This window comes from Parabacteroides timonensis (genome assembly GCF_900128505.1).
In the GTDB taxonomy this organism is placed as follows: domain Bacteria; phylum Bacteroidota; class Bacteroidia; order Bacteroidales; family Tannerellaceae; genus Parabacteroides; species Parabacteroides timonensis.
In genome coordinates, this window is sequence record NZ_LT669941.1 from 1038087 (window position 1) to 1095757 (window position 57671).

Consider the following 57671-nt stretch of genomic DNA (forward strand, 5'->3'; position numbering starts at 1 on the left):
CATCTGCCAATACTTTCATGTTCTGTTTGGCATCCTTTTGCAGTGCATTTAATATGATTTTATCCGTTTTGTCCATTTTGTACCGTATTTTTTCCTGTTCATCTTTTTTATTTAGTTGGTTATGCAGGATTATTTCCTGTTTTGTACGCAAAAATACAACATCTTCCTCATTTTTCAACATGATACCCAGCATATATATTGAATTTCTTATCTTTGCACAGGAAATAATTCTTGAAGTTAAAAAGATAAGAATATTCAAACTGTACTTGATGAATAATAAGAACCAAGCTTTTTATAATGCGCGTAAACTGGCACTGACAAAAGCATTTCCGGTAATGCTCGGTATAGCTTTCCTCGGTGTCGGATATGGGGTATATATGCGTTCCTGTGGGTTCGGCATAATATGGCCTGTCTGCATGGCAGCTACTATATTTGCCGGTTCGATGGAGTTTGTTACTGTTAGCTTATTGCTTAGTACGTTCAATCCCGGTTATGCCCTGCTTCTAACGTTGATAGTGAACGGAAGACATTTGTTCTATGGAATATCCATGTTGGAAAAGTATAGAGACATGGGGAAAAAGAAAATATGGGCTGTTTCCGGACTGATAGATGAAGTGTTTTCACTCAACTATATGACAGATGTCCCTCCTGGTACAGACCGGAATTGGTTCATGCTCTTTGTTTCGGTCTATCTCTATGTGTCATGGATAGGAGGAACTGTTATTGGTGCGATTTCTGCCAGTGAAGCCATTGCAAGCACTAAGGGAGTAGGTTTTGTCATGACAGCTCTGTTTATCGTGATATTCATCAGCCAGTGGCAAAAAGAACAAACGCACGGCAGTTCTATATTAGGACTATTAGTTGCTGGGGCGTGCCTTATGCTTTTCGGCAAGGCATATTTCATGCTTCCAACGATCTTGATTATCACTGTGATTTTTATGGTTCGTTGGCTGACTACAAAAGATAAGGAGAAACTGACATGACGGTTACGGAACAAATTATCACCATACTTATTGTGGCACTCACCACACAGTTAACCCGTTGGATTCCATTCTGGATCTTCAGGTCTGGTGCACACACTCCCCGGTATGTAAATTACTTGGGCAGGGTATTACCTCCTGCCATATTCGGTATGTTGGTGGTCTATTGCTACAAGGATACGGATTTTCTATCACCTTCATACGGCATCCCGGAAATAGTATCGGGAATCTGTGTGGTAGTTATTCAAATGCTTTTTAAAAACATGGCTTGTTCTATTTTGTTAGGGACAGGGTTATATATTCTTCTTGTGAACTGAAATATAGTTATGGTGACTGCCTTCTCCCGAATATGGGAGAAGGCGATGAAGCAGCTCAATATATTCGTCTGTTATGGCATAGATTCCCTATTTCAATTTCTTACCATCCGAAAAAGCATTACCTACCTTTTTACCGACTTCCAGGTAATCGTTATTGAACGGGTCGAATATAATGGGAGATACTTTGGATACATCCACTTTACCGTTTTCGTCAAGAACGCGCTCATCTACGCTTACGTTTATTATTTCACCTCGCAAAATACAGGTCTCTGGGTTATAGTCCTTCAATTTACATTCCAGCACTACAGACAATTCGTCAATCAACGGTGCATCCACAAACTCCGAACGGGTAGCATGAAAACCTGCACGGGCAAATTTATCCGGAACCTTATTGCCGGAAACAATACCCACGTAATCACAGGCAACCATCTGCCCGACTTCTGCCATACTCACGGTAAAAGCCTTACGCTTCAGGATATTTGCAGTCGTTTTATGTCCCTCACTGATACAAATACTAATTTCATGCATCTCGCTGATACCACCCCAGGCGGCATTCATTGCATTGGGAGTACCATCTTCATCATAAGCAGCGATAATAAACACCGGCTGCGGATAAGTAAGGGGCTTTGCCCCAAAATTCTTTCTCATAATAATTTATTTTTTAGTCCATTTCTTAATATCTTCCTTTGTCGTACCATTCAAAAGTCGGCCTTTCTGCCATTTCAGATCAGGATAGGTTTCCTGCAGCTCTTTTTCTGCATTAGAAATACTGCTGCTACCCGATGTTGCAAACGGAATAATCGTCTTGCCTGCAAAATCATTGCTCTCAATAAAAGTATTGATGATTCTCGGAGCAGAATTCCACCAAATAGGGAAACCTATATAAACGGTATCGTAATCTGCAAAATTCTCTGATTTGGTATTCAATGCAGGACGTGATTTGGCATCTGACATCTCTACACTGCTACGCGAGGATTTGTCATGCCAATCCAGGTCAGCAGCGACATATTCTTTTTCAGGTTGTATTTCATAGAGCGTTCCACCTGTAACTTCTACAATCAACTTAGCAGCTTTCTCCGTTGTTCCTGTTGCCGAAAAATAAGCGACCAATGTCTTATCATTCTGCGTCTGTGCATTTATGGGGATACATAGCATCATGATCACTACCATAATCATACCTTTAACTTTCATTGTTGTCATATGCAATTCTTATTTTTATTGTTATGACACAAAATTACAGAATAGTATCCAATATAAAAGTATATAAATCACTGATTATCTAACCCAAATTACTGATCGTAAACCGCCAGCAACAAGCACACGACTGGTCTGTTATATCCGGGAAACAACTAACCATTTCTGTAATGATTCTTTCATCGATTGCACTGGCAAAGCCGGCATGTTCGATAAAACCGACCGGTGCACAAGGGTGATAAGGCATTCGTCAAGCTGATCTGTCATAATTTTTCAAACTAAAATAAGTTTCAATTAAATACTAATTCCAACACATCAAAAGTAGACAAAATTCAAATGAGTATCATAAACAATACGGGAAAACGGAACGAACAGCGAAGGCAGGACATTATTTTGACCAATAAGCTGTTTGAAGTTTATCACATGACACTTCACGGAACAAGATTCTTAGTCCGTTGCGGAAAGATTCGTTAATGAAAATAGCATCCGAAGGACAGTCTTTTTCACATTTACCGCACATGATACAATCCATTTCACCCGTTGGAAGTATAACTTTCTTATTTTCGTCTGTCGAAAAAACATTCAGCAGACAATTCTTTACACATTTGCCACAGGATATACAACTCGTTATATTCAATAAGACAATATTGCCAATCACTTTATTTAGACCATCCGTACGAAGATTCAACCCTTCAAAATCTGACGAGACAGCATATTTTTTTCTAAAGTCAGTTAACGGATGGGCTTTCTTTCTTATCCTCGCAGCAAACAATTTAGCCTTGAATAAGTCTTTCTCATCTGGTCTGTTTTTATTATATCCATCCATGCCGACCCACGGACCGGTACGATCAAAACCGACACATGAAAATTCCCCTAAGAGAACACCCTCTTTTTCCTCAATCAAGGCTTTCAGCTTTTTATGATAACCTCCTAATATGGGCCTGCACCTAGTCGAAAAGATAAATACCTTTTGTCCTTTTATGGAGATATTTTTCATTAACGAAATGATCTCTTTATTATGCGATGCAAAATTAATTCCCGATCCGAAGCCTATCAGATCAAATGCGGATATATCGGACTGTGCAGCCTCCATAGGGGTTAATACTGTTGCTTTCAGCTCTTCAGCCATTACTTTCGCAACCTTCATCGTATTGCCAAGATAAGTCGATGAAACTATGATAAGTGTTTTCATTATTTGATAGTTATTATTGTTTCAGGAGTTCCGGGAGGACCATGTACTCCCTTGTATTTAACAAATCGTCTGGTAGAACAATCGATATAATAGTCACTTCCAAAGAATTTTGTCAGCATACCTGTCAGGTGAATATTGATTCGTTGCTCCTGTGTTCCGTTATTATTTATGATATCTTTTGCATCTGCCTGCATTTCATACAATTTCAGGTTGTCAGGACGGATGCACTCAAATTTGAAATTTGATTTATCCTTCATGGAATAACCTAGATTGAAACCAATATTCTGATACCAGGGATAGCCTTTAGAAGTATATGTTTTCGAAAATGTTTTTGATTTGAAAGCTCCTGTCATCTTGTAAACACCATTTTCCTGGACAACTTTTATATCTATATTTTCAGTAAGATTCGAGTATTCCCATGAAAGAGTTTTATAATTAAAAGTCATCACATAACTATGAATTTCATTTCCCTGAACTGTTTTCAGATAGATATGATTATCTTTTTTACTTTCAGTCCATCTGATAACCGATTTTTCGGCACCACAAGAATAGTTATATTCTACCGTTTGGGAATAAGCCTGACAAGATAACAGGGCAAGTAATATGAATATTAATCTTTTCAATTCTACAATTTTATTTTTATCAATCATTGTCTGGCAACAAATATATCTTACCGAACGGTAACATGCAAAGTCTACAAAAATATCTTTTCTTCATTACTCTTTCTCTATTTTATTCGGATTAATCAAAAAGATAAAAATAAACACTCATAGCTTTCAGAATGTTCGATTTTTGCCGATCAGGCTAACTGCGGTTTTCACTCAAATACATGTTCCAGAAGGATACCCCCACCTCATCACCCTGTTTTCATCCCTTTATCCCCCCCCCTTTCGGAAATCATTGCAATGATTCTTCCCTATCATCACAATGTACCGACTAAGTCATCACAATGACTTCGCGCACTTATCACAATGAAGTGGGATAATCATTGTGATGAAAATTTTAACACTACAAAATATTGGGAAATTATCTTCTAATTTATACTCTAGGATTGACTAAATACACCTTTCAGAAGGCTAGAAGCTCTTTGAAGGCAGATCATTTTCGGTTGACAGATTGTAGAAGTTTTTACCTTATCTCTATCATCTACTCTAAAATCATTATGATGATTACATTATTCCCTACTAAAATGTACATTTTATCTCTTACAAAAATCTTTACGTCAGACCTTAACTTCCGCTGGAGCACAAAAAACAGCTCCTTACATCCTCTATATCCAAATAGAACCGGGAATTAAGGGGATAATTATCAGAATGACAATTTTCAATTTTGCGAATAACGGTAATCGCTAGGTGCAACACCCGTTATTTTCTTGAATATAAGACTGAAATACTGTACATTCGGATAACCCAGTTGGCGGGCTATGATGGCAGGTGTGGCATCGGATTTCAGTAGCATCCGTTTAGCAACTTCCAACCGTTTGAATTCGAAATACTGTTCCAGCGTCTTGCCCGTTTCAAATTTCAGCAGGTCGTTGAAATAGGATGTAGAAAGATTGAGTCTCTCCGCAAGATAGTCGGGTGCAGGCAGTTTACCATTTTGCAATCTGCCGGAACTTATATAGTCATCGAGCAACTGCTCCATTTTTTCCAGAATGGTCTTATTCTTATTCTCACGGGTGATAAACTGACGTTCGTAATAACGGGTACAATAGTCCAGCAACAATTCGATGTGCCGAGAAAGGATAGTGCTGCTATGTATATCGATCGAGTGATGCAGTTCTTCTTCTATATTCCACAGACAACAGGTGACTTTTTCCGTTTCACGCTGCGACAGGTGCAATGCCTCTTCCTTGCGATAGTGGAAGAATGTATAATTCTCAATGTGGTTCTTCAGTGTGGTCTGAAACAGCAAGTCCGGATGAAACACCAGCAGGTAGCCTTTGCCGGGCAGGGTTTTCTCCTCACTCATACGGAAAATTTCACCAGGGGTAAGAAATACCATTGTTGCATTGGAATAATCATAGTATTTCCGTCCGCAACATGAACATTCGTCAGGGCAATTCTCTATCAGCAAGATAGCATAAAACTCAAACTTGACGGTATCCTGTTCCAACGACGGGTTCTCCAGATTGATAAGACTTACCTGTGGGTGCAACGTCTTGCAGGCCAGGCAACAGTTACAATCATATACGGTCTTAAAATCCAATGTATTTTTCTTTTCCATATCCTACTTACAGATTATTCAGTGTACAGTATTCGTATCTCGATTACAAAAATACGGGATACTTCCGTCACTTTTACAACCCAAATTACGGATTGTATAACCTTGTTTACGGATTACATAAACTTACATATTTCGTCTACATCATAAATCTATAGATGGTGGGGAGCAGTGTACATTTGAACGCAAGTAGCATTACGTTGGAACTCCTGACATACTGTTGTCACAAACGTGTCTTACCTTTGTCCAATAAATTTTTATACAATGGAAAATAAATTGAATAAAACAGGTAAAGTGGATAGAAACTTCTCTGGAATAATGAAAAGACCGGCTATATCCAGCAATTACAGCCGGTGGAAACACAGGTCTTCAAGCTATTCGAAAGTGCTTCATCCAGCCATGATACACTGGATACGGAGAAAACAAAGGATATCTATAAAAAAGCAGAATCAATCATTTCTGCTGCCTACCGGCAACTCGGGGCTTATTAAGAAGTTTCAGAGCAGCATTGTTATCCCGCATTAGAAACTAATCGAGAATAACATCTCTGCCTGGAATTTACCGTAGTTAATAGGCTGTATCAGACGCACACCCGTAGTTAAAGGGAAAGTCATACGAAGGAGATTCCAATCGAATATCAGGTCGGTACCATACGAACTTTGGGTATCCCATCCCCCGGCCTTGCGGGCCTCATTACGAGTCAGGTCATAAAAAAGATTCGCCCTCAAACGACGGATATAAACGAATTGTCCCAGACTCAAATCAGGTGAAAAGATCGAAAAGGCATAATCAGCCTTGAACGCCCATTGCTGGCGGGTCTGATACAAATAATTATACCCGCGGGTTTCATCCAATAAGCGTTTGGGAAGATACAACGACTTTCCGTCCAATGTCTGATATTGATAACCGAAACGAAGCATTAAACCATGATTGCGAATAATTCCCGGCCAATAAGTCGTCAGACGTGCAGCATATAAATCCCCATAATTCTCCGTATTGAAGGGAGAATGCAGATACTGCAAACGAACCTGATATCCCCAACGAGGCAAAATATCACGTTGTGCCAGCTGCCGATAATTATAAAACCGTAATTCCGGTAAGATATACTGGAAATTTCTAAACTTCCTACTCTCGAACTGCTGGTATTTATTATTGGTATAATAATAGGTAAGAGAAGGCTGGATACCACGTGTATAATGATTCCTTGTCAGGTTAAAAGGCAGATAAACGCGGACATCGGCTTCCAACTGGTTGCGATGGGTGTATTGCAATTGGGTCACCTCTTTCCCTTCCTCATTCTTAGTCCAGCTCATATCGAATGCTTTCTCTCCATAATCGAGAGCCAGGTCGAACACGGGAAACCAACCTTTATAGGTAAAAGCCATCCTACCATGATGATACCCTTTCTTATAATACCAACCGGCCTGCATAATAGCCGTATTCAACGAATTCTGCGATAATACCATAACACCAGGCTTTACGATGGTTGCCAGATCATCGGCTCCACTGTTCATCGCCTCTGCCACATCATAATAGAACGGAGCCCAACTATGTATTTTAAACGTATGCAATCCTTTCCGGTAAGGTACAGGATTGAAGTCGATCGAATTCAACCGGGCCGAATCCAGATTAAACTGTTCTTGTTCAGCCAGTGTCTCCGCTAAAGGGAAACGATACGGCTGGCCTAAATCCGTAGCCTCTGCCAATAAACTATCTGTCGGCAGGGAAGCCACCCGGTATCCTTTTGCCTGATAATCCGAAAAGAATAAACGGTCCCCTTGCGGATCGAAAGCCGGGTCGAAAGCACCGAACCGGGAAGAGGTTAAGCGATAAGCCAGACTGTCCGAAGGATTCAGGCTATAAATATTATTCGTACCGGAAACACCGGATTCAAAGAACAAACGTCCTTTATTCCAGACCGGAGCCGTAATATTGGCAGAAGTAGTCTCTATCAGTTCAGTCCAATCACCAGTTTGAGTATTCAGTTGTCGAATCCCCATTCCGGCATCGCTCACAGCTACGGCAATTACATTCCCATCTTCTCCAAATGTCAACTCTTTGATAAAAGCATTGTCGGGTACATCGAAACAGACCTGTTCTTTTCCATTTTCCAGATCGACCAATACAAGTTCACTCTTCCCGGCTATAGTAAAACGGGAAACGACAGCCGTCTTTCCAGCCTCATCGATAGCAGGTGCCAGATAACGTTGACGCGGAGTGAGAGTCGTAATACGTCCGGTTGCCGGATCATAACGTTTCAATACCGAATAATTCTCATGTGTCCAGCGAAGCCCCGGTACAATTTCAGTCCAGAAAACCTGTCCGTTACGAAGGTTAAGACGACTATTGATACGTCCGATATAGCTCAAACGCTTTTCTTTTCCATTTGTCAGTAAAACCAGAGAGTTCAGATCTTCCAAGCCGGATTTGACAGCAATAATAGAAGAGTCGTTCAATAACTGGGGATACCGGTAAGAGGTATATTTATCTTTCGCCGGAGAAAGATAAGAAGGAACAAGTACAGCCGTATCCTGTTTTTCCCATTCATCCCGCAGATAATCGAATGTTTCTTTATAATGCTTATCTATACTGATCCCCGTATGATGTTTGAAGGCACTCGAAAAAAGAAACGGAACAGAGACATAGCGACTCGTCGTTTTGTCCCAGATATCACTGCCATAACGGTAACGGGCATAAGAGGTCAGATCGTACCCCAACGCATAATAATCGCCGGTATAATCTTTATAAGAGCCGAGCAATAACTTGTCAAACGAAAACAATTTGCCGTCTCCCAACATCTGGGCACGATAGGTCATATTAAATTCCGGCAACCGTCCCCGTCCGGCATTCGACATAGCCGTTTCAGTACTTACCGCATCCCCTTCCAGAAACCAGGTCGGTAAAAAGAAGGCAGCCACACCTGCTGCCTGCTCCCCTATTATATAATACAATGGCCGGAATATACCATGCATCAGCTTTCCCATCTGGATCACATGGCGCGATTCATGCAACACCAGATGCTTGTCCCAGCTTTGCGCATCCAGTTTCGACGAAGGAGTCGTGATCAACTCCATACGGCGCGGCGCCCACGAAACCAGTCCGTTCGACGACATACTGCCGGGATGGAGAATAACCGGAAATTTGATCTTCATCGGTTCTCCTATCGTCTTCTTAACGCGTGGATATACATTTTCAAGATATAAAGCATACCGGTAAGCCATCGAATCGTTGCCCTGGGGATAAATAAGGTTGTAGTGCGGCAACTTCGCCACATTCCATTTAAACCGGGCCGGATCCGCACCATAATCCAGAAACTGAGCTTGTAATTCAGAAGTGATCAGCGAACAGGCTGACAATATGAAAAGGTATCTTAATATCGACATCTGGCTATCTTATAGGAAATAAGGCGCAAAGCTATAAAATAAAATGGACTTTTTGGAATAAACGATATTTGTTATATTCCCTAAAAGTGTTATTTAGTCTTACCGTAATCCCAAACTCCCAAACATATCCATTATTTTTGCCAGAAAGATCAGGTACAAGATATGAAAACTAAATTAAGTTTCAAAATCATAGCCACATTGATAAGTTTATCGCTGGCGGCATTGTTGTTTTCACAGGGATATTGGTTGAAAGGGCTCTACGATTCCACCTGGGAACAAGTAAACGGGAATATACAGGAAGCCATGCGTATGGCTGACTACAAGGAGCTATTCATCCGTATGGATTCACTGAGTGAGAATAAAGGATCCGGAACAATCACCTCCGAGATTAAACTTTCGAAGGATAGCACAGAAGAAATTTCACGAAACGGATTAATGGATACATTTTCCATAAAAGCAGATAAGAACCCCTTCAAATATAACGAAGCAGCTGAATCGCTCAATGAATACCTTGACCTGCTGACCTCACTGGAAGGTCAGATACAAGAGGCCTTGCACGTAAAACTCGATTCATTGATACCTATCGACTATATCCTGTACGATACTTTGCTCGTCATGGAACTCAAACAGTACGATATTTCCGTCCCCTATAAACTGGAAGTAATCCAGATGAAGGACAGCGTGCCCGAAACCATCATGACATTCCGGTCAGTCGAGATGTTCGACAATAAAGGAGTACAATTCAGCTATCCGATCAAAAGCGTAGAACCGAAACTATATTACCAACTAACATTAAAAGCTCCCTCCCAACTGGTATTCAAACAAATGGCAGGCATCCTCATTTCATCTTTTCTGCTGGTCATCCTGATTCTGATCGCTTTCATCTACCTACTTTATACGATCCTCAGACAGAAGACGATCGAAGAGTTGAAAACAGATTTTACCAACAATATGACACATGAACTAAAAACCCCGATATCCGTTGCCTATGCAGCCAACGACGTTTTACTCAACTACGACACCCATGTCAGCGAGAAACAGAAGAAATACCTGGGTATCGTCCGGGAACAACTCACGCAGTTAAGCGGCCTGGTCGAACAGATACTCACCCTCTCTGTGGAGAACCGCAATACCTTCCGGCTGAAACAGGAATCGATCCGCGTAGCTGACATGATCGCCCCACTCATTGAACAACACAAGCTGAAAGCTGGAAAACAGGTCGATATCACAACAAATATACCTGAGAACATTGCAGTATTTGCCGACCGTACGCATTTCTATAATATACTGGGTAACCTGATTGACAATGCGGTAAAATATTCCGGCGATAAACCTGCAGAAATATCTGTCAGTGCGGAGATGCTGCCGAATGAGATCCGTGTATCCGTTACGGACAACGGTATCGGTATCAGCGAGGCAAACCAGCAACAAATATTCGACAAATTTTACCGCGTCCCCAGCGGCAACCTGCATAACGTAAAAGGGTACGGACTGGGATTATATTATGTAAAAGACATAATGTCGAAACATGGAGGATCAGTGACCGTCAAGAGTCAACCGGGAAAAGGTACGACATTCACCCTTCATTTCAAAAACTAAAAAAGAAAAAACTATGGCAAAGATAAAAGTATTATTAGTGGAAGACGAGCCGACACTGGCAATGATCATCAAAGATACGCTGGATGGTGAGGAGTTCGATATTGTACTGGCTGCCGACGGTGAAGAAGGGCTGGCGCTTTACAAAGAAATCAAGCCGGATATTATCGTGACCGACATCATGATGCCTAAAATAGACGGCTTCACCCTGATACGGCATATCCGCAAAACAGACAGCCAGATACCTGTCCTCTTCCTCTCCGCCCGTTCTGCCGCCAACGATGTTGTCGAAGGTTTCGAGCTGGGCGGCAACGACTACCTGAAAAAGCCTTTCGGCATGGCAGAACTGATCGTCCGTATCAAAGCCCTGCTGAATAAGATCACAGTGCGCAAGGAAGAAAAAACAACCTTCAACCTCGGTCAATATACATTCGATGCAGTTACGCAAACATTATTATATTGCGGCGAGAAACAACTCCTGAGCAACCGCGAATCGGAAATACTCAAACGGCTTTGCGAAAACAAAGACCATGTATTGCCAATGAAAGACGTACTGCTCGACCTGTGGGGAGACGACTCTTTCTTCAATGCCCGCAGCCTGCACGTCTTCATTACCAAACTGCGACATAAACTATCGAAAGACGACTCGATAAAGATCCTGAATGTCCGGGGAATAGGCTATAAACTGATCATCGACTAAATCACCTTATAAACGATCCGTATGCAGACTAAACTATTTCTATCCGTACTATTTACCTGTTTCAGCCTTTTTCTGACGGCTAATAACGACCGGTATGTCATAGAAGCACACATCGGCGGAGTAAAAGATGGCACGGTGTTCTTCCTCAAACAGTTCGACAACCAGCGCATCATCAACTCCATGCGGATCGAAAAAGGAAAATTCCAGATGAAAGGGACACTGTCCGACGTACCCCAACACTTATGGCTATGCACAACGATAGACGACGAGTTCCATTACTGCGACCTGCTCATCGACAAAGACACATTATACGTGGAAGGCCACCTCTCCGACTTCCCTAACGGACTGCATTTCAAAGGAGCCGATACCCACATGGGATATGCCGTTTACCTGGAAGAGACGCACGACCTAAATCAAAGGATCGACAGCCTGAATGCCGTCTCGATGGCACAACACGAACTAGGTGCCATCGGTAAAAAACGTTCTGACGGCAAAGAGAAAAAGAAGCCCGCCTTCCTCCAATCCCTGAGCAATCTGAATGCTCAACCGGTACGGGGAAGCCAGGAGCTGGATGTAGATATCGAACTGCATGCCGTCCAGCAGAAAAGAGATTCGATCCGCATTGCTTTCATCGGAGAGAATATGGATAAATATGCGGGCCAGTTCCTCCTGACACGTATCATGAAAAAACTGTCGCCCGATTCACTCAGACAGTTCTACCGCCTGATCCCGGTAGAGATGAAGAAAACAAAATTCGCCCGCCTGATCAGTAACCAGATCAACCCTTATGCCGATAATTGCATCCGGCAGGCAGACAACCTGCTCTCTCTTAGCGGTACCCCGATTAACATGTACAAATATACCGAAGAGGCTTACAGACTCTATGAGCAGGGCGTACGGCTGGATCCGGAACGTACCGACGGATACATTGCACTGGCAACCATGTACGAACGGTTGCTTCCTTTGAAAGGGAACGAAGCGTACGATATCTCTATCTCCTACCTCAATAAATTCATTGAAAGCGATGTTAGGGAAGAAGATCGGAATGAAGCCCGGAAACGGATGAAAGAGATTGAATTCCGAAAATGGTTATCAACCAACATCAATCCGGAAATGATCGAAGTGAAAGGAAGTACTTTTAAGATGGGCTCGACCTATAAAGAAGATAACAATCCGGTTCATGAGGTGAAAGTAAACAGTTTCTCCATCAGCAAATATGAAATTACCAACTTCCAGTTCGCCCAGTTCCTGAAAACATACGAAAGTAATGTAATCAAAGAAGGTCCCGACGCCGGACAGCCTTTATATTATGAATGTAACTGGGGAATCCAAAACGGAAAACCGGTCCCCGGCTACGAAGCCAACCCAGCCATTTACATCACCTGGTACGGAGCTAATGCTTATTGCCAATGGGCAGGCGGACGTTTACCCACAGAGGAAGAATGGGAATATGCTGCTCGCGGCGGCATGTACGGCAAACGGGACCATTTATATAGCGGTGGCATGGAACTCGACAGCCTCGGATGGTATGCCGGAAACTCGGAAGGCAAACCACACCCTGTCGGTATGAAGAAACCGAACGAACTGGGAATCCATGATATGAGCGGGAATGTATGGGAATGGTGTTCCGATACATTTGAAAAAGACGGCAAACTATATGCTGTCGTACGCGGCGGTACCTGGTTCAACGAACGGGCAACCTGCCGGCCGACCTGTCATTACTATATCTACCCGGGAAGTAAACACTTCAACAACGGATTCAGGTTGGTAAAAGATATCCCCCTAAATCCGTAAACCGGTCGAATGTACGCCGGCAATCAGCTAAGTTTTCGTAATGCCTGTGCCAACTGATCCGGGCAGGACGTTCCCCGTTCGCGGCAGTCAATACCTTCCAGGCGCTGTATAGCTTCGGGCACAGCCATACCGATCAACAGCTTGCTCAGTCCCTGCGTATTACCCTGGCAACCGCCTACAATCTGCACACTGGTAATAATGTTATCTTCAGCATCCACAAGCATCATTTTAGAACATACTCCACCGGTCGGAGTATAAGTTACATGTTGTTTATTCATCTCCTTTCTACTCTTATTTTTATATTAACAGGGTGCAAAGGTATAAATAAAATTAACTACTTTTGCCAATTATAAAAACGAACAGCATGACTTACGAAGAAACGCTTCACTATCTATATACAAGCATTCCGGTATTTCAGCACAGCGGAGCTTCCGCTTACAAGCCGGGATTAGATACCAGTATTGCACTGGACAACTATCTGGGTAATCCTCATAAAGCATATAAAACGATTCATGTAGCAGGAACGAACGGGAAGGGTTCCATCAGCCATCTATTGGCCGCAATCCTTCGGCAGGCCGGATATAAAGTCGGACTTTTCACTTCGCCCCACCTGATCGACTTCCGCGAACGTATCCGTGTCAACGGTAAAATGATTCCCCAGGAATATGTTGTAGATTTTGTAGAACGCCACCGTACTACCTTCGAGCCTCTTCATCCCTCCTTCTTTGAACTGACTTCTACCATGGCTTTCGATTATTTCCGTGCCGAAAAGGTAGACTTCGCCGTTATTGAAGTCGGTATGGGCGGACGCCTAGACAGTACGAATATCATTACTCCGATTCTGAGCATCATAACGAACATAAGTCTCGATCATACCCAGTTCCTGGGCGATACAGTCGAGAAGATCGCTTTCGAAAAAGCAGGGATCATCAAGCCGAATGTACCTGCATTGGTTGGAGAAGTGTATACTCATAGTGTGGCCAAAGTATTTTCCGAAGCTGCTGTCAAAAACAAAACACTGGTGTATTTTGCTTCTGAAGAGGATTTGCTCGGAGAGTCTTACCTGATGGATACCGGCGAATGGTACCTCGACTCTGTTGAATACGGACAATTGTTCGGAGAACTGGGCGGCGTAGTCCAGGTCAGAAATGCAAAAACCGTATTGGCAGCCCTCAATCTGCTTGAGAGTACAGGAGTGAACATTTCGCAGGAAGCCGTGCGGGAAGGATTTGAACATGTAGTGGAACTGACCGGATTGATGGGACGCTGGCAGACCTTGCAGGAAAAGCCGAAAGTGATATGCGACACAGGTCACAACATAGGCGGCTGGGAGTATCTGAATATGCAACTGAACGAAGTCATAAAACATTCACGGCAAACCCATATGATCGTCGGAATGGTAAACGACAAGGATATCAACGGCGTACTGGAACTGATGCCCAAAGATGCTTTCTACTATTTCACTCAGGCATCCGTCGAACGGGCGATGCCTGCCACCGATTTCGCAGCAATGGCAGTTGGGCACGGACTGAGCGGAGTGGTCTGCGACAGCGTAGCCGATGCCGTTGCACGTGCCCTGGGACGTGCTCATGAAGAAGATACGATCTTTATCGGAGGAAGTACCTTTATCGTAGCCGATGCACTTCCCCTTTTCATGAAATAAGACAAATAATATAACTTAATTAAAACAAATATCATGATTGAACAAATTCACCAGAAACTGAGCGACTCAAAAGTAGCTCGATGGAGCGTACTCGCGCTCGTCGCATTTACCATGCTTTGCGGATATTTCCTCACCGACGTGATGGCCCCGCTTAAACCGATGCTGGAAGAACAACTTTCCTGGAACAGTACCGAATATGGCTTCTTCACAAGTGCCTACGGTTGGTTCAATGTCTTCCTTTTCATGTTGATCATCGGGGGTATCGTACTGGATAAGATGGGGGTCCGTTTTACCGGAGTCGGTGCCTGTATTTTAATGATCATCGGTTGTTCACTTAAATATTATGCCATATCCGACTTCTTTACCATGGAAGGTGAACTGTTCGGATGGAAAGCCCAGGTAATGGTAGCCGCCCTCGGATATGCGATCTTCGGTGTAGGTGTGGAAACTGCCGGTATCACTGTTTCCAAGATCATCGTAAGATGGTTCAAGGGAAAAGAAATGGCATTGGCAATGGGTCTCGAAATGGCAACAGCCCGTCTGGGTACGGCACTGGCCTTGTCGATTACTGTTCCGGCATCGAAGTTCTTCGGTAGCATCTCCGCTCCGATCCTGCTTTGCCTCTGTATGCTGTGCATCGGCTTGATCGCGTTCCTTGTTTTCTGTGTAATGGACCGCAAGCTGGATGCTTCCATGAGTGCCGTCGAACAGGCAGAAGAGGAAGAACCGTTCCGTCTGAAAGATATCGGTCTGATCATTTCCAGTAAAGGTTTCTGGTTGATCGCCCTGTTGTGCGTATTGTTCTATTCTGCCGTATTCCCATTCCTGAAATATGCAACCGACTTGATGGTCAACAAATATAATGTAAGCCCCGACCTCGCCGGTAACATTCCCGCCATCCTGCCTTTCGGTACGATCCTGTTGACACCGTTCTTCGGAAACCTGTACGACCGCAAAGGTAAAGGCGCAACTATCATGATTTGCGGTGCATTGATGCTGATCGGTGTACACCTGCTGTTCACATTACCGATCCTGAACGAATGGTGGTTTGCCACGATCGTAATGGTGGTGCTGGGAATCGCTTTCTCACTGGTTCCGTCGGCTATGTGGCCATCTGTTCCGAAAATCATTCCGGAAAAACAGCTGGGTACTGCTTATGCCCTGATCTTCTGGGTACAGAATATCGGATTGAGCATGGTTCCACTTCTGATCGGATGGGTACTGGATACGTATTGCAAGATCGATAACGGTACGGGAAAACCGGCATACGATTACACACTTCCAATGGCTATCTTTACCAGTTTCGGTGTATTGGCTTTGATTATCGCCCTCCTCTTGAAACGTGAAGACAAGATCAAACACTACGGTCTGGAACAACCCAATATCCAGAGCGATGCCGATAAAACACGTATCCTCGCAGAAGAAACGATTGCAGAGCCTTAATGAGTTAAGGTAAACATAAAAAGTCCCGGTATTTTACTTAAAGAAAATACCGGGACTTTTTATATACTAAACACTTACATTATTTTAATCTCCGATTATCCATTTACTACCGGGTAAAAAAGAAAGAAGCTTAGTCGTTACATAACAGCTGACGAAGGTACTCACCGCAATGCCAGGTATGGCAGCTACAGTCGGCAATGCCAAAGTTTGCTTAAACACTGTTACCCATAATCCGAGCCAGAATATATGCATAAGATACATACCATAGCTGAGTTTCGACATTTCTGTTATCAGTTTTGGAGCCTTCGGACGGTCTATACATGTGAACATAAGGAATGTGCCCGCGGTAAGAAGCACACAGTTGATCGTACAGAAGGCCCATCCTATTTCTATTACGGGAGTAGTATGAAGTTCTCCCGGTATAGCCTGGATATAGAACGAATAGATAGTCAGTGCAGCCCCTACGACCATCAGGACGAATCCTATGCCAAGCCGTTTGGTACGGTCCCACGTAAGATGAACACGTATGTAATGTGCCAGAACAAGATACCCCAGATAACCGGAGAAGTACCACAACATATGATATTCGTTCCAGAAACACTGCCCCCACACTTCACCGCACCAGCGGTTGAGATACGGCATACATGTCGTTAACAGGAACAGCCCGATAAAGAAGCGCTCTTCCTTCGCCGTTGCTTTACTCAACCAGGGTGATATGATAGGTATAAAGAGGTAAAGGCTGATCAGAGGATACATAAACCATAAGTGCCCGGCCAATGTTGGGAAATTCAACAATATCCGCGACAGATCCTTTATGGATGTTTCTCCATCTATCTGCCCCCACAACATAGGCAAAGTACTGTATAATATCATGAATATGAAAAACGGCGGCAGGATACGGATACAACGCTGGCGATAAAACTGCCACATGGTCTGTCCTTCTTTCATCGGTGCAAGAAGAAAGGCGGAGACAATCATAAACAGGGGAACTGCCATACGTGAGAAACCGTCATACACAGCCACCCACAGCCGGTCTGCCTCATTGGCTAAAAAGGATTGCGGCCCCGCCATGTCCGTGGATCCGGGAGCACCATAAAAATTTTCACTGGCGTGAACGACCATAACAAGGAAGCAGGCAAACACGCGTACATAGTCTAAAAAAACGATTCGTTTCATTTTCTTGAATTTTCGATTAGAATTAAATTAGCACGCGGCGAAGATAATCAATATTTCGAAAAATCAACGCTTCCTTATTTCCAAAAAAGAATAATAAAGCCATCCCTAATATGAACGACACAAAACCAAGCAAAACAACTTGTTTATACTAATTATTTTGTCTACGTTTGTCTATAAAACATAATTAAAAAACTCTATCTATGATTTGTTTTCCTAATGCCAAAATAAACCTGGGTCTAAACGTCGTCAATAAGCGACCGGACGGTTATCATAATATTGAAACTGTATTCTATCCCATACCCGTGAAAGACGCACTTGAAATAGTAAGTGCGGAAGAACTGTCTTTCACCCAAACCGGCATACAAGTAGATGCCCCTATGGAAAAGAACCTGGTAATAAAAGCATTGAACCTGCTTAAAACCCAATATGATATTCCGGCTTTGGAGGTCCATTTACTGAAAGCAATCCCTTTCGGTGCCGGGCTAGGCGGAGGATCGGCTGATGCCGCTTTCATGTTGAAACTGTTGAATGACTTCTGTCAATTGAATATACAACCGGAAGAACTGGAAAAGTTAGCAGCGACCATCGGTGCCGACTGTCCTTTCTTTATCCGTAACACACCTGTCTTTGCTACAGGTACAGGAAATATTTTTGAACCGGTCGAGCTATCGTTGAAAAACTATCACCTCTGCCTGGTAAAACCCGATGTAGCGGTATCCACTCCCGAAGCCTATTCACTGGTCACACCGGCAGCCCCGGCTCTATCTCTTAAAGAGATTATAAACAGGCCCGTTTCCGAATGGAAAAAGTTAATGATAAATGATTTTGAACAAAGCGTATTCACCAAACATCCGGTTATCGGACAAATCAAAGAAACGCTTTACCAAGCGGGGGCCGTATATGCATCTATGTCTGGGTCCGGCTCTTCCGTATTCGGACTGTTTGAAAATCCGACTCACCTGAAGGAGCAGTTTTCCGGTTGCTTTGTCTGGGAGGGGCAATTAACATGAATAAAATAGCCGGTTTCTTCGATGCCCTGGCCGATCGCTGGGATGAACTTTGTTATCATGATCCCGAAAAGATCACTTATATACTGGAACACACCACCTTGCATAAAGGGCTGAAGATATTAGATGTGGGATGCGGAACAGGTATACTGGAACAATATCTGCTTACTTATTCCCCTGCCCATATCACAGGAATAGATATTTCTCCCCGGATGATCGAGCAGGCCCGCAATAAATATGCGGTGGATACGGTCGATTTCCGCTGTATGGATGTGATGGATCTGAAAGATGAACAGTTCGACTTCATCATAGCCTACAGTGTATTTCCTCATTTTGAACAGCCGGAAAAACTGATCGCCCATCTGACCGGATTGCTTGTTCCCGGTGGTGAACTCGTGATCTGCCATAGCGAAGGACGCGAATCGATCAACGGCCACCACAATAAACAAGCCAACCGGATTTCATTCGGTCTGCCTCCCGTACGGGAAGTGGCCGCAATGATGGAACCGTTCTTCCATATACAGGATATGGAAGATACCGATAATCTTTACCTGGTCAGCGGCATACGCAATCAATAAACACAAGTTATATGAATAAATGTACCTACTTTCTCTCTGCAATGCTTTTCTCCGCCTTTACCTTACAGGCGGCAGAGGATATAAAAGTAATGCAGTTCCTGCACGCCGGTCCTATCCCGGTGAACAAACCGATCATGGCCGACAGCTTGAATGTGAACGGTAAACCTTTTGAGATAAAGAATCTGCTCAAATCGACTGTACCCTTCGACCGAGCTTTGTCGAATGCAACTGTTCTGGATGCCGATACAGCCGGAATAATCCGTTTCAAAGCTCCGGAAAAGGGATATGCACTTCACCTTTTCTCGTTCTATCTAAACAGTGACCGGTACACAAAAGGGACACTGGAAGTTTCCGGTCCCGGTTCGTTCGACGTATATGTAAACAACAAGCCGGTAAGTGCCACTTCCGAGTTAACGATGGAACCCCACCGGTACGAAGTAGTGATCAAATACCTGACAGCAGAAAACGACACCTGTCCTCCTACCTTAAAAGCGATCTATAAAAGCGGTGAAAAGGCCGAAGTCATCGCATCCCTCAACCCGGAGAAACGTTATACTTCGCGCGACGTCCTGGAAGGAACAAACTTCCGTGGAGCCAGCGTTTCACCCAACGGTAAATATGTATTGGTCAAATACTATACCCGCCTGGAAGGTGGCAAAAGTGAATCTTTCGCCCAATTGCGCGATGCTTCAACCGGACGTATCCTCTTGCAGGATAAAGGATTTATAATGGAAGCCAGCTGGATGCCGACAAGCAATAAGATGTATTTCACACGTACAGCCTCAACAGGAAAAGAGCTGGTTGCCGTCGATCCCGCCACTATGCAGGAAGAAATACTGGCAAACAATCTGCCGGAAGGTAGTTTCAGCTTCACACCTGACGAAAAAAGCCTCCTTTTCACCATACAGGAAGAAGGCCCGAAGGATGGTCCCGACATGCTCCGTATCCTCGAACCCAACGACCGTCTGCCGGGTTTTCGCAACCGTTACTTTATCTGGCGGTACGACCTGCAGTCCGGTTTGTACGAACAGCTGACATTCGGGCACAACAGCACTTACATCAACGACATAAGTCCGGATAGCCGTTACCTGCTGTTCAGTACCAGCGAACAGGATTACACCTCTTTGCCTTTCTCCAGCAATTCCCTTTATAAACTCGACTTACAGACAATGGCGGTCGACACTATTTGGGAAAAGGCCAAATACGTAAATGGCGGTTCTTTCTCTCCCGACGGGAAACAATTATTGGTCAGTGGTTCGGGAAATGCTTTCGGTGGAATCGGATTAAATATTAAGGAAGGACAAATATCAAATACATACGACGGACAGTTATTCCTCTATGATCCGGTCACCCGGAAAGCGACAGCCCTGACCAAAGACTTCGATCCGAACGTAACAAGTGCCGTCTGGAACAAATATGACGGTCAGATCTATATGCTGACGGAAGATCAGGATTACCTACGTATTTATACCTGCAATCCTTCAAACGGAAAAATCAAGCAACTGAATACTTCTGAGGATGTGGTCTATAACTATTCATTAGCGGAAATGGCCCCAGTCATGTACTATTACGGACAAAGCGTTTCCAACGCCAATAGACTGTATGCCTTTGATTTAAAAAACGGGAAGAGCCGCCTGATCTATGACCTGTCTGCCGAAAAGCTGAAAGACATCAAGCTGGGAGAAGTACACGACTGGAACTTCACCTCTGCCGAAGGTTCAACTATCCAGGGACGGTATTACCTGCCACCGAACTTCGATCCGTCAAAGAAATATCCGATGATCGTTTACTATTACGGTGGAACATCCCCGACAAACCGTGCTTTAGAGTTCAGCTACTCCATGCACATGTACGCAGCATTAGGGTACGTTGTCTACACGCTTAATCCGAGCGGGACAACCGGTTTCGGACAAGAATTTGCCGCCCGCCACGTTAATGCCTGGGGAAAAGTAACAGCCGAAGAAATTATCCGCGGTACGGAATTATTCTGTAAAGAACATTCCTTCGTAAATCCGAAAAAGATTGGTTGCGCAGGAGCCAGTTACGGTGGTTTTATGACACAATATCTGCAAACACGTACCGATCTGTTTGCGGCAGCAGTTAGCCATGCCGGTATCAGTGCCCTGAGTAGTTACTGGGGAGAAGGTTATTGGGGATATGGCTATTGCTCGGTTGCCAATACAGGGACTTATCCGTGGAATAATCCGGAGTTCTTTACCAAACAGAGTCCGTTGTTCAATGCCGATAAGATAAAGACCCCGCTCCTGCTGCTTCATGGTAATGCGGACACCAATGTCCCTATCGGTGAAAGTATTCAGATGTTCCTGGCATTAAAAATGCTTGGTAAAACAGTCGAATTTATCCAGGTAGACGGTGAAAACCACGGAGTTGTCGACTATAAGAAACGTCTTGAATGGCAGAATACGATCTTCAGTTGGTTCGCCAAATGGTTGAAGGATGAACCGGAATGGTGGGATGCGATGTATCCGGAAAGAAATTTATAATAGATAAAACACCATATACGAAGAAAGGGAGTGCCGGTAGACCGGTCACTCCTTTCTTCGTATATAATATTAAGAAACTGCTTATTTAATATGCGGATTTAATGTATGCCACAAATGAATTTCAGGGATAATACCCATACCGATCACTTCGTCACGTAATTTACTCAGGTGTACATAACTTTCCGCCAGTTCTGCATTTTCTTTCGGCGTACCTTCTACTTCTTTATAAAAAATACCGTCTTTGGTAATTTCTGTTTCCATAGCCATCATGATATGATCGAATTTACCGGTATGCACATAAGTTCCGGCAGGCCAACGGAAGGATTCACCACCCATAGCGGCACGGATCATTTCGATTGACAGGTAAGACGGACTCTGGAAAGAAGAACGGCCACGAAGTTCGATGATACGTTTTCCACCTTGTATCACTTTTACCTTCAGGTCTTCCCACTGTTCGTCAGTCAGTTCGGGAGTTCCGATCAGATCCAGTAACGGTTTGCCATCGACAGTTGCAGTAGATGCAAAAACAGCCATTTGTTCGCCATGTCCTCCATAGGTACGACATCCTTTCACCAGGTTTTGACGGATACCGAAATGTTGTGCCAGTGCTGTTTGCAGACGTGTACTGTCCAAAGCAGCCAACGTACTTACCTGTGAAGGTTTCAGGCCGGAATATAACAAGGTAATCAATCCGGTAATATCGGCCGGGTTAAAGATCACTACCACATGCTTTACATCCGGGCAATAAGAGCGTATATCTTTACCGAACTGGGCTGCAATTTCGGCATTACCTTTCAGCAAATCTTCGCGGGTCATACCTGCTTTACGGGCTGCACCGCCGGATGAAACGACATATTTAGCACCTCTTAATGCCTCGCTGATATCAGAAGTGTAAGTAATATTGGCATATTCAAATCCGGATTGAAACATTTCTTCCGCTACACCTTCCAGGGCCGGAGCAAAAGGATCATAAAGACAAATATTAGAGGTTAACCCCATCATTAAAGCTGTTTGGGCCATGTTAGAACCGATCATACCTGCTGCACCTACAATGGTTAGCTTTTCGTCTGTTAATGCTTTCATACTGTATTGTTTTTAATAATTGTGTTTGTCAGGATAACACATATCTTATTGATAATGTTTGCTGTTTCACTTATATTTTTCTTTTCGGTTACAAAGGTAAAGGATCCTTTTTTTATATACCAATCATTAAATTCTATCCCCTATAAGCTAAAGTTATACCCCAAATGTCTACCTTTGCAACATGAAAACTTTCAGACCTGACGCCTGGTTGCCTACAACTAAAAAAGAAGTTGAAGCACGTGGATGGGATTATATAGATGTAATTCTTTTTAGTGGGGATGCTTACGTAGATCATCCCTCGTTTGGTGCTGCCGTTATCGGACGTACACTCGAGGCTATGGGGCTTCGTGTCGCGATCGTACCGCAGCCGGACTGGCGTGGAGATTATCGGGATTTCAAAAAGCTGGGAGTTCCACGTCTCTTCTTCGGTGTATCCCCCGGTGCGATGGATTCGATGATTAATCATTACACAGCCAACAAACGGTTACGTAGCGACGATGCATACACACCGGATCGCCGAGCAGGTATGCGACCGGATTACCCAAGCATAGTCTATACCAAAATATTAAAAGAACTCTATCCTGATATACCTGTCGTACTCGGTGGTATCGAGGCCTCTTTACGCCGGTTGACACATTACGATTACTGGCAGGACAAGCTTCGACCCGGTATCCTGGTAGATAGCCCGGCCGATCTATTGATTTACGGAATGGGAGAATTACCGATGAACGAATTGGTTACGCGCTTACAGGCCGGAGAACCGTTCTACGAACTGAAAGATATTCGTCAGACTGCTTACCTGACTGATAAAGAAGAGAAAAAGCCCGATGACATCGTACTTTTCTCACATGAGGAATGTTTGTCCGACAAACTGAAACAGGCCAAAAACTTCCGGCATATCGAAGAAGAATCAAATAAATATAATGCATCCCGTATCCTCCAGCAGGTGGGGAAACAGACAATTGTCGTCAACCCTCCTTTCCCTCCCATGACGGAAACAGAAGTGGATGCCTCATTCGATTTGCCTTATACCCGCCTGCCACATCCTAAATACAAAGGGAAAACGATACCGGCATTCGAGATGATCAAATTCTCCGTAAATATGCACCGGGGATGTTTTGGGGGCTGTGCCTTCTGTACGATCTCTGCACATCAGGGAAAGTTTATTGCTTCCCGAAGTAAAGAGTCTATCCTGAAAGAAGTAAAAGCAATTACAGAAATGCCCGATTTCAAAGGTAACCTGAGCGACCTGGGAGGTCCTTCGGCTAATATGTACAAGATGAAAGGCAAGGATCAGAGTATCTGTGCCAAATGCAAAAAGCCGTCCTGTATCTCACCTGTTATATGCAAAAACCTGAATGCAGACCATACTCCGCTACTGGATATCTACAAGGCTGTTGACCGGCTGCCCGGTATCAAACGATCGTTTATCGGCAGTGGAGTACGCTACGACCTTCTTTTGCATCGTTATGACGATGAAATCGTGAATAAGTCAGCACAAAGTTACACGGAAGAGTTGATCGCCCGGCACGTATCCGGACGTCTGAAGGTAGCTCCCGAACATACGGAAGATAACGTACTGAAAATGATGCGTAAGCCGTCTTTCGAACAATTCGGACAATTCAAGAAGATATTCGATCGCGTCAATAAACAATACGGACTCAACCAACAGTTAATACCGTATTTTATTTCCAGCCATCCGGGATGTACGGATATAGACATGGCCAATCTGGCTATCGAAACAAAAAAGCTGCATTTCCAACTGGAACAGGTACAGGACTTCACTCCTACACCTATGACACTGGCTACGGAAATGTATTACACCGGTTATCATCCCTATACCCTGGAGAAAGTATATACTGCACGTACCAAGGAGCAGAAACTGGCACAACGGCAATTCTTTTTCTGGTATAAACCGGAATTCCGCCGGCAAATAACCTTGGCATTACAGAAGATGGGAAAGAAAGATTTACTTAACAAATTATTCGGAAGGTAGTACCCTAAATAAAATAAGGGTCTTTTGAAATGTTAAGACCAGACTTTTAAAAACAAAATAAGGGACTTTTGAATTCAAAAGTCCCTTATTTTTTCAACTATGATTATCAAGCCTTTACAGCAATCACTTCAATCTCTACCAAACCATTCTTCGGCAATGTTTTTACGGCTACGGCAGAGCGAGCCGGGAAAGTTCCTTCAAACTGTGAAGCATATACTTCATTCATTGCTACGAAATCGCCCATATCGGCAAGGAATACGGTTGTTTTCACCACATCGTCGATATCGTATCCTGCTTCTGTCAGGATAGCCTTAACGTTCTTGAAAGCCTGTGCTGTCTGTTCCTTCACAGCACCTTCCACGAAGTTGCCTGTTGCCGGATCGATACCCAGCTGGCCGGAAGCAAATAACATATTTCCTACTTGTACTGCCTGGCTGTAAGGGCCTATTGCGGCAGGTGCATTTGTTGTTGCAATAACTTTTTTCATTGTGTTTATCTATTAGTTGTTTTGTTCTTCATTCATACGCTGACGCACTACCTCATAAATAAGGATAGAACTTGCCACCGACACGTTGAGTGAACCGATCGTCCCGAACTGAGGAATCTTCACCATGCTGTCGCAGATACGCAGGTTATCCATCGAAACACCTGTATCTTCCGCTCCCATTACGATAGCAACGGGACCCTCATATTTGATAGCTGTATAGTTCTCGTATGCTTTCTCGCTAGCAGCATATACTTTCACTCCGCTTGCCTGCAGGAAACGGATCGCTTCCGAAATGCTTTTCTCTTTACAAACGGGTAATACATGCAGGGCTCCGGCAGATGTCTTGATCGCATCAGCATTGACAGTGACGCTTCCTTTTGCCGGAATAACAATAGCATCGACTCCTGCACATTCGCAAGTACGGGCTATCGCTCCGAAATTGCGGACATCGGTAACGCCGTCCAAAAGTACGATGAAAGGGCTTTTTCCCTGCTCATAAACAAAAGGTATAATATCTTCCAGACGCTGATAAGTCACAGCCGGAATAAAAGCGATCACTCCCTGGTGATTTTTCCGGGTCAAACGATCGAGACGCTCTGCCGGTACACGTTGAACAGGAATCTCACGTCCTTTCAGTACTTCAAACAGTTCACGGGACAACTCCCCCTGCAACTCGCGCTTTATAAGAATTTTATCTATTTCCTTATCGGCCTGGATAGCCTCTATCACGGCACGTATGCCGAATACCATTTCGTTCTCTTTCATCAAATATATATTAACTGTATTCTTTCAATTGAATGCGAATGCAAATATACAAACATTATTTACTGTTTTGCCGTTCCTTCACGCCTTGAATAAGAAATAATATTCCGGTTATGATAAGGGCTGAAGAAAGGCCCGTATAAAAAACAGAAATAAAGGAGTCAGGCAATAAACGGGAATGACGGATTCCTACACCGAAAGTGATCATAAAAATCATCACAATCCAACCTTTGACATCAAAGAAAGAGAAAGGACAATTTTTTTCTCCCTTTCGGGCAATACGTTCGCTATGCTTCCTGAATAGACGTAGAAACACAAAATTAAGGAACAACAAAAATACGATAACTGCTTCTCCCACCTTAAGCACCGAGTAATGGGCATCATGCATCCATGTAAGAATTCCGATCCGTAGAATATTAATTCCGGCTATGATCCATACACAACCGGCTATTAATAATAATATGTGCTTATTGACTCTGAACATCCGTCTACTTTTACCGACTTTCAGCTTCTGCGATACACTTCAGAACGCTTACTTTCCTGTCGTTTGTTATCTTTCTTTTCTTTTTCCTTACGGTTTTTGTCACGATCTTTCCTGTTGTCGGAATTTTTATCCTTATTATACCGGTCGTTCTTCGGTCTGGAAGGTCTGTCGTAATGCTGGTTATGATCGGGACGGTTATTTTTATCCGGACGCCATTGACCGTTGTTATGGTTAGGACGGTCGGGACGATGTTCGGGATGACCGGGGCGATCATATTTACCCGGGTACCATTTACCATCATCAAAACGTCCATTCCATCGTCCGTTAGTATATTCCCACTGGTTATGCCAGTAATGATCCTCATAACGCCAGCAAACATTCGACGGGCGATATTCCGGATAATGAGGGTTGTTATACCAACCCTGATAATCATGAATACGCTGCGGACGTTCGCGAACGAAACGAACATACAGGCGGAACTGTGAAGGAGAAAGAACGCGTTGCAACTTACGGTCGCGTTCCATACGCAGATTGAATATTTTCTTGGCAGACTGATCCCAGTAACGGTAATGTTTACGGGCCTCTTTCTCTATCTTCTGACCGTATTTATGAACGATATTGTGATAATCGGCAGCTTGTCGTCCATTCAGACGCATGGCCTGTTCCATCCAAAGGCAACTCTGGCAATGTGGTTCATTCCAACCAAAACTGATCCAAAACTGAGCTCGTCCCGGCAAACTACACAACAAAATCAACAAACATATAAAGCTAATCCGTTTCATGACTTTTAGTTTTTAGTTAGTAATTACTACTATGACCAATTCCGGATGAAATGGTTTAACAGGCAAAATCACCGTTTCACCTTCAATAACTCTTTCGCATTGGCAATCGAAGCCCCTGTCAGGGAGGCACCGCTCAACATACGAGCCACTTCCTTTATGCGCTCATCTTTGTTCAGTTTCTTGATACGGGTAATCGTACGTTCTGTCGTATCTTCCTTATAGACAAAGAAATGCTCTTTACCTTTTGCTGCGATCTGTGGTAGATGCGTAATGGTGATCACCTGCATTTTTGCACCCAGTTCCTGCATAATATCCCCCATTTTATCGGCAATATCCCCGGAAACTCCTGTATCCACTTCATCAAAAATAATTGCAGGAAGGGCAGTAAAACCGGCAATCATTGCCTTTATGCATAACATCAGGCGGGAAATCTCACCACCGGATGCCGTTTGTGCCACCGGTTGCAGTTCACCGCTCTTATTGGCAGAGAAGAGAAAGCGGATATCGTCCATTCCATCGCTTTCAGGTTCGGGACGGGAAACGAAATCGACGGCAAACTGTACATTAGGCATTCCCAACGGAATGACCATCTCCACCAATTGGGAGGCGATCGCACGGGAGGCAATCTTACGCTGCTCGCTCAATACGGCAGCCTGTTGAAGCAGTTCCTGGTGAGAAATATCCAACTGTCCCTTTATCGCTTCGATCTGTTCATCGAACGAATCGATATCACGTAGTTGCTCTGTATATTTATCCTGTATGGCAATCAGTTCCTCTACGGTAGAAACACGATGTTTCTGCTCCAACGTATAAAGCGTATTCAGACGTTCGTTCACCCAGTCCAGGCGTTCAGGGCTGAACTCCACATCTTCTTTCAGGACATCGGTTTCGGAAGCCAGATCATTCAGGTCGATATAAGCCGACCGCAAACGTTCGGCAATCTCTTTCGCTTTAGGATAATAACGTTCCAAAGAGTCGGCAGTAGAAAGCGCCTCTTTTATCAAGCGGACACTCCCCTGTTCCTCACCATTCAGTAACTCGGTTATCTTATATAATGAACCTTTGATATCTTCAGCATGCGACAATGTTTCCAACTCCTGTTCCAGTTCTTCTTGTTCACCGGCAACCAAACGAGCCTCCGTCAGTTGCTCCAGCTGGAAACGAATATAATCTTCTTCCTGTCGGTTCTGATCGGCTTTCTCCGTCACCTCCCTCAATTCCCTTTTCAGAGACTGGTAACGCTGGTACTCCTTACGATACAGGATCAACAGAATCTCGTTCTCCGCCATTACATCGATCACTTTCAACTGAAAACGATTATCGCCCAACAACAAGTTCTGATGCTGCGAGTGGATATCGATCAGACGGCTGCCTAACTCCTTCATCACATTCAGAGAAACAGGCGAGTCATTTACGAAGGCGCGCGATTTACCGGAAGCAAATAATTCCCGGCGAAGAATACATATCTCCGGATCATACTCCAGATCATTTGTATGGAAAAACTCTTCCAACTGGTATTTGGAAACATCAAAAGTCGCCTCGATCACACATTTGTCGGAGCCATTCTTTATGCTCTTTCCATCTGCACGCTGACCGAGAACCAATGATAATGCCCCTAAAATAATAGACTTTCCGGCTCCCGTTTCACCAGTTATCACCGAAAAGCCGTTATCGAACTGAATATCCAGACTATCTATTAAGACAAAATTCTGTATAAATAAAGATTTCAGCATAGTTCATTTTTATTTTTTAAGTGCCTCCAAACGGGTGGTCATTGCCGGATAGAGATTAGAAAGCAGCTTATATCCTTCCTGTTTCTCCGTTGTAGTCGCTTTAGAATAGATAGCAACGATTTCATCCAGTTTAGCATCGGCAAACATCTGTAACAGGACAGAGTTCGGTCGGGTTTTCTTCAACTCCTCCATAACCGGCAACAGAGAGATAATTGTCGTACGGCCACGATCAGGATTAGCTGCCATTTCATCGAGTCCTTTGCGATGATAGTTGTACCACATATCACGGAAAGCCTCAGAAGTGTTATCCGTCAGAGCAGTAGCAAGAGCATGGCGGTTACGGTCGCTATCGAAAGCCTTCCAGCCGTTCCACGACATTTGCGCCTGCGCCAGGGTTACGATCTGTTGTGCCTGCTGAAAGAAAGGATTTCCCCCCTTCGGAGCAAAACTATCGAAATCAAGTCCCAGAATGGTATAAATGTAGAAAACAAGTGTAGCCGTCAGATTACTGCTCAATGAGTTTTCCGTATATTCAAACGGTTCGTACTCCGTGTAATCGAAATCGAGCTGGGTGTCACGAAAGTTCAACAATGTGGTGGTATAACTGGAGTTATAGACCGGACGACGTGCCTGAACCTGTATTTCAGCCTTGAAGCTATTGTCGGAAGGCTTTTCATTGATGATAATATTAAAAGTACAGTCAATCCTTTCGTTGACAGCAAAGGTTGCATCCGTCCATTTCCGGTTATTGATAAACTCGATCAATGCTTTTTCCAATGTTTCAAACACCGTTGTCGTACCCTGGATCTTATCTCTGTTGATTTTGACCTGGGCTATCAACTCTTGTGCATTACCGGTAAAAGGTAGGGTTCCCAACAGGAACAGGAATAACAGTCTTTTAATCATTTTCATTTCAATAATGTTGCCAACTTGTTTACGATATCAGTCGCCACCCCCTGTTTACTTTTCAGCGGATAGCTGGCTACTTCTCCCTTGTTGTCGATAATTGAGATCTTATTGGTATCGCAACGAAATCCGGCACCGGCATCACGAAGTGAATTCAACACGATGAAATCGAGGTTTTTCCGCTTCAACTTACTTTCAGCATTGGTCGCTTCATTGTTCGTTTCCAACGCAAAACCGATCAGCACCTGCCCCTCCCGTTTGATTGCTCCTAAAGAGGCAGCAATATCCTTGTTAGGTACGAGGTGAAGCATAATATCCCCTTTACTTTCCCGTTTGATCTTCTCGTCAGCCTGTACCTCCGGACGGTAATCCGCCACGGCAGCACACAGAATTCCGGCATCCGCCTCCGGATAGGCAGCCATAGCTGCCTCGTACATCTCTTCGGCGGACTCTACATCGACCCGGTGTATATTCGGATGCGTCGTTGTCAACGAAACCGGTCCAGCGATCAATGTAACTTCCGCTCCCTGCGCTGCACAGGCTTCCGCCAATGCAAATCCCATCTTTCCGGAAGAATAGTTACCTATAAAACGTACGGGATCAATCTTTTCGTACGTCGGACCGGCAGTTATTACAATCTTTTTTTTTTCAAGTACGGATCGGGAAGCAAAAAACTCTTCCAGGACAGTGATTATCTTGTCCGGTTCTTCCATTCTTCCCTTGCCAACCAGATGGCTGGCCAACTCGCCTTCGGCTGGTTCAATGATATGGTTTCCGAATGAACGGAGACGATCCAGGTTCTGCTGGGTAGAAGGATGAGCAAACATATCCAGGTCCATAGCGGGAGCCACAAACACCGGAGCTTTACATGACAGATAAGTCGTGATCAACATATTATCTGCAATACCGTTCGCCATCTTACCGATCGTCGAAGCCGTAGCCGGAGCAATCAGCATAGCATCTGCCCATAATCCGAGGTCGACATGGCTGTTCCATGAACCGTCGCGGTTAGAGAAAAACTCACTGATAACCGGCTTACTACTTAAAGCAGAAAGCGTTATCGGTGTAATAAACTCTTTTCCGGCAGGGGTTATCACCACCTGTACTTCAGCACCTTTCTTCACCAGGGCACGGATAATATAAGCAGCCTTGTATGCCGCTATACTTCCTGTAATTCCCAGTATGATATGTTTACCTTTCAACATCTTTTTTTCTTATAAACGCAACATCAGGATGTCGCGCGTTACCTTACTGTCAATATTATGGTGTTCACCCAAATGCCAGCCCTGCTTATCTACCGGGGCAGCCAGTGCATCCAGATCGCTTTCCTTAATACCGCATTCGCCTAAACGGGTTTTCAATCCCATATGACGGAAGAAATCTTCACAGGCAGCGATCGTTTTACGGGCACGTTCCTCTTCTGTTCCTCCTGTAATGCCGAATACGACTTCACCCATACGTGCCAGTTTCACCTGTTTTTCCTTAAACATGTAAGTCATGACACCCGGCAACAGAATAGCCAATGTCTGTGCATGATCCAAACCGAACTGGGCAGTCAGAGCATATCCCATCCGATGGGACGACCAGTCCTGAGGCACTCCTTGTCCGATCCATACATTCAAAGCATTGGTGGCAGCCCACATCAGGTTGGCACGGATATCATAATCGTTCGGATGATCCAGTACTTTCATTCCTTCTTCATAGATAACCTTCATCAGGCCTTCGGAGAAAGCATCCTGTACTTTTGCATTAACGGGATAGGTCAGATATTGTTCGACAACATGGATAAACGAGTCCACCACGCCGTTCGCCACCTGCCGGGCAGGTAATGAATAAGTCACTTCCGGATCCAGGATAGCGAACTGAGGGAAGACTAACGGACTGGCAAAGTTCAGTTTTTCGCGAGTCCCGACACGTGAAATAACAGAACGTTCGTTCATTTCCGAACCGGTAGCCGATAAAGTCAAGACAGCCCCCAATGGCAATGCCTGTTTTATCACCCCACCTTTCGAAAGAATATCCCAGGGCTCTCCTTCGTAATAATAAGCGGCCGCAATAAATTTGGTAGCGTCGATAACCGACCCTCCACCTACAGCCAACAGAAAGTTTATATTTTTCTCCTTGACGATCTCTACCGCTTTCATACAGGTTTCATAGTGCGGATTGGCCTCGATACCCGGAAATTCCGTCACCTCAAAGCCTTTCAATGCCTCTGTCACCTGGTCATAGATACCGTTCTTCTTTATACTTCCGCCTCCGTAGACCATCAAGACCTTGCTTCCGGCAGGGATCAAAGCGGATAAACGTGCAATTGAGCCTTTCCCGAAGACAACCTTTACAGGATTGGCAAACTCAAAGTTGTTCATTGCTGTTATTTCGAATTAAAACCTCTCAATTTAATTTCGGTGAGTATCTTCTTGGTATTCAGCGGGAAGTCACCGTTCATAATCCAGGAATAATATCCGGGGTCTGTCTTTAATACTTCTTCTACCAGCTTTCCTTTATATTTACCGAAGTTGATCACTTCCTCTCCCTTTTCGTTATATACCATGCGTCCGGCAAAATCCACATTGTCGGTAAAGCTGGAATATTTGGAAAGAAAATCAATATCGTTCTGTAATTCGGAATAACGGTCCAGCTGCGCCTTCAGGATCTCGTAGGTAGCCATTGTATCTGCTTCTGCCGTATGGGCATTTTCCAGACTCTTGTCACAATAGAACTTATAGGCAGCCGACAATGTACGTTGTTCCATTTTATGGAAAATAGTCTGAACATCGACAAATTTGCGTTTATTCAGGTCGATATCCACGCCTGCCCGAAGGAATTCTTCCGCCAGCAGAGGAATATCGAAACGGTTGGAGTTGTATCCGGCCAGGTCGCAACCTTCGATCTGTGCAGCCAGCGACTTGGCTATTTCTTTAAAGGTAGGACAATCTTTTACATCTTCATCCGTAATACCATGAATGGCAGTCGACTCCGGTGGAATCGGCATTTCCGGATTGATCCTTCTCGTCTTCGTCTCTTCCTTGCCGTTAGGGTGAACCTTTACAAAAGAGATTTCAACGATACGGTCTTTTACGATATTTATACCCGTAGTCTCCAGGTCGAAGAAGACTATCGGGTTCTTTAAGTTTAATTGCATTTTTTATTTGTTAGTCATTCAACATCATCGGCATGAGAAGCATCAATAAGTCTTCGTTCTCTTCATTTTCTGCAGGAACGATCAAACCGGCACGTGATGGATCAGCCAATTCCAGAATTACTTCTTCCGAGTTAATGTTACTCAATATTTCAATCAGGTAAGTTGCCTTGAAACCGATGTTCAGCTCTGTTCCGTCAAACTGGCACACGATCTTTTCTTCCGCAGAAGTAGAGAAATCGATATCCTGTGCAGAAACAATCATTTCACTCTCCTTCAACTGCAACTTAACCAGGCTGCTTGCCGGGTTGGAGAATACAGATACACGTTTCAGTGCATTCAGGAATGAAACACGATCGATCGTTACCTTAAACGGATTTTCCTGCGGAATTACACTGTTATAGTTCGGATAACGTCCTTCGATCAGGCGGCAAACCATTTCAAAGTTCGTGCAATTCACATAAGCATTATTGTCATCAAACTTGATACTTACCATTTCTGAACCTTTAGCCAGCACATTCTTCAATAGGTTAGCCGGTTTCTTCGGCAAAATGAAAGAAGCTCTTTCCGGCGATTTCACCGACAGGTTACGTAAACGAACCAGTTTATGTCCGTCCGAAGCGACAAAAGTCAGGTCATCCGTATGAATGTCGAAATAGACACCGTTCATCACCGGACGAAGCTCGTCGTCGGCTGTTGCAAATAAAGAACGGCTGATACCGTTGAGCAACATCTGCGATTCGACAGTAATTGCGATCGCATTATCATTCAGCGGCTTCTGTTGCGGATAGGTATCCCCTTTCTGCCCGATGAAATTGTACTTTCCGTTCTGGAAATGGATAAAGATCTCCAGGTTCTCATCGTTGATATCAAAAGTAAGCGGTTGCTCCGGCAATTCTTTCAAAGGATCGAGCAGTATCTTAGCAGAAACAGCGAAAAGCCCGGTACCTTTTGAATTCATCACCTCAACAGAAGTAACCAGACGTGTTTCAGCATCCGAAGCTGTTATAGTCAGTTTATTACCGTCAAGGTCGAACAGGAAGCTGTCGAGAATAGGTAAAGAGTTCTTAGACGCAATAACTTTGCTGATAGACTGCAAACGGGATAACAGCGCAGTGCTGGATACATCAAATCTCATGGTTCTTAATTGTTTATATTATTAATCTTATTATTATACATTTTATTCGCGATGCGTCATAAACGCCCATACAAAAGTAAAAAAATATTTGATTTGAAGCATTATTATACGCGTTCTTTTCTTTCAGTTGAAAAGAACAAAAAAAGAGGTTCTCTTTTGGGAGAACCTCTTTTTGTATTTTATAGAGCAAAGATTATTTCGCGAAATAATCTTTTACCAATTCGTTTGGAACCATTTCTTCCTGGAAGATGTAAGCACCAGTTTTCGGAGACTTAACCATCTTAATTACTTTTGAGTAAGTACGACCGTCACCTTTCTTAAATGTTGCAACTGCTTTTTTTGCCATCGTTTAAAATCTCCTATTACTTAATTTCTTTGTGTAAAGTCATCTTCTTCAGGATCGGGTTGTATTTCATCAATTCCAATCTCTGAGTTGTATTTTTTCTATTCTTGGTAGTGATATATCTGGATGTACCCGGCATACCGCTTTCTTTGTGTTCAGTACATTCCATGATTACCTGAACTCTGTTACCTTTTGCTTTCTTTGCCATTTCTTATTTTCCTCCAAATTAAGCGTTTAAATAACCTTTTTCAGCTGCCTTCTTAATCGCTGCATCTAAACCCAGCTTATTGATAGTACGCAAGCCTGCGGCTGAAATATTCAGGCTAACCCAACAATCCTGTTCTACCCAGTAGAACTTTTTAGTAAACAGGTTAACATCAAACTTACGTTTCGTTCTTCTCTTAGAGTGAGAAACGTTGTTGCCAACCATTGCTTTCTTTCCGGTAATTTGACAAATTTTAGACATTGCTATCTTCTTTTTTTATTAACGCAATAAATTAATTACAACTCCTGCTATCTGTCTTCCCTTTCCGAACTAGCATCATGATCAGAACGAAGATTCTAATAGAGTTTCTCTCTTTACAGGGCGCAAAGGTAAAAAATATTTTTTATTATTCCACACAAATCTGCAATAAATTTCACCTATACCTATATATAAACATTCATGCAACAAAAGAACAACTTTTTCGGTTCTACTAATAATAATAAACATAAATACTTACAGATATTATGGCTAAAAATTTTAAAGAAGCAGTAAAACACAGGAGATCCTATTACAATATCACTAACAGTTCTCCTATATCAGACAATGAAATTAAAGAGATTATCGACTTTGCAGTAACAAACGTACCTTCGGCATTCAATTCACAATCGACAAGGATTGTTCTTCTTTTAGGTGAAAATCATAAGAAATTCTGGGATATCACAAAAGAGGCCCTGCGTGTTATCGTTCCGGCAGAAGCGTTTGAAAAAACACTTGTCAAGATTAATACCAGTTTCGATTGCGGATACGGCACTATCCTGTTTTATGAAGATATGGAAGTGGTGGAGAATTTACAGAAAGCATTTCCAAGCTACAAAGATAACTTCCCCATTTGGTCGCAGCAGACATCAGCGATGCATCAGTTCGCTATATGGACAATGCTAGAGGATGCCGGTCTAGGTGCTTCCCTGCAACATTATAATCCATTGATCGATGAAATGGCACAGAAAGAATGGAACATCAATCCAAACTGGAAATTGATCGCCCAAATGCCGTTCGGAACGCCGACCAAAGAACCGGGTGAAAAAGACTTCAGACCTTTGAGTGAAAGGGTTTTGATATTTAAATAATTAAAGTTAGTTGATTATGAAATACGATATAGCCATTATCGGAGGAGGACCTGCCGGCTACACTGCTGGTGAACAGGCCGCCGAAAATGGGTTAAAAACTATTCTCTTTGAAAAGAATGCCATCGGTGGAGTTTGCCTGAACGAAGGATGTATTCCTACCAAGACATTATTATATTCAGCCAAAATACTGGATAGTATAAAGAGTGCTTCCAAATATGGAATACAGGCGGATGCTTCTCCGGGCTTCGATTTGGGTAAGATTATTGCCAGAAAGAACAAGACTGTAAAAAAGCTGACGCTCGGAGTCAAAGCCAAACTCAATGGCAATGGTGTGACAATCGTGCAGGGAGAAGCAGTTATCCGGGGAGAAGAATACGGATATATCCTGATCCAATGCGGTGAGGAGGTATTCGCTGTAAAAAACATCCTGCTTTGTACTGGCTCTGAAACTGTCATCCCCCCTATCAAAGGGTTGTCGGACGTAGCGTACTGGACTTCAAAAGAAGCACTGGACATGAAAGAGCTTCCCCAGTCGATTGCTATTATCGGAGGTGGAGTGATCGGTATCGAATTTGCTTCATTCTTTAACAGTATGGGCGTCAAAGTGAAGGTTATCGAAATGATGCCTGAAATACTTGGAGCTATGGATAAAGAAGCGTCGGCTATGCTCCGTACAGAGTATGCAAAGAAAGGCGTCGAGTTTTTCCTTGAGACAAAAGTTATCGAGGTAACACCCGACAGTGTCATTGTGGAAAAAGACGGGAAAACAGAGAAGATCGAAGCAGACAAAATATTGGTCAGTGTCGGCCGTAGAGCGAATATCAGTAATCTGGGTCTTGAAACACTCTCTGTGGAACTTCTCCGCAATGGTGTGAAAGTGAACGAATATATGCAAACCTCCCATCCTCATGTGTATGCCTGTGGTGACGTAACCGGTTTCTCCATGTTGGCTCATACGGCCTACCGGGAAGCGGAAGTCGCCATCAATCATCTATTGGGACGCGAAGACAGGATGAGTTACAAAGCTATTCCAGCCGTTGTTTACACCAATCCGGAAGTCGCAGGCGTAGGAAAAACAGAAGAAGAGTTGAAAGCTGAAGGTACGCCCTATAATGTGGTAAAGATCCCTATGACTTATTCCGGTCGTTTTATGGCAGAGAATGAGACGGGAACCGGATTATGCAAGCTTATCACCGACACAGACGACCGCATTATCGGTTGCCATCTACTGGGAAACCCTGCGTCGGAAATCATTATTGCAGCCGGCATTGCCGTAGAAAACGGTTACACGACAGAGCAATTCAAAAAGAATATCTTTCCCCATCCTACGGTTGGAGAAGTTATACATGAAAGTTTATACATGTAATGCTTTGCGTTTACAACACCCATACAGACGCCTGGTTCAATCTCGCAGCAGAAGAATATCTTCTAAAGAACTTTTCGGAAGATATCTTTATGTTGTGGCAGAATGAACCGGCTGTCGTTATCGGGAAACATCAGAATATATGGGCAGAAGCCGATATGGAGTTTATAGAGGAAAAGCAAATCCGGATAGCCCGCCGCTTCTCCGGAGGTGGTGCAGTGTATCACGACATGGGAAACCTGAACCTCACCTTTATTGAAAACAGCAGCCAGATCGACTCCATCCGGTTTACAGAAAGTATAATCCGCTTCCTTGAGAGTCTCGGAATTCATGCAAAAGCCGACGAACGGCAGGGATTAACCGTCGACGGGCTGAAAATATCCGGAAGTGCACAGGCTATCCATAAACACAGGATGATGCATCATGCGACCTTGTTGTTTTCCACAGATCTGGATATGCTTAACCAGGTTCTTCAACCATCGGGTATCTTATCCTCTCACGGAACCATCCCCCATCCTTATTTTGTCAAATCGGTAAAAAGCCCGGTCACAAACCTATCCGGTATGTTTCCAAAATCCACCTCCATCGACGAACTGAAACGCTCGCTGATGGACTATTTTTTCACTCATACAGATAATAACCGTTATTACGAGTTCAACGCAAGTGACCTGGAAGAGATCCGGTTGTTAAGGAATAACAAATATGCTGACAAAAACTGGATTTACAACACTTAACCCTTGTAACATAGAACTTTCCACATCTAACCGTTGTTCTATTTTAACGATAGAGAATATTAAAACGTATAGGTCAACTGGACTTATCCGGCGAAAGAACAAAGCAAAAAGATTAATAAACTATGGCTACATTTGAAATAAAAATGCCCAAGTTGGGCGAAAGCGTTACGGAAGGTACCATTATCTCCTGGTCTGTAAAAAACGGTGATCAGGTAAACGAAGATGATGTGCTTTTTGAAGTAAGTACGGCAAAAGTAAGTGCGGAGATCCCATCTCCCGTTGCCGGCAAAGTACTTAAAATATTATTTAGTGAAGGCGATACGGTGGCTGTGGGAACAACTGTGGCCATTATCCAACTGGAAGGATCTGAAGAGGATATTCCCGACAACAATGCAACTCCCCAAGAAGAAGCAGACAATAACACTGCAAGTGCAAACGCTGTAAATTCATCTACCATCATTCCAAAGGCACAGGCTGCAAAAGAAGATGAAAGATGGTATTCACCCGTCGTTCTTCAGATGGCTAAAGAAGCCAATCTGAGTAAAGAAGAAATGGACCTTATTCCGGGAACCGGCTATATGGGACGTTTAAGTAAAAAAGATATGAAAGATTATCTTTCCGGAAAGAAAGGTACAACTCCAAAGCAGCAACCTCAATCCGCTCAGGCTGTATCGGAGAAAAAGTCGGAACCGGCTATTCAGGTTCAACAGGCAGTAACACCTTCTCCGTCACATTCCTCTACCATTACAGCCGCTCCATCGTCGGCTACCGCAGAAGATAAGGTGGTTGAAATGGATCGCGTACACAAGATTGTTGCAGATCATATGGTATTATCCAAAAAGGTTTCCCCGCACGTCACTACAGTAGTAGAAGTAGACGTTACCAAACTGGTGAAATGGCGTACCCGTAACAAAGATGCTTTCCAGAAACGTGAAGGTATCAGCCTGACATATATGCCGGCTATTACGGAGGCTACTGCCAAAGCGCTGGCTGATTTCCCACAGGTAAATGCGTCGGTAGAAGGTTATCAGATGATCCTGAAGAAACATATCAACGTAGGTATTGCCGTCTCTTTAAATGACGGAAACCTGATTGTTCCAGTTGTTCATGATGCCGACAAACTGAATCTGAACGGTCTGGCTGTCGCCATCGACTCACTGGCAAACAAAGCTCGTAACAATAAACTATCTCCGGACGATATTCAGGGAGGAACCTTTACGATCACCAATTTCGGAACATTCAAGAACCTGTTCGGCACACCGATCATCAACCAACCCCAGGTAGCTATTCTGGGAGTAGGCTATATCGAGAAAAAACCGGCAGTGATTGAAACACCGGAAGGCGATATGATCGGCATCCGCCATAAAATGTATCTGTCGTTATCATACGACCACCGGATCATTAACGGAACATTGGGTGGTGCTTTCCTGCGCCGCATTGCCGATTATCTGGAAAACTGGGATCTTTAATAATTAATATGCTCAAAAATGAAAAAGTACGATATAAAAAATACAGATAAGGAAACCCTGAAAAAATGGTTTTACCTGATGACATTAGGACGGGCTCTCGATGAAAAGGCCCCTTCTTACCTGTTACAATCGCTGGGCTGGTCATATCATGCCCCTTATGCCGGTCATGACGGCATCCAGCTCGCGATCGGACAGGTATTCAAAAAAGGAGAAGACTTCCTGTTCCCCTATTACCGGGATATGCTCACGGTACTATCAGCAGGAATGACCCCTGAAGAAGTTATACTGAACGGAATATCCAAAGCGACCGACCTAACAAGTGCCGGACGGCATATGTCTAACCATTTCTCCAAAATGGAATGGAATATAGAGAACATATCGTCTGCCACAGGAACCCACGACCTGCATGCCGCCGGTGTAGGCAGGGCTATGGTTTATTATAAACACAAAGGAGTGGCTATCACTTCTCACGGTGAATCGGCAACCTCCGAAGGATTCGTATATGAAGCCATTAACGGAGCCAGTACGGAACGTTTACCGGTGATATTCGTTATTCAGGATAACGGATACGGGATCTCCGTACCCAAAGAAGATCAAACCGCCAATCGGAAGGTAGCCGATAACTTCTCCGGTTTCAAAAACCTGAAGATCATTCATTGTAACGGTAAAGACGTATTCGACTCGATGAATGCCATGACAGAGGCAAAAGAATATGCTCTCAATCGTATTCCGGTAATTGTACAAGCCAATTGCGTGCGTATCGGCTCCCACTCCAATTCGGATAAGCACACCTTATACCGCGATGAAAACGAGCTGAATTACGTAAAGGCGGCCGATCCCTTACAGAAATTTCGGCGTATGCTTCTCCGGTACAAACGTTTCACGGAGGAAGAACTGAAAGAGATCGAGGATAAAGCCAAGAAAGACCTAAGCGTAGCTAACCGGAAAGCATTAGCTGCTCCTGATCCGGACCCTGCAACGGTTACCGACTTTGTATTACCGGAACCTTATCTCCCTAAGAAATATGTAGACGGCGTACAAAATGAATCCGGAGATAAGGAAACATTGGCTACGGCTATCAACAAAACCCTGAAAGCCGAATTCCGGCATAATCCGGATACTTTTATCTGGGGACAAGATATTGCCAACAAAGAAAAAGGGGGTGTTTTCAACATCTCGAAAGGCATGCAACAGGAATTTGGTGATGCCCGTGTATTTAATGCGCCGATTGCAGAAGATTATATCGTCGGATCGGCAAATGGGATGTGCCGATTCGATCCAAAGATACATGTTGTAATCGAAGGAGCCGAATTTGCAGATTACTTCTGGCCTGCCATCGAACAATATGTAGAATGTACACACGAATACTGGAGAAGCTATGGGCAGTTTACTCCGAACATCACCCTGCGACTCGCTTCCGGTGGTTATATCGGTGGTGGCTTGTACCATTCCCAGACAATAGAAGGTGCGCTGACGACCCTACCGGGAGCACGTATCGTTTACCCTTCGTTTGCCGACGATGCAGCCGGCCTGCTCCGGACCAGCATGCGTTCCAAAGGTTTCACTCTATTTCTGGAACCAAAAGCGTTGTACAATGCCACCGAAGCGGCAACTTTTGTACCTGACGATTTTGAAGTTCCTTTCGGGAAAGCTCGTATCCGTCGCCCAGGAGAAGATATGAGTATTATCACATACGGAAATACGACCCATCTTTGTTTGAATGTCGCAGAACAATTACAGAAAGAACACGGTCGAAATGTCGAAGTGATCGATATACGCTCGTTGATCCCACTGGATAAAGAGACGATCTTCGACTCTGTAAAAAAGACAAGTAAGGTTTTAATCGTACATGAAGACAAAATATTCTCTGGTTTTGGGGCAGAAATAGCCAGTATGATCGGTGCTGAGTTATTCCAGTATCTGGATGCTCCCATACAACGGGTCGGTTCAATATTTACCCCGGTCGGGTTCCACCCGATCCTCGAAAAAGCGATCCTCCCGAATGAGGAGAAAATTTATAAAGCGGCAAAAGAATTGTTGGATTATTAATAGAATGAAATATGAAAAAGATTGGATTATTTTATGGTTCGTCTACTGCAAAGACGGCAGCAGTTGCTCAAAAGATAAAAGATGCATTCCATGACGTTCAGATCGATATTATCCCGGTTGAAAATTCAGGAGAGAGTGATTTCGAGACATACGATCATATCATTGCAGGCTCGTCAACCTGGTTTGACGGAGAACTACCCACGTATTGGGATGAAATAATGCCGATAGTAACCTCTTCCGACCTGAAAGGGAAAAAAGTAGCAGTCTTTGGCCTGGGAGACCAGGTTAAATATCCGGATAATTTCGTCGATGCGATCGGTTATCTGGCAGAAGCTTTTGCCAAACGGGGAGCCATCGTGGTAGGCCATACCTCAACAGAAGGATACCACTTCAATCAATCCCAGGCAGTAAAAAAAGGTAAGTTCGTAGGATTAGCGCTGGATATCGAAAATCAACCCGAAAAGACAGATGAACGGATCAAACATTGGGTTAATCAAGTGAAACATGAATTTGAAAGCGAAACGTTCTCTGCAGATAATTCGTTCAATTGCTAAATCAAGTAAGGTCTTGTAGAAATATTACTACAAGACCTTACTGTTATTATATTATCTATTCTCTTTTATCATCCACCCCACTTCCTGAAGAATCTTTCGATCTATCTCACGAATATTTCCATTATAATCCGGACCGATATTCAGTGAAAAGATATTCCCGTATTCAATAGCTTCCTTATAATCTTTATAGACTTTTTCTGCCGGATAAACCAATGAGTCATGTTGTGGCAATGAATAAAACCAATCGGCTCCACCTTCATGAGCGGGTAATAAGGGATAAGTAAACTCCGCGACTAAATAACCATCGTAAGCTTTCTCGTTCTTTCCAGCATCTGCCACCCAAGTAAGATTATCACCACCCAGCGGACCTGCACATCCCCGTTCACGTAAGCTCAAACGACCGGAAGGTGCCCCATGATTATATCCGACAAAACAATTGGGCTGAAACTGATGTACCCATGCCGTTGTTTCGTCATGTGAGAGGCCTCCATCCCCTACTGCATGATCAAACCAGATAAATTCTATCGGACCGTATTGAGTCAACAGTTCTTTCAACTGAGCTTTTTTCATTTCTGGATCACTTCCGCCTTTCTGACTTTGCCCACGTTCAGCTCCTTCCCAGTTCCAGTCTCCCTCTGAAAAATACAAGGCCAATTTTATTCCATATTTATTGCATGAAGCACGTAGTTCTCTCAGTACATCCATATCCAAGGGAGCATTGGTCACTTTCAAATCGGTTGTCTGTGTATCCCACAAACAAAAACCATCATGATGTTTGGTCAGGAACAGGATATAATTCATTCCTGCTTCTTTAGCCGTTTTTGCCCATTGATCGGTATTGCAGGAGGTTGCCCGGAAGAAAGATACATTATGTGGTTCCCCGGTCCACTCCTTACCGGAGAATGTACTGTATGACCAACAGATAAACATTCCAAAACGAAGATCAGCAATCTCCTGAGCCCTGACAGAATCCGGAATAATCTTTTTCCGGCCACAGCCTATAAATACACAAAATATTATTGTGCACCAGACAAACAGATTCCCTACTATTGTTTTCATGACATTATTATTAGAATTAAGTACCAACAAAAATAAAGAATCCTTTTCACATATAGTTTTATGATAAGAAAAGAATTGCTGTTCCGGATACTTATTTCTTCTTAGTAGGAAAAGAAAGAATATGCCAGGTTACTCCGATGCTGATCAGTATCAGTAAAATCCTCACCCAAAGATATTCAATTAAAAAGAGAGAGGTCAGAATAGCAGAAAGCCACATGACTGAAATAGAAATGATCTTCGATTGCAAAGGGATTGCCTTGTCAACCATATAGTTTCTGATATAAGAGCCGAAATAGCGATTACTCATCGCCCGGTTATATAACTTCTCCGAGCTGCGAAGATAAAACCAGCAGGTCAACAACCAGAAAGGAGTAGTCGGGAGCAACGGGACAAACAGGCCGATTGCTCCCAATATCAGGAAGAAAGAACCCAGGATGATATAGATAATACGTCTGGTTTCTCCCATTCTTATTCTACGGTATAATCTCCGATTTGTTTGTTACCGTTCAGGAAGTCTTTTACGCCCATCCGTTTCTTACCAGCCAATTGAAGATCCAAAAGACGGATATAACCATCTTCAACCACGATATCGATATAGCTCTTTGCATCTGTAAGGATAGTACCAACAGCCTGGTTATGAGATACAGGATGTTTTTCGGCCTGATAGACTTTTAAAGCCAGACGACTTCCATCCGCTGCAACCAATTCCGTCCAGGCCGCAGGATATGGAGACAAACCACGAATAAAATCATAGATTTTCTTTAACGGCTGATTCCAATCGATACGGCAGGTATCTTTAAATATCTTGGGAGCAGGACGTAACTCGATAACATCTTTAATAAACTCTTCCTGAGGAATGGCATCGACTTTACCGGCCAGCAACAAATCGACCGTCTCTGTAACCAACCCTGCACCTATTGTCATTAGTGCATCATGTACCATTCCCACATTATCGGTATCGGCTATCGGAAGGTGTTTCTGACGAATAATTTTTCCGGTATCGATTTCATGTGTAAGGAAGAAAGTTGTAACCCCAGTTTCAGTATCCCCGTTAATAACAGCCCAATTGATCGGAGCTGCTCCACGATATTGTGGTAACAAAGATGCATGCAGATTGAATGTTCCGAAGCGTGGCATATCCCACACTACTTCCGGCAACATACGAAAAGCAACCACTATCTGCAAATCGGCCTTCAGCGCACGCAGTTCTGAAATAAACACTTCATCCTTCAGCTTCTCCGGCTGCAACACCGGAAGATTCTGCGACAAAGCATATTCTTTTACCGGGCTGGCCTGTAAAACACTGCCATGACGTCCAACCGGTTTATCCGGCATCGTGATCACTCCTACTACATTATAACCACCTTCAACCAAGGCACGCAGGCTCTCCACTGCAAAGTCGGGAGTACCCATATATACAATCCGTAAATCTTTTTTTTCCATCTTTTAATCTCCTGAAAAGTTTTCTACCAATACTTCGCGGTATGAATTAAATATCTTCGACTTCGACATAAATCCGACATAACGGCCTTCTTCATCCACCACGGGAAGATTCCAGGCTTTCGTATCGTCAAATATCCCCATGATCTGCTCCATCGGGGTCCCTATCTGTATCTTGGCCGGGGCCGACACCATAAATTTAGAAACATGAAACCTGTTATATAACTCAGGACGGAACATAATGTTGCGGATATTGTCCAATTGCACAATCCCCAACAAGACACCTTTATCGTCAATAACCGGGAATGCATTTCGTCCGCTCTTTGCAATTACTTTTACCATATCGCCCAGCGACATTTCCGGTGATACAGTCTGGAAATCTTTCTCGATTACACTATCGGTATTCAGCAAAGTCAGTACGGCACGGTCTTTATGGTGTGTAAGCAATTCTCCTTTCTGAGCCAGACGCATCGAGTAGATACTGTGGGGTTCGAACATCAGGATTGTCAGGTATGAACTGATGGAAACGATCATTAACGGAAGGAAAAGATCGTATCCACCGGTAAGTTCCGCAATCAGGAACACTCCGGTAAGCGGTGCATGCATAACTCCCGACATGATCCCCGCCATACCTAACAGGGCAAAGTTCTTTTCCGAAATATACATCGTGAACGGGAAATAGTTGGAGGTATGAGCAAACAGGAATCCTGATATACAGCCTAAATACAAACTAGGTGCAAAAATACCACCACAACCGCCACCGGCATTAGTCGCACTCGATGCAAAAACTTTAGTCAGCAAGATGAGGAACAGGAATACGATAATTCCCCAGTAATTATCATTCAGGTCATAGAATAAACTCTTATCCATAATATGCGAGAACTGTCCGTTCAATAGAGAACCGATCGTATCGTAACCTTCACCATACAACGGAGGGAAAAGGAAGATCAGGATACTCAGCATCACGCCTCCCAACAGGAACTTCTTCCAGTAAACACCCAGTTTCCGGTACATTCCTTCCACCCGGTTCATCACACGGGTGAAATACAAGGATACCAGACCACAGAAAACGCCCAACAACAGTACATACGGAATACGTTCTATCTCAAAAACCTCGGTCTGAGAAAATTTAAACATAGCTTCCGTTCCAGTAAAAATATAGGAAACCGTTGCTGCCGTCACCGATGAAATCAATAAAGGCAATACAGAGGTCATGGTCAGGTCGAGCAATAATACCTCGATCACAAAGACCAGCCCGGCAATAGGAGCCTTAAAAATACCTGCAATCGCACCTGCTGCCCCACAGCCGACCAACAGCATTAAGGTCTTCTGCTCCATACGGAACAAACGTCCCAGGTTAGAACCGATAGCCGCTCCGGTCAAAACAATCGGGGCCTCTGCTCCTACCGATCCACCGAATCCGATAGTCACCGAACTGGCGACAATGGATGTCCAGGTATTATGCGGTTTGATCCGGCTCTTACGCTGCGAAATAGCATAAAGGATCTTAGTTACCCCATGACTGATATCATCACGTACGATATATTTAACGAACAATCCTGCCAGCAGGATACCAATTACCGGGTAAAGCAGATACAGATAGTTCACCCCACTGGCATCAAAATTCCCTGTAAGGATATGCTGTATCAGATGAATCAGCTGTTTCAGTATGATAGCGGACGCCGCCGTGCATATACCGACCAGAAAACTGATCACCAGAATAAAATGTTTCTCTTTTATATGCTGATCCCGCCACAACAGAAACCTGTAAAATAAACCTTCTTTTGCCATTTTAAATACCTTTACCTGTAAACACTGTCTTTACTGTGTAGATCAATATGGTTATATCCAGTAGTAACGACATATTTTCGTAATATAAAACATCATATTTCATGCGCTCGATCATCTTATCCACATCACCGGCATATCCATATTTCACCATTCCCAGGGAAGTGATACCGGGACGTACGTTATGCAGTAAATAATAGTAAGGCGCAACTTTTACTATCTGATCAATAAAATATTTCCGCTCCGGCCGTGGTCCTACTACCGACATATCCCCTTTCAGTACATTCCAGAACTGAGGAAATTCATCCAGCCGGTATTTCCGCATAATATGCCCGAACGGAGTAATACGTTCATCATTCTCGGACGACAACAACGGTCCTTTATCTTCGGCTCCTACATACATCGTCCGAAACTTATAGATCATAAAGGGTTTTCCCATATATCCGATCCGTTCCTGACGGAAAAAGACCGGTCCCGGAGAATCCTTCTTCACCCGATATGCAATATAAAGATACATCGGTAAAAACAGGACAAGTACCAAAACAGATATGGCTTTATCCATAAACAGCTTGATATTCTTTTCGACTTGCGAGAAATTGTTATCTGTCACATTCACCAAAGGAATGCCACGAATCGTCTTTATCTTTACCTGCGAGAGCATACTCAACTTATCGACCAGGACTTTGATCGGTAATTTATAAAGATAAAGCGAATAGAGTATATTCAATAATTTTTTATTATCATCCGTTTCTGCGGCAAGCACCAGCTCATCGACCCTCTTTTCTGCAACAATCATCGGTAAATCGTCCAAAACTCCCAACACTTCTTTTTGATCCACCTCTACCGGAGTTACTGGATCTTCCGGTATAAAACCAGAAATATTATATCCCATCCGATAAAGATCTTTAGCAATACTACAAGCCTTCTTCCCTGCTCCGATTATCAATACATTCATTGCCCCTTCCCTGCTTTTTATTTTCCGCAGGCCCGCAAGTGTGATAGACAGACGCGGGATATAGGTCAATACGAACTGTAAACCGAATAATACAAAAAAGAGTTCGTAGTAAATATGAAACGAACGAGGCAGGTCGTTCAATACAACGATAAAGAAAATCAAGACAACTCCGATCAAAGAAGTGACAAAAGTTGAAAACAACTCGGTCAACCTCGACTTTCCAAACGGTTTATTGTAATAACCTGAAAAATAGTACAGAGTCAGCCAGAAGAAAGGGATCAGAAACTGCCCTTTCAGTACCTGCATATAAGCCAAATAATTACTGAAAGAACCAGCCCCCTCATAAATAGCCACTTCCTTATATCGTAGCCAGTTAAACAGAAACCAGACTACAGCTGCAGAGATAAAATCTGATAATATGTATTTTCCTGCCTGCCTACTTTTCTTCATTCTTATCTGATAACCTGAATAAGACCTCCGGCACCAAGTTTTATAATATTTGATGGTTGTGCCTTGCTCATATCATCCTGACGATAGCCAACAATATAATCTACTCCGTTTTTAATTACATCCGATACTTCCGAGAAGTTAGCCGGTGAAAGTTCACCGCTCACATTGGCAGATGTCGACACCAATGGTTTACGGAAACGTTCGCACAGTTTACGCGAAAATTCTTCATTCGAAATACGAATACCCACGCTTCCATCGTCAGCCAACAGGTTTTTTGCCAGATTTTTTGCATTGGAGTAGATAATGGTCAGCGGCTTGTCTGCCACCTCGATCAAATCCCATGCAACATCGGGAACATCCGATACGTACATTTCGAGTTTTGCAGTACTATCCAACAAGACCAACATGGCCTTATTGTCTGCTCTTCTCTTTAACTCATACACACGCTGCACAGCTTCTTCATTCGTTGCATCGCAACCTATTCCCCAGATTGTATCTGTGGGATAGAGTATTATACCGCCTTCCTGCATTACTTCGCAGGCCTTTTTAATATCTTCCGTCATTGTTTTTTATAATATTGTGACAAATGTACAAATGATTCGTGTACTTATAAAAAAATAATAACAAAAAAACTATTTTCCCCGGGCTATTGCTATTATCCATTTTAAATTCCTAATTTTACGGGTTGAAAGGAAAACAGGGGCATCTTCCGGGAGATATAGATAAGACAGCAATTCCAGTCCCAGTTTCATCCGGTTGAAACTATTGTTTCATCGTGAAGAAACTTTAGTTTCACCCTAGTGAAACAATAGTTTCGTAAGGAAGAAAAAATAACATACCGCAAGGCTATGTAGAAAGATAAAAAAAGAAAAAATAATATATAATGACTAACAAATGGAATTTTCAAACCCCGACAGAAGAAGAATTACGTAAGAGAGATACGCTGGCGGCTGAGATCGGTTTCAGTCCCATTATCTGTCTCCTGCTTGTTCAGAGAGGGATTACCACGGCAGAAGAGGCAAGAAAGTTCTTTAAACCCAATCTCAACGACCTACATGATCCATTTCTGATGCCGGATATGGAAAAAGCAGTAAAACGGTTGAATAAAGCTCTTGGGAATAAAGAAAAAATTCTGGTTTACGGTGATTACGATGTAGACGGAACGACTGCCGTTTCGCTTGTGTTCAAATATTTAAGGCCCTACTCTTCGACTCTGGATTATTACATCCCGGATCGTTACGACGAAGGGTACGGTATTTCCTATAAGGGGATCAATTACGCGTATGAAAACGGCGTAACCTTAATTATCTCACTCGACTGCGGAATCAAAGCAATCGAAAAGATAGAGTATGCCAAAGAAAAAGGTATCGACTTTATCATTTGCGACCACCATATGCCGGACGATACACTTCCGGATGCGGTAGCCGTACTGGATGCCAAGCGGGTAGATTCTATCTATCCCTACGAACATTTATCGGGCTGCGGGGTCGGCTTTAAGTTTATGCAGGCTTTTGCCAAAAGCAATAACTTCCCCTTCTCAGAATTGGAAAAATTGCTTGAACTGACAGCAGTCAGTATCGCTTCCGACATCGTGCCTATTACAGGAGAAAACCGTATTCTGGCTTACTACGGACTAAAGCAACTAAACAGCAATCCCAGTCTGGGGTTGAAAGGGATCATAGACATCTGTGGTCTGACCGGAAAAGATATCACTATCAGCGACATCGTATTTAAAATAGGTCCCCGTATCAATGCTTCCGGGCGTATGATGAACGGAAAGGAAGCAGTAGACCTGCTACTGGCCAAAGATGTCGAATCGGCCCGCGAAAAGAGCGAAAATATCAACCAGTATAACGACGAACGCCGTGAACTGGACAAGAGAATAACAGACGAGGCCAACGCCATCATCGATGAATTCGCCAATATGGAAGACCGGAAGGCAATCGTAGTCTACAATCCGGGCTGGCATAAAGGAGTTATCGGTATTGTTGCCTCCCGCCTGACTGAAAAGTATTACCGCCCGGCAGTCGTACTGACCAAATCGTCCGAACTGATTACCGGTTCTGCCCGCTCGGTTACCGGCTTCGATATATACAAGGCGATAGAGAACTGTCGCGACCTGTTGGAAAACTTCGGAGGACATACCTATGCCGCCGGCCTTTCCCTGAAAGAGGAAAACCTAGAAGCTTTCACCGACCGTTTCCTGAAACTCGCTGCCGATGAAATCATCCCGGAGCAGATGACCCCGCAGATCGACATCGATGCCGTACTCGACCTGAAAGAAATCAACACCAAATTCATGAGCGAGCTCAAACGGATGAACCCGTTTGGACCCGACAACCAGAAGCCGGTGTTCTGCTCACTGAACGTCAAGGATTACGGTACAAGCAAGCTGGTAGGTAAAGAACTGGAACATATCAAACTGGAACTGATAGACGACAAGTCGAATACGCCGATTCACGGTATCGCTTTCGGGATGCATGAACACAGCAAATATATTAAGGGGATGAAACCTTTTAATATCTGCTATACCATCGAAGAAAATACGTATAACGGGAACACGACCTTACAGCTCATGGTTAAAGACATAAAGGTCGATGACATATGAAGGAAACCGGTGGACGTCTACCATAAGATATTAGAGAAGTACTGGGGATACCCTGCTTTTCGTCCTCTCCAGGAGGACATAATACACTCTGTTTGTGAGGGAAAAGACACACTGGGGCTAATGCCGACCGGTGGAGGTAAATCGATTACCTTCCAGGTGCCGGCATTGGCCATGGAAGGGATATGCATTGTCGTAACCCCACTGATCGCCTTGATGAAAGACCAGGTGGATAACCTGCGTCGTCTGGGCATCAAAGCTACTGCCGTATATTCGGGTATGACCCGTCAGGAAATAATCACCCAATTGGAAAACTGCATTTTCGGTAATTATAAATTCCTGTATGTATCGCCCGAACGTTTAGCGACCGACATATTTATAAGTAAGCTGCAAGCGATGAATGTTTGCCTGCTGGTTATCGACGAAAGCCACTGTATCTCTCAATGGGGATACGACTTCCGTCCTTCTTACATGAAGATAGCCGACATCCGCGAACAACTTCCCGATATACCCGTATTGGCACTTACGGCTACGGCAACACCTGAAGTAGTCAATGACATACAGGAACGGTTGCACTTCAAGGAAAAGAATGTCTTCCGGAAAAGTTTCGTACGGAAGAACCTTTCCTATATCGTACGGCGCACGGAAGATAAGATAAACTCACTCGTCTATATACTGGGGAAAGTTCCGGGAACCGCCATTGTCTATGTACGCAACAGGAAACGGACCAAAGAGGTAGCGACCCTACTGCGGGAAGCCGGTATATCGGCAGACTTTTTCCATGCCGGGCTCAATCGTGACGAGAAGAATCTCCGACAAAGCCGCTGGAAAAATAACGAATGCCGTGTCATCGTATCCACCAATGCTTTCGGTATGGGGATCGACAAACCGGACGTACGCCTGGTTGTCCATCTGGATATGCCCGGATCACTGGAAGAATACTATCAGGAAGCCGGACGCGCCGGGCGCGATGAACAACGGGCCTATGCTGTTGCTTTATGTTCGAATACGGACACTACAAAGCTCAAAAAACGACTGGCCGACGAGTATCCGGACAGGGAGTTTATCAGCCGGGTATACGATGCATTGGGCAATTATTACCAGATTGCTGTTGGATTCGGACTTGATACAGTACATGATTTCTCACTGATCGATTTCTGTTCAGCTTACAAGTTTTCACACTTGCAGGCTCATCATGCGCTGAAAATACTGGAACTGGCCGGTTATATAGAATATACGGAAGAACAGGACAATGCTTCCCGCCTGGTATTCACCGCCACCCGCGACGAACTTTACAAGTATCTGCACCAGGATAGAAAGACAGACGAAGTGATCCAATGCATCCTCCGTTCTTATACCGGACTGTTTTCCGATTATGTATATATTAATGAAGGACTGATCTCTACCCGAACCGGACTGAGCCAGCAAGAGATATATGACGTATTGATCGGACTTTCCAAATACAGGATCGTCAATTATATTCCACATAAAAAGACGCCACTCATCATCTATACCCGAACAAGGGAGGAGATCAAATACCTCTCCATCCCCCGCTCGGCCTATGAAGAGCGCAAAGAACGTTTTGAAAGCCGGATGAATCGGGTTATAGATTACATAGAGGAAAACCGGATCTGCCGGAGCCGGATGCTGATCACTTACTTCGGTGAAAAGGATACTTCCGATTGCGGTTGCTGCGATGTCTGCCTGGCCAAAAACGACTCGGGACTGAACAACCATACATTCAACACCATACGGGATGCTTTATTGAAAACACTGGAAGACAACGGACCCCAGGAAGTAAAAAAGCTGACGGAAGAGTTATCTTTCCCGGCAGACAAAATCATAACGGCTATTAGGTTTCTTTCCGAACATGATGATCGCTTTTCGCAGGAAGACGGTATTTTAAGCCTCACGAAAACGAACACAGTGTCCGATAACGAACAGCAATAGCGAAGCTGCAAATACTGTATTTCAACACATTACCTTTATGGCACAGACTTTGTTATTATACGCATCGAACAATAATAACAAAGTCTTTTATGTATAAAGTCTATTTCAGGCAGGCAGTTCAAATGCTGAAGCAAAATAAATTCTTCAGTATTATCTATATAGCCGGTACCGGCCTGGCTATCTCTATGGTTATGATATTGGCTATCCTGTATTATTTCCATACAGCCAACATAGAACCGGAAAGTTATCGCGACCGGATGATGATTGTCCAGTACGGGAAAGTCGCTAAAAAAGAAGGGAAAGGATATGGCAGCAGTCAACTATCGTACCCGACCATTAAAGAATGCTTCTACCCGATGCAAATCCCCGAAGCGGTTACGGCAGTCATACCTTTAGGAGAACAAAGTGAGTTTATCCAGTTGCAAGGTAACAAAAATGTCTATAACGGCCTTGTCATGGGAACAGATGCCGCATTCTGGAAAGTTTTCCGATTCTCATTCCTGTCAGGAGCCCCTTATACAGAAGAAGAATTCACCTCCGGCATCCGGAAAGCGGTCTTATGCGAATCGCTGGCACGAAAGTTGTTCAATACGACCGATGCAGCCGGAAAAACATTTCTACTGAATTTCGAAGAATACACAGTAGCCGGAGTCGTCAAAGACGTCCCTTCCATCGCTAATTATTGCTATGCAGAGTTGTGGTTGCCTTTCACCAACCGCCCCTCGCAGATCAAAGGAGGTGCGTGGTGTAACTATGTCCTGGGACGTATGCAGGTATATATCCTGGCTAAAAGCCCGAATGACTTTGATGCTATCCGCACGGAGGCAGAAGACCTTTGCCGCAAATACAATACCAGCACAACCCAGTACGATCTGATATTAAACGACCAGCCCGATACTATTTTCCGGGCCTACCTTCGCAGTGGCGAATCATTCAATATTCCCGACTATACACTGCTGTATATTCAGATAACACTGATCATCCTGATCCTGTTATTGGTTCCCTCTATCAACCTGACAGGAATGACGGCATCACGTATGAAGAAAAGAATGGAGGAACTCGGTATACGTAAAGCATTCGGTGCGATGAATAGGACATTATTGATGCAAGTTTTATATGAAAACCTATTGCTTACTCTACTCGGAGGCCTGACCGGCTTACTACTGTCCTACGGATTGGTCAGCCTGCTTAAAGGCTGGTTGCTGGGAAGATATAACTGGGATGGCAGTTCGCTGACCGCCTCGATAGACCTGTCACCTGGTATGTTCCTGAATCCGGCTATTTTCGGATACGCTTTTGCTTTTTGCCTGATACTTAATTTACTGTCTGCCCTCGTTCCTGCCTGGCGTGCCCTCAGGAAACCGGTTGTAGATGCATTAAACGATAAATAAACAGAACCATGATACAGCACCTTTTAAAACTTATATGGACACAACGCCGGCAAAATGCCTGGATCGTTGCCGAATTATTCATCGTATTTATACTGCTATGGTATATAATGGACTTTTTCATCACATTCGGATATACCGCTTCAATAGACAGTGCTTATGACATAAAAGATACCTATCAGGTACAACTTGCCACCATTCCGGAAAGCAGTCCGCTGTATGTCCGGTATGAAGAAGGAGAACAGCAGGCTGCCGCCGATTTCCTGTCTATCCTGGAACGTATCCGCCAGCATCCCCAGGTAGAGAGTGTATGTGTCTCCAACATGAGTGCCCCCTATTGTGCCAGTTACAGAGATATCAGGCTTTCGAAAGACACAATACAGACAAACGACTGTCATTTTCTGGAAGTCACTCCTTCTTACTTTGAGGTATTTCGCATCCATCCGTTAGCAGGTGGAGAACCGTCCCAGCTGGCAAAGGCCTTGAATGAAAACAGTGTAATTATTTCCCGCAAATTCGCCCAGGATGAATTTCCCGGCGAGCAGGCAAAAGGAAAACCCCTTTATCTGAAAGATGATGGCGAAGAATTTCTCATCGGCGACGTTTGCGGCCCTCTGAAACGAGACGACTACAGGCCCGAGGAATATGCAGCCTATCTGTTATTATCCAACTCCGATCTGGCCCAGATGGACGAAGGCGTACTATCCCAATTTGAAATCAGCATACGTGTCAAACCCGGGTTGAATCAACGGGATTTCATACAAAACTTCCAACAGGATATACGGGAACAACTGTCAGTAGGCAACTTTCTATTATATAAGGTAAGGTCTTTCGACGACCTGCGTTATACGTTATATCTTTCGGACGGACGAATGGATGAGATCCGCTACCGGGTTGCTTTCATGGTATTCCTTGTCTTCAATATATTTCTGGGAATTATAGGTACTTTCTGGTTCCGCAACGAATACCGGAAACCAGAGATCGGATTACGGCTGGCCGTCGGTTCCACACGGAGCCAGATACTACGAATGATGATCGGTGAAGGCTGGTTGTTGTTAAGCCTGGTTGCCATACCGGCCGTTATCCTCTGTATCAACCTGGCTAAAATGGAATTTATCGGCACGAATATTATGCATATTACTTTCTTTCGTATTTTCTTCGGGCTGCTGCTTACTTACTTGTTTATGGCATTTATCATTATGCTGGGAACCTGGTACCCGGCCTATCTGTCGTCACGTGTTGCACCGGCCGATACGTTGAGAAGTGAGTAATTAGAAAAGCTTTCCTATTTCCGGAGGAAGGTAAGCCGTTTATTCATTGTGAAGTTAACGGCACCATATACGAAAAGGCCCAGGAACTGGCCCAGGTATTCGTTCATATCACAGATCTCTACCATAAGTAAGAGAGACAGGAATTGCAGCCCGTAGGCACAGCCGAAAGCAACCAGGAAAAGAGGAATCTCACGCTGGAACTTTCCACTACGGGCTGAGAATATCCAGTATTTACTCCAAAAGAAATTATTGATAAGTGCTGCGACATATCCTGCGACATTCGACCATAGATAATTGCAGTCCATCCCCTCCATCAGCACCCAGATAACAAGGGCGGTAATGAGAGCATTCAACGTACCTACAATGATAAAACGCAGTATCCGTACAGACTCTTTCATGCGGCAAATATACGTGATTTTAAAGAGAACGACTCCTAATCCGCCGGATTATTCTTCATAAAAAACGTCTCGAAAAAGGCATCACGATAACTATTACCGATTGAAATCTCATATTTCCCAATAAACACGTCGTTGTTATCGAACGAGTCAATATAGTCAGTGTTAACAATATACGATTTATTTGTACGGAGAAAAACATCCTTCGGAAGCATTTCATGGATGGCTTTCAGATTCATCTTCGTTATGATCCGCTGGTCGGGTGTCTGGATCACGACATAATCCTTCAATCCCTCGATAAACAGGATATTCTTAAACTGTATCTTGAAATAACGACGTTCGGCTTTGACAAAAATATGATCGGCAGCAACAGACTCGACACTGTTCTTGTTATTGTCTGCCTTCAAAAGCGTATGATAAATCTGTGCCTTTCCAACAGCATGTTTGAAACGTTCTATCTCGATCGGTTTCACCAGGTAGTCGATCGCATCCACTTCGTAACTGTCGAGAGCATATTCCGCATAGGCAGTAACGAAAATGACCAGCGTTTCGGCCGGGATCATCCTGGCAAACTCCAATCCGTTTACACCGGGCATCTTGATATCCAGAAAGACCAGGTCGACAGGGCTGGCCTGCATAAATTTCCCCGCAGAAACAGCATCGCCAAAACTTCCACATAAAGATAATAACGGTGTATCCTGTACCAATAACTGGATAGCTTTACGCCCCAGCGGTTCATCATCTACAATTATGCAATTCATACAACTATTCTTTTTAAGTTTAAACGGAGATTGATCGTATATGTTATATCGGTCTCGTCTATTTGTAACGAATGACCGGTATCGTACAGTAGTTCCAGACGACGACGGATATTAGCCAGGCCTATGCCTCCATCGGCTTCCCGTTCCTTCTGTTCGGCCGGTTTCGAATTGATGCAGATAAAGGTAAGGCTTTCCTCTTCCACCTTGAAGTATAAATGTACATACGAGAGCTTCCGGTTATCGTTGTTATGCTTCACTGCATTTTCCACAAAAGGGATAAAAAGTAGAGGAGGAACAGTTATGTCTTCCATATTGCCTTCTGTGGATACGATGAAATCGAAGTTATCACGCCTTATCTTTTCCATATTCAGATAATCATTCAGGAAACAGATATCATCTTTCAGCCGTACCTCTTCCGATACGCTGTCTTTTAACTGGTACTTCAATAGGTCTTTCAATTTGGAAAGGACAAGAACAGCTTCATCGGGACTTTCTTTTATCAATACATTGGCATTGTTGAGCATATTGAAGAGGAAATGTGGGTTGATCTGGTTCTTCAGTTGTTCCAATTCCGACTGCATAGTTGCATTCTCCAACTGGTCGATACGCAACCCGTACTTTACATAATCCTGAAAGACAATGACAGCAGATGCTCCGGCAATAATCAGGCTCAACTGGATAATAGAAGAAACAAAAAAGAAAGCTGACAGCCAAAACTGGTATATTTCAAACTCCTTAACAATGTCCTCCTGCCGCAGTAAATAAGAAAATAAAAGAGCTAAAGCAATAACCAGAAATACACAGACAACATATCTTCCCGGTTTATTCTTCAGCAACAGACGCGGAGTCAATATAAATATGCTCAAATAAATAGGAACAAGCAATATCAAACTTTGTAAAATACAACTTTTAACAAACCCTTCTCCCTCTATCAAATCCAGATAAAAATTTACAGAGATTATTAGCATACTGAGAGAAAACAGCAGGAAATGCCTGAAGAACCTCCAACGTGGATCAACCAGCAAACGCAGTAAAAAACCGGACGTATTCATCACAACCTGATACATAAATTCGTTTTACAAATTCCTCCATCGTCCACCACCTCCAACTTATAGGAGTTTTTAAATAGCAAATCGAGGCGTTGATTCACACTTTCCAGATCTTCACAATTCTCCATGTGTCCACCCGGCATACCCGGAGCAAAACAGATGCAGGAAAAATGTAACTCTCCTTCTCCAGCCCGAAAACAGAAATGAACATCCAGCGGCAAATTCCCCAATGACGACAGCTTCACATAATGAATGGCAAACGGAATAAACAACAAAGGAGGTACTAACTTACGGCTAACATCCCCCTCTTTCATCACGCTAAAACTCAGATTCGCATGTCTCGTCTTTGCCAGTTCCAGGAAATGTTCAATGAATGAAATCTCAGAGATCAGCAACACCTTCTCCCGTTTCCCATCATACAACTGGTAACGGAGCAATCTACTTAGCTCCATCAAG

Annotated in this window: 56 protein-coding genes (2 of these 56 cut by a window edge); 22 read left to right on the plus strand and 34 right to left on the minus strand. The window is 43.7% G+C overall.

Annotated features, from left to right (window positions below):
- A protein-coding gene (locus tag BQ7394_RS11790; RefSeq protein ID WP_235848734.1) for an Lrp/AsnC family transcriptional regulator crosses the window boundary here: on the minus strand, positions 1 to 181 show its start. It extends 377 nt beyond the left edge of the window; the window shows 181 of its 558 coding nt (coding positions 1-181); the start codon lies at positions 179 to 181; its stop codon lies off the left edge, out of view.
- 88 nt (positions 182 to 269) lie between these two features.
- On the opposite strand from BQ7394_RS11790, the gene BQ7394_RS11795 reads away from it, so the two are divergent.
- Positions 270 to 983, plus strand: coding sequence for an AzlC family ABC transporter permease (locus BQ7394_RS11795; RefSeq protein WP_075557615.1), 714 nt, complete (start codon positions 270 to 272; stop codon positions 981 to 983).
- Positions 980 to 1297, plus strand: a complete 318-nt coding sequence (locus tag BQ7394_RS11800; protein ID WP_075557616.1) for a branched-chain amino acid transporter permease — start codon at positions 980 to 982, stop codon at positions 1295 to 1297. Before BQ7394_RS11795 ends, BQ7394_RS11800 begins: the two co-directional genes overlap by 4 nt.
- 87 nt (positions 1298 to 1384) lie before the next feature.
- On the opposite strand, the gene BQ7394_RS11805 is transcribed toward BQ7394_RS11800, so the two are convergent.
- The 6 genes from BQ7394_RS11805 to BQ7394_RS11825 form a co-directional block, all read right to left on the minus strand.
- The gene (locus tag BQ7394_RS11805) at positions 1385 to 1945 is read right to left on the minus strand and encodes a flavin reductase family protein (protein WP_075557617.1); all 561 of its coding nucleotides are present in this window, start codon (positions 1943 to 1945) and stop codon (positions 1385 to 1387) included.
- Between the two features lie 6 nt (positions 1946 to 1951).
- Positions 1952 to 2488 carry a flavodoxin gene (locus tag BQ7394_RS11810; RefSeq protein ID WP_075559999.1) on the minus strand — a complete coding sequence of 179 codons (537 nt, stop codon included), beginning with the start codon at positions 2486 to 2488 and terminating at the stop codon, positions 1952 to 1954.
- An 88-nt stretch (positions 2489 to 2576) separates the two neighbouring features.
- Positions 2577 to 2738 carry a DUF6125 family protein gene (locus BQ7394_RS25790; protein ID WP_154674739.1) on the minus strand — a complete coding sequence of 54 codons (162 nt, stop codon included), beginning with the start codon at positions 2736 to 2738 and terminating at the stop codon, positions 2577 to 2579.
- 141 nt (positions 2739 to 2879) lie between these two features.
- Positions 2880 to 3683, minus strand: coding sequence for a flavodoxin family protein (locus tag BQ7394_RS11815; RefSeq protein WP_075557618.1), 804 nt, complete (start codon positions 3681 to 3683; stop codon positions 2880 to 2882).
- Positions 3683 to 4306, minus strand: a complete 624-nt coding sequence (locus BQ7394_RS11820; RefSeq protein WP_075560000.1) for a hypothetical protein — start codon at positions 4304 to 4306, stop codon at positions 3683 to 3685. Before BQ7394_RS11820 ends, BQ7394_RS11815 begins: the two co-directional genes overlap by 1 nt.
- Positions 4307 to 5006: 700 nt before the next feature.
- Positions 5007 to 5909: a helix-turn-helix domain-containing protein gene (locus BQ7394_RS11825; protein WP_075557619.1), complete on the minus strand. Its 903-nt coding sequence runs from the start codon at positions 5907 to 5909 to the stop codon at positions 5007 to 5009.
- Positions 5910 to 6259: 350 nt separating this feature from the next.
- On the opposite strand from BQ7394_RS11825, the gene BQ7394_RS25795 reads away from it, so the two are divergent.
- Positions 6260 to 6397, plus strand: coding sequence for a hypothetical protein (locus tag BQ7394_RS25795; protein ID WP_154674740.1), 138 nt, complete (start codon positions 6260 to 6262; stop codon positions 6395 to 6397).
- Between the two features lie 30 nt (positions 6398 to 6427).
- Here the strand turns inward: BQ7394_RS25795 and BQ7394_RS11830 are convergent, their stop codons facing one another.
- Positions 6428 to 9289: a TolB-like translocation protein gene (locus BQ7394_RS11830; protein WP_075557620.1), complete on the minus strand. Its 2862-nt coding sequence runs from the start codon at positions 9287 to 9289 to the stop codon at positions 6428 to 6430.
- Positions 9290 to 9451: 162 nt separating this feature from the next.
- Here BQ7394_RS11830 and BQ7394_RS11835 point away from each other — a divergent pair, with 162 nt between their 5' ends.
- The 3 genes from BQ7394_RS11835 to BQ7394_RS11845 are packed head-to-tail and all read left to right on the plus strand — an operon-like array spanning position 9452 to position 13379.
- Positions 9452 to 10888, plus strand: a complete 1437-nt coding sequence (locus BQ7394_RS11835; RefSeq protein ID WP_075557621.1) for a sensor histidine kinase — start codon at positions 9452 to 9454, stop codon at positions 10886 to 10888.
- Between the two features lie 13 nt (positions 10889 to 10901).
- Positions 10902 to 11585: a response regulator transcription factor gene (locus BQ7394_RS11840; protein ID WP_075557622.1), complete on the plus strand. Its 684-nt coding sequence runs from the start codon at positions 10902 to 10904 to the stop codon at positions 11583 to 11585.
- Positions 11586 to 11606: 21 nt separating this feature from the next.
- Positions 11607 to 13379 carry an SUMF1/EgtB/PvdO family nonheme iron enzyme gene (locus BQ7394_RS11845; protein WP_075557623.1) on the plus strand — a complete coding sequence of 591 codons (1773 nt, stop codon included), beginning with the start codon at positions 11607 to 11609 and terminating at the stop codon, positions 13377 to 13379.
- A gap of 23 nt (positions 13380 to 13402) precedes the next feature.
- Here the strand turns inward: BQ7394_RS11845 and BQ7394_RS11850 are convergent, their stop codons facing one another.
- Positions 13403 to 13657 (minus strand): TIGR03905 family TSCPD domain-containing protein, encoded by a 255-nt coding sequence (locus BQ7394_RS11850; RefSeq protein WP_075557624.1) that lies wholly within the window; start codon positions 13655 to 13657, stop codon positions 13403 to 13405.
- An 86-nt stretch (positions 13658 to 13743) separates the two neighbouring features.
- Between BQ7394_RS11850 and BQ7394_RS11855 the strand changes: the two genes are divergently transcribed.
- Both BQ7394_RS11855 and BQ7394_RS11860 read left to right on the plus strand, forming a co-directional pair.
- Complete coding sequence (locus BQ7394_RS11855; protein ID WP_075557625.1) at positions 13744 to 15042, plus strand: bifunctional folylpolyglutamate synthase/dihydrofolate synthase; 1299 nt, start codon at positions 13744 to 13746, stop codon at positions 15040 to 15042.
- A 33-nt stretch (positions 15043 to 15075) separates the two neighbouring features.
- On the plus strand, positions 15076 to 16485 hold the full coding sequence (locus BQ7394_RS11860) for an MFS transporter (RefSeq protein ID WP_075557626.1): 1410 nt from the start codon (positions 15076 to 15078) through the stop codon (positions 16483 to 16485).
- 84 nt (positions 16486 to 16569) lie between these two features.
- On the opposite strand, the gene BQ7394_RS11865 is transcribed toward BQ7394_RS11860, so the two are convergent.
- A complete protein-coding gene (locus tag BQ7394_RS11865; protein ID WP_075557627.1) occupies positions 16570 to 17661 on the minus strand; it encodes an acyltransferase in 1092 nt (363 codons plus the stop codon).
- Positions 17662 to 17861: 200 nt separating this feature from the next.
- Here BQ7394_RS11865 and ispE point away from each other — a divergent pair, with 200 nt between their 5' ends.
- Genes ispE through BQ7394_RS11880 form a run of 3 tightly spaced genes read left to right on the plus strand, consistent with a single transcriptional unit; the run spans position 17862 to position 21750 of the window.
- Entirely contained in the window at positions 17862 to 18671 is an 810-nt protein-coding gene (gene ispE, locus BQ7394_RS11870; protein WP_075557628.1) for a 4-(cytidine 5'-diphospho)-2-C-methyl-D-erythritol kinase, read from the plus strand.
- Complete coding sequence (locus BQ7394_RS11875) at positions 18668 to 19246, plus strand: class I SAM-dependent methyltransferase (protein ID WP_075557629.1); 579 nt, start codon at positions 18668 to 18670, stop codon at positions 19244 to 19246. Before ispE ends, BQ7394_RS11875 begins: the two co-directional genes overlap by 4 nt.
- Before the next feature lie 11 nt (positions 19247 to 19257).
- Positions 19258 to 21750, plus strand: coding sequence for a S9 family peptidase (locus BQ7394_RS11880; RefSeq protein ID WP_075557630.1), 2493 nt, complete (start codon positions 19258 to 19260; stop codon positions 21748 to 21750).
- A gap of 81 nt (positions 21751 to 21831) precedes the next feature.
- Here the strand turns inward: BQ7394_RS11880 and BQ7394_RS11885 are convergent, their stop codons facing one another.
- Positions 21832 to 22833, minus strand: a complete 1002-nt coding sequence (locus BQ7394_RS11885) for a malate dehydrogenase (protein WP_075557631.1) — start codon at positions 22831 to 22833, stop codon at positions 21832 to 21834.
- 181 nt (positions 22834 to 23014) lie between these two features.
- On the opposite strand from BQ7394_RS11885, the gene BQ7394_RS11890 reads away from it, so the two are divergent.
- Positions 23015 to 24829 carry a YgiQ family radical SAM protein gene (locus BQ7394_RS11890; RefSeq protein ID WP_075557632.1) on the plus strand — a complete coding sequence of 605 codons (1815 nt, stop codon included), beginning with the start codon at positions 23015 to 23017 and terminating at the stop codon, positions 24827 to 24829.
- A gap of 106 nt (positions 24830 to 24935) precedes the next feature.
- On the opposite strand, the gene BQ7394_RS11895 is transcribed toward BQ7394_RS11890, so the two are convergent.
- The 13 genes from BQ7394_RS11895 to rpmB all read right to left on the minus strand — a co-directional run bounded on the left by BQ7394_RS11895 (position 24936) and on the right by rpmB (position 35069).
- Positions 24936 to 25316, minus strand: coding sequence for a RidA family protein (locus BQ7394_RS11895; RefSeq protein WP_075557633.1), 381 nt, complete (start codon positions 25314 to 25316; stop codon positions 24936 to 24938).
- 12 nt (positions 25317 to 25328) lie between these two features.
- Positions 25329 to 26081, minus strand: a complete 753-nt coding sequence (gene rlmB, locus BQ7394_RS11900) for a 23S rRNA (guanosine(2251)-2'-O)-methyltransferase RlmB (RefSeq protein WP_075557634.1) — start codon at positions 26079 to 26081, stop codon at positions 25329 to 25331.
- A gap of 55 nt (positions 26082 to 26136) precedes the next feature.
- Positions 26137 to 26562, minus strand: coding sequence for a hypothetical protein (locus tag BQ7394_RS26285; protein WP_075557635.1), 426 nt, complete (start codon positions 26560 to 26562; stop codon positions 26137 to 26139).
- 20 nt (positions 26563 to 26582) lie between these two features.
- The gene (locus tag BQ7394_RS11910; RefSeq protein WP_075557636.1) at positions 26583 to 27344 is read right to left on the minus strand and encodes a hypothetical protein; all 762 of its coding nucleotides are present in this window, start codon (positions 27342 to 27344) and stop codon (positions 26583 to 26585) included.
- A 68-nt stretch (positions 27345 to 27412) separates the two neighbouring features.
- Complete coding sequence (gene recN / locus BQ7394_RS11915) at positions 27413 to 29077, minus strand: DNA repair protein RecN (RefSeq protein WP_075557637.1); 1665 nt, start codon at positions 29075 to 29077, stop codon at positions 27413 to 27415.
- Positions 29078 to 29086: 9 nt separating this feature from the next.
- Positions 29087 to 29989, minus strand: a complete 903-nt coding sequence (porD, locus tag BQ7394_RS11920; protein ID WP_075557638.1) for a type IX secretion system protein PorD — start codon at positions 29987 to 29989, stop codon at positions 29087 to 29089.
- A complete protein-coding gene (coaBC, locus tag BQ7394_RS11925) occupies positions 29986 to 31188 on the minus strand; it encodes a bifunctional phosphopantothenoylcysteine decarboxylase/phosphopantothenate--cysteine ligase CoaBC (protein WP_075557639.1) in 1203 nt (400 codons plus the stop codon). Before coaBC ends, porD begins: the two co-directional genes overlap by 4 nt.
- Positions 31189 to 31197: 9 nt before the next feature.
- Positions 31198 to 32349: an iron-containing alcohol dehydrogenase gene (locus tag BQ7394_RS11930; RefSeq protein ID WP_075557640.1), complete on the minus strand. Its 1152-nt coding sequence runs from the start codon at positions 32347 to 32349 to the stop codon at positions 31198 to 31200.
- 5 nt (positions 32350 to 32354) lie between these two features.
- Positions 32355 to 33125 (minus strand): 3'-5' exonuclease, encoded by a 771-nt coding sequence (locus tag BQ7394_RS11935; RefSeq protein WP_075557641.1) that lies wholly within the window; start codon positions 33123 to 33125, stop codon positions 32355 to 32357.
- A gap of 10 nt (positions 33126 to 33135) precedes the next feature.
- Positions 33136 to 34260 carry a DNA polymerase III subunit beta gene (gene dnaN, locus BQ7394_RS11940; protein WP_075557642.1) on the minus strand — a complete coding sequence of 375 codons (1125 nt, stop codon included), beginning with the start codon at positions 34258 to 34260 and terminating at the stop codon, positions 33136 to 33138.
- A 193-nt stretch (positions 34261 to 34453) separates the two neighbouring features.
- Complete coding sequence (locus BQ7394_RS11945; RefSeq protein WP_075557643.1) at positions 34454 to 34606, minus strand: DUF4295 domain-containing protein; 153 nt, start codon at positions 34604 to 34606, stop codon at positions 34454 to 34456.
- Positions 34607 to 34622: 16 nt separating this feature from the next.
- The gene (rpmG, locus tag BQ7394_RS11950; RefSeq protein ID WP_007657199.1) at positions 34623 to 34811 is read right to left on the minus strand and encodes a 50S ribosomal protein L33; all 189 of its coding nucleotides are present in this window, start codon (positions 34809 to 34811) and stop codon (positions 34623 to 34625) included.
- Between the two features lie 18 nt (positions 34812 to 34829).
- Positions 34830 to 35069, minus strand: a complete 240-nt coding sequence (gene rpmB, locus BQ7394_RS11955) for a 50S ribosomal protein L28 (RefSeq protein ID WP_005638129.1) — start codon at positions 35067 to 35069, stop codon at positions 34830 to 34832.
- A 263-nt stretch (positions 35070 to 35332) separates the two neighbouring features.
- Here rpmB and BQ7394_RS11960 point away from each other — a divergent pair, with 263 nt between their 5' ends.
- From BQ7394_RS11960 to BQ7394_RS11985, 6 genes are all read left to right on the plus strand, one after another.
- A complete protein-coding gene (locus BQ7394_RS11960; RefSeq protein WP_075557644.1) occupies positions 35333 to 35935 on the plus strand; it encodes a nitroreductase family protein in 603 nt (200 codons plus the stop codon).
- Between the two features lie 16 nt (positions 35936 to 35951).
- Positions 35952 to 37301 (plus strand): dihydrolipoyl dehydrogenase, encoded by a 1350-nt coding sequence (gene lpdA / locus BQ7394_RS11965; RefSeq protein WP_075557645.1) that lies wholly within the window; start codon positions 35952 to 35954, stop codon positions 37299 to 37301.
- Positions 37301 to 38032, plus strand: a complete 732-nt coding sequence (locus BQ7394_RS11970; protein ID WP_075557646.1) for a lipoate--protein ligase family protein — start codon at positions 37301 to 37303, stop codon at positions 38030 to 38032. Before lpdA ends, BQ7394_RS11970 begins: the two co-directional genes overlap by 1 nt.
- A gap of 122 nt (positions 38033 to 38154) precedes the next feature.
- Entirely contained in the window at positions 38155 to 39501 is a 1347-nt protein-coding gene (locus BQ7394_RS11975; RefSeq protein ID WP_075557647.1) for a dihydrolipoamide acetyltransferase family protein, read from the plus strand.
- 18 nt (positions 39502 to 39519) lie between these two features.
- On the plus strand, positions 39520 to 41550 hold the full coding sequence (locus tag BQ7394_RS11980) for an alpha-ketoacid dehydrogenase subunit alpha/beta (protein ID WP_075557648.1): 2031 nt from the start codon (positions 39520 to 39522) through the stop codon (positions 41548 to 41550).
- An 11-nt stretch (positions 41551 to 41561) separates the two neighbouring features.
- Complete coding sequence (locus tag BQ7394_RS11985) at positions 41562 to 42104, plus strand: flavodoxin (protein WP_075557649.1); 543 nt, start codon at positions 41562 to 41564, stop codon at positions 42102 to 42104.
- 51 nt (positions 42105 to 42155) lie between these two features.
- On the opposite strand, the gene BQ7394_RS11990 is transcribed toward BQ7394_RS11985, so the two are convergent.
- From BQ7394_RS11990 to BQ7394_RS12015, 6 genes are all read right to left on the minus strand, one after another.
- Entirely contained in the window at positions 42156 to 43163 is a 1008-nt protein-coding gene (locus BQ7394_RS11990; protein WP_075557650.1) for an alpha-L-fucosidase, read from the minus strand.
- Positions 43164 to 43254: 91 nt separating this feature from the next.
- Positions 43255 to 43629, minus strand: a complete 375-nt coding sequence (locus BQ7394_RS11995) for a YbaN family protein (RefSeq protein WP_075557651.1) — start codon at positions 43627 to 43629, stop codon at positions 43255 to 43257.
- 2 nt (positions 43630 to 43631) lie between these two features.
- Positions 43632 to 44606 carry a methionyl-tRNA formyltransferase gene (gene fmt / locus BQ7394_RS12000; protein ID WP_075557652.1) on the minus strand — a complete coding sequence of 325 codons (975 nt, stop codon included), beginning with the start codon at positions 44604 to 44606 and terminating at the stop codon, positions 43632 to 43634.
- Between the two features lie 3 nt (positions 44607 to 44609).
- Positions 44610 to 46394: a chloride channel protein gene (locus BQ7394_RS12005; protein WP_075557653.1), complete on the minus strand. Its 1785-nt coding sequence runs from the start codon at positions 46392 to 46394 to the stop codon at positions 44610 to 44612.
- Position 46395: 1 nt separating this feature from the next.
- Positions 46396 to 47796, minus strand: a complete 1401-nt coding sequence (locus BQ7394_RS12010) for a sugar transferase (protein WP_075557654.1) — start codon at positions 47794 to 47796, stop codon at positions 46396 to 46398.
- 2 nt (positions 47797 to 47798) lie between these two features.
- Positions 47799 to 48359, minus strand: coding sequence for an L-threonylcarbamoyladenylate synthase (locus BQ7394_RS12015; RefSeq protein WP_075557655.1), 561 nt, complete (start codon positions 48357 to 48359; stop codon positions 47799 to 47801).
- 320 nt (positions 48360 to 48679) lie between these two features.
- Between BQ7394_RS12015 and recJ the strand changes: the two genes are divergently transcribed.
- From recJ to BQ7394_RS12035, 4 genes are all read left to right on the plus strand, one after another.
- Positions 48680 to 50404, plus strand: a complete 1725-nt coding sequence (gene recJ, locus BQ7394_RS12020) for a single-stranded-DNA-specific exonuclease RecJ (RefSeq protein WP_075557656.1) — start codon at positions 48680 to 48682, stop codon at positions 50402 to 50404.
- A gap of 9 nt (positions 50405 to 50413) precedes the next feature.
- Entirely contained in the window at positions 50414 to 52351 is a 1938-nt protein-coding gene (locus BQ7394_RS12025; protein ID WP_075557657.1) for a RecQ family ATP-dependent DNA helicase, read from the plus strand.
- Positions 52352 to 52440: 89 nt separating this feature from the next.
- Positions 52441 to 53742: an ABC transporter permease gene (locus BQ7394_RS12030; RefSeq protein ID WP_075557658.1), complete on the plus strand. Its 1302-nt coding sequence runs from the start codon at positions 52441 to 52443 to the stop codon at positions 53740 to 53742.
- Between the two features lie 8 nt (positions 53743 to 53750).
- Entirely contained in the window at positions 53751 to 55010 is a 1260-nt protein-coding gene (locus BQ7394_RS12035; protein ID WP_075557659.1) for an ABC transporter permease, read from the plus strand.
- Positions 55011 to 55024: 14 nt separating this feature from the next.
- Here BQ7394_RS12035 and BQ7394_RS12040 read toward each other — a convergent pair whose 3' ends face one another.
- From BQ7394_RS12040 to BQ7394_RS12055, 4 genes are all read right to left on the minus strand, one after another.
- Complete coding sequence (locus BQ7394_RS12040; protein ID WP_075557660.1) at positions 55025 to 55408, minus strand: GtrA family protein; 384 nt, start codon at positions 55406 to 55408, stop codon at positions 55025 to 55027.
- A 35-nt stretch (positions 55409 to 55443) separates the two neighbouring features.
- A complete protein-coding gene (locus BQ7394_RS12045) occupies positions 55444 to 56166 on the minus strand; it encodes a LytR/AlgR family response regulator transcription factor (RefSeq protein ID WP_075557661.1) in 723 nt (240 codons plus the stop codon).
- Positions 56163 to 57032: a sensor histidine kinase gene (locus BQ7394_RS12050; RefSeq protein WP_235848735.1), complete on the minus strand. Its 870-nt coding sequence runs from the start codon at positions 57030 to 57032 to the stop codon at positions 56163 to 56165. Before BQ7394_RS12050 ends, BQ7394_RS12045 begins: the two co-directional genes overlap by 4 nt.
- Positions 57033 to 57217: 185 nt before the next feature.
- On the minus strand, positions 57218 to 57671 hold the 3' portion of the coding sequence (locus tag BQ7394_RS12055; protein ID WP_235848736.1) for a sensor histidine kinase. 368 nt of this gene lie beyond the right edge of the window; the window shows 454 of its 822 coding nt (coding positions 369-822); its start codon lies beyond the right edge, outside the window; it ends in the stop codon at positions 57218 to 57220.

Bases quoted from the DNA above. Each gene is read 5' to 3' on its own strand.
- BQ7394_RS12045 (WP_075557661.1), bottom strand. From the start codon at position 56,166: ATGAATTGCATAATTGTAGATGATGAACCGCTGGGGCGTAAAGCTATC.
- BQ7394_RS11945 (WP_075557643.1), bottom strand. From the start codon at position 34,606: ATGGCAAAAAAAGCAGTTGCAACATTTAAGAAAGGTGACGGTCGTACT.
- BQ7394_RS11990 (WP_075557650.1), bottom strand. From the start codon at position 43,163: ATGAAAACAATAGTAGGGAATCTGTTTGTCTGGTGCACAATAATATTT.
- dnaN (WP_075557642.1), bottom strand. From the start codon at position 34,260: ATGAGATTTGATGTATCCAGCACTGCGCTGTTATCCCGTTTGCAGTCT.
- BQ7394_RS26285 (WP_075557635.1), bottom strand. From the start codon at position 26,562: ATGTTCAGAGTCAATAAGCACATATTATTATTAATAGCCGGTTGTGTA.
- BQ7394_RS12010 (WP_075557654.1), bottom strand. From the start codon at position 47,796: ATGAAGAAAAGTAGGCAGGCAGGAAAATACATATTATCAGATTTTATC.
- rpmB (WP_005638129.1), bottom strand. From the start codon at position 35,069: ATGTCTAAAATTTGTCAAATTACCGGAAAGAAAGCAATGGTTGGCAAC.
- BQ7394_RS11890 (WP_075557632.1), top strand. From the start codon at position 23,015: ATGAAAACTTTCAGACCTGACGCCTGGTTGCCTACAACTAAAAAAGAA.
- BQ7394_RS11860 (WP_075557626.1), top strand. From the start codon at position 15,076: ATGATTGAACAAATTCACCAGAAACTGAGCGACTCAAAAGTAGCTCGA.
- BQ7394_RS12030 (WP_075557658.1), top strand. From the start codon at position 52,441: ATGTATAAAGTCTATTTCAGGCAGGCAGTTCAAATGCTGAAGCAAAAT.
- BQ7394_RS12040 (WP_075557660.1), bottom strand. From the start codon at position 55,408: ATGAAAGAGTCTGTACGGATACTGCGTTTTATCATTGTAGGTACGTTG.
- BQ7394_RS11840 (WP_075557622.1), top strand. From the start codon at position 10,902: ATGGCAAAGATAAAAGTATTATTAGTGGAAGACGAGCCGACACTGGCA.
- fmt (WP_075557652.1), bottom strand. From the start codon at position 44,606: ATGGAAAAAAAAGATTTACGGATTGTATATATGGGTACTCCCGACTTT.
- rlmB (WP_075557634.1), bottom strand. From the start codon at position 26,081: ATGAAAGAGAACGAAATGGTATTCGGCATACGTGCCGTGATAGAGGCT.
- BQ7394_RS12035 (WP_075557659.1), top strand. From the start codon at position 53,751: ATGATACAGCACCTTTTAAAACTTATATGGACACAACGCCGGCAAAAT.
- ispE (WP_075557628.1), top strand. From the start codon at position 17,862: ATGATTTGTTTTCCTAATGCCAAAATAAACCTGGGTCTAAACGTCGTC.
- BQ7394_RS11830 (WP_075557620.1), bottom strand. From the start codon at position 9,289: ATGTCGATATTAAGATACCTTTTCATATTGTCAGCCTGTTCGCTGATC.
- BQ7394_RS11795 (WP_075557615.1), top strand. From the start codon at position 270: ATGAATAATAAGAACCAAGCTTTTTATAATGCGCGTAAACTGGCACTG.
- BQ7394_RS11835 (WP_075557621.1), top strand. From the start codon at position 9,452: ATGAAAACTAAATTAAGTTTCAAAATCATAGCCACATTGATAAGTTTA.
- lpdA (WP_075557645.1), top strand. From the start codon at position 35,952: ATGAAATACGATATAGCCATTATCGGAGGAGGACCTGCCGGCTACACT.
- BQ7394_RS11930 (WP_075557640.1), bottom strand. From the start codon at position 32,349: ATGAACAACTTTGAGTTTGCCAATCCTGTAAAGGTTGTCTTCGGGAAA.
- BQ7394_RS25790 (WP_154674739.1), bottom strand. From the start codon at position 2,738: ATGCCTTATCACCCTTGTGCACCGGTCGGTTTTATCGAACATGCCGGC.
- BQ7394_RS11845 (WP_075557623.1), top strand. From the start codon at position 11,607: ATGCAGACTAAACTATTTCTATCCGTACTATTTACCTGTTTCAGCCTT.
- BQ7394_RS11880 (WP_075557630.1), top strand. From the start codon at position 19,258: ATGAATAAATGTACCTACTTTCTCTCTGCAATGCTTTTCTCCGCCTTT.
- BQ7394_RS11975 (WP_075557647.1), top strand. From the start codon at position 38,155: ATGGCTACATTTGAAATAAAAATGCCCAAGTTGGGCGAAAGCGTTACG.
- BQ7394_RS11970 (WP_075557646.1), top strand. From the start codon at position 37,301: ATGCTTTGCGTTTACAACACCCATACAGACGCCTGGTTCAATCTCGCA.
- BQ7394_RS11805 (WP_075557617.1), bottom strand. From the start codon at position 1,945: ATGAGAAAGAATTTTGGGGCAAAGCCCCTTACTTATCCGCAGCCGGTG.
- BQ7394_RS11895 (WP_075557633.1), bottom strand. From the start codon at position 25,316: ATGAAAAAAGTTATTGCAACAACAAATGCACCTGCCGCAATAGGCCCT.
- recN (WP_075557637.1), bottom strand. From the start codon at position 29,077: ATGCTGAAATCTTTATTTATACAGAATTTTGTCTTAATAGATAGTCTG.
- BQ7394_RS12015 (WP_075557655.1), bottom strand. From the start codon at position 48,359: ATGACGGAAGATATTAAAAAGGCCTGCGAAGTAATGCAGGAAGGCGGT.
- BQ7394_RS11825 (WP_075557619.1), bottom strand. From the start codon at position 5,909: ATGGAAAAGAAAAATACATTGGATTTTAAGACCGTATATGATTGTAAC.
- rpmG (WP_007657199.1), bottom strand. From the start codon at position 34,811: ATGGCAAAGAAAGCAAAAGGTAACAGAGTTCAGGTAATCATGGAATGT.
- BQ7394_RS11885 (WP_075557631.1), bottom strand. From the start codon at position 22,833: ATGAAAGCATTAACAGACGAAAAGCTAACCATTGTAGGTGCAGCAGGT.
- recJ (WP_075557656.1), top strand. From the start codon at position 48,680: ATGACTAACAAATGGAATTTTCAAACCCCGACAGAAGAAGAATTACGT.
- BQ7394_RS11995 (WP_075557651.1), bottom strand. From the start codon at position 43,629: ATGGGAGAAACCAGACGTATTATCTATATCATCCTGGGTTCTTTCTTC.
- BQ7394_RS11985 (WP_075557649.1), top strand. From the start codon at position 41,562: ATGAAAAAGATTGGATTATTTTATGGTTCGTCTACTGCAAAGACGGCA.
- BQ7394_RS11875 (WP_075557629.1), top strand. From the start codon at position 18,668: ATGAATAAAATAGCCGGTTTCTTCGATGCCCTGGCCGATCGCTGGGAT.
- BQ7394_RS11910 (WP_075557636.1), bottom strand. From the start codon at position 27,344: ATGAAACGGATTAGCTTTATATGTTTGTTGATTTTGTTGTGTAGTTTG.
- BQ7394_RS12005 (WP_075557653.1), bottom strand. From the start codon at position 46,394: ATGGCAAAAGAAGGTTTATTTTACAGGTTTCTGTTGTGGCGGGATCAG.
- porD (WP_075557638.1), bottom strand. From the start codon at position 29,989: ATGAAAATGATTAAAAGACTGTTATTCCTGTTCCTGTTGGGAACCCTA.
- BQ7394_RS11960 (WP_075557644.1), top strand. From the start codon at position 35,333: ATGGCTAAAAATTTTAAAGAAGCAGTAAAACACAGGAGATCCTATTAC.
- BQ7394_RS11815 (WP_075557618.1), bottom strand. From the start codon at position 3,683: ATGAAAACACTTATCATAGTTTCATCGACTTATCTTGGCAATACGATG.
- BQ7394_RS11935 (WP_075557641.1), bottom strand. From the start codon at position 33,125: ATGCAATTAAACTTAAAGAACCCGATAGTCTTCTTCGACCTGGAGACT.
- BQ7394_RS11865 (WP_075557627.1), bottom strand. From the start codon at position 17,661: ATGAAACGAATCGTTTTTTTAGACTATGTACGCGTGTTTGCCTGCTTC.
- BQ7394_RS11810 (WP_075559999.1), bottom strand. From the start codon at position 2,488: ATGAAAGTTAAAGGTATGATTATGGTAGTGATCATGATGCTATGTATC.
- coaBC (WP_075557639.1), bottom strand. From the start codon at position 31,188: ATGTTGAAAGGTAAACATATCATACTGGGAATTACAGGAAGTATAGCG.
- BQ7394_RS11850 (WP_075557624.1), bottom strand. From the start codon at position 13,657: ATGAATAAACAACATGTAACTTATACTCCGACCGGTGGAGTATGTTCT.
- BQ7394_RS11980 (WP_075557648.1), top strand. From the start codon at position 39,520: ATGAAAAAGTACGATATAAAAAATACAGATAAGGAAACCCTGAAAAAA.
- BQ7394_RS11800 (WP_075557616.1), top strand. From the start codon at position 980: ATGACGGTTACGGAACAAATTATCACCATACTTATTGTGGCACTCACC.
- BQ7394_RS11855 (WP_075557625.1), top strand. From the start codon at position 13,744: ATGACTTACGAAGAAACGCTTCACTATCTATATACAAGCATTCCGGTA.